Consider the following 56,519-nt stretch of genomic DNA (forward strand, 5'->3'; position numbering starts at 1 on the left):
GAGGGAATATTGGAGTAATTTTTTTTTGCTTAAGGAGTCTGTTATAACTATTCTATCCTGGGTTAAAGCGGAGTGAAGATATATGGCATGGGGCATAACAGTAGCACCCAGAATGCCGGCTGCAAGGTAGACGCTATCTCCAGATTTAAACTGAGGAATAAAAATTCCTTGAAGAATGGCCGTGGTATCGGGATGGGCAATGAAGATTTCCAAGAGATAACATAAGGCTACGATACCGACAAAGGAGCCTACGGTGATTTCCAGCAACCGGAATCCCTGTTTTTGAAGATAAAGAATAAGGGAAGTCAGAACGGCTGTAAGTAGAGCTCCACCAATTAAAGGAAAACCAAAAAGAATTTTAAAACCGATAACCGCTCCTATGAACTCTGCAAGATCTGTAGCCATGGCCATGACTTCGGCTTGAATCCAATAAAAATAACGGAATAGAGGGGAAGGGGCCCAGTCTCTGATCCATTCGGGTAGATTTTTCCCCGTGATCATGCCGAGCCTGGCGGAAAGCCACTGGATAAACATGGCCATCAGGTTTGATAATAAGACTACCCAAAGGAGGTTGTATCCAAATTTCGATCCGCTCTCAATGTTTGTCGCGTAATTGCCCGGATCAATATAGGCTATGGCCGCTATGAAGGCAGGCCCGATAAAAGGGAAAAGCCTGTTTATGATTTTTGGCTCTTTACCTTCGAGGATTTCTTTTGCTCTTTGAATGACCCAAGAATCGATTGTGGAACGTTTAACGGGTAGTCCTCTTTGGGTGGTTTTCATATTTCTCTTAAAAAGAAAAACGTAGGGAAGAGTCGATGAGAACTCTTATGGAGAATCCCTACGGGACAGCTGCAAAAGAGGGACGACTTTGATTTTCCCCCCTGTTGCAAAGGGGATGACTACTTTTTTATGGCCTTTTGCCGGAATATCCAAGGTGATTTCTTCCGTAGAAATTTCCAACACTTCGACAAGGGTTCCGGGAACGAGTCCAATAATGTAAAACTGCCTTAGAGATTGTTTATCCTGGGCTATGATCCTTCTGATTTCCGCCTTATCTCCCTTATTCAAGCTAAAAAGCTCTTTTTCATTTTCGTCAATCGGCATAACCAGGTCCTGGGAAGGAATGGGATCCCCATGCGGGTCCCTAAGGGGGTGACCGAGAAGCTTGGCGATTGCTTCTTCAAACTGCTCGCTGATGACATGTTCGAGTTGCTCAGCCTCTCCATGCACTTCATCCCACCGGTAACCCAGTTGTTTGGCTAGGAAAGTTTCCAGGAGCCGATGATGCCTCAAAATTTCCATGGCGATCCGCAACCCAGTTTCGGTAAGGGAAATGTCATGGTAGGGCTTTCTTTGAACCAGTCCCAGTTTTACGAGTTTTTTTATCATTTCCGTGACAGAGGCGGATTTTACCCCGATTTTCTGTGCAAGAGACAGGGTGGTTACAGGTTGACCTTGCTCGGTTAAGAGAAAGATTTCTTTTATGTAATCTTCTTGAGATGCACTGAGTTCGATGGATTCATATTGATTTGTTTTCTTCATGCATGAACTTTGCGTATAATTTAGACTATCCTAATTTTGAAAAATAAAAATGATTTTCTTGAAAAAAGTTATAAATTGAGCATTAACCCTATACCATTGAATATATTTATAAATCTATGAATTCTTTTTTTAATCTTTCTTCAGTTTTAAAAACTTTTTCTCTTCCCGGATCCAGAACCTCTTTTTCCTATGTTAGTCTTCCCGAGTTTGGAAAACTTTTTTTCCCTCAATTGGAGAGGCTGCCTATTTCGTTGCGGATTATTTTTGAATCCGTTTTGCGTAATTACTTTGAAAAAAAAGCGAGCAAAGAAGATGTTGAAAAGTTTTTTTCCTGGCCACGGGTTTCCAAAGAAGAGATTCCTTTTTATGTAGGAAGAATATTGCTTCAAGATTTTACCGGTGTACCTCTTTTAGTGGATTTGGCGGCACTCCGGGATGCGGTCCATAAGGGAGGAAAAGATCCCAAACAGGTGGAACCGCTTATTCCTGTCGATCTTGTTGTTGATCATTCTGTCCAAGTCGATGTCTTTGGGTTAGACAAAGCCCTTGAGTATAATTTAAAAAAGGAACTCGAAAGAAATATCCAAAGATATTCTTTTTTAAAATGGGCGCAATCGGCTTTTTCTCGTCTAAGAATTTTCCCTCCCGGAGTAGGGATATGTCATCAAGTAAACCTTGAATATTTAGCGCAGGGAATATTAAGCCAACAAAGGGATAACTCCCTCTTGCTTTATCCTGATTCTGTCCTTGGCACAGACTCTCATACGACAATGATCAATGGTCTTGGAATCGTGGGTTGGGGAGTAGGGGGCATAGAAGCCGAGGCGGCCATGCTTGGAGAGGCCTATTATATGTCCATACCTGAAGTGGTCGGGGTGAGGTTGCTCGGATCCCTTCGGGAAGGGGTAATGGCTACAGATTTGGTTCTTACGTTGACAGAGAAATTAAGAAAAGAAGGAGTAGTGGGCAAGATCGTCGAGTTTTTTGGACCAGCGGTCCGTTCATTGTCCGTTCCCGATAGAGCCACCGTAGCAAACATGGCTCCGGAGTATGGGGCAACAATGGGCTTTTTCCCAGTAGATGATCAGGTGCTTTTATACTTTCAACAAACGGGAAGGGAAAAAAATTTAGTTTCCTTAGTTGAACATTTTTATAAAGCTCAGCATCTTTTTGGGTTTTCAACAGAACTTGACGATAGACTCTATTCGCAGGTAGTTGAACTTCACTTGGATACTATCGAACCTTCTGTGGCTGGTCCCAGAAGACCCCAAGATCGGCTTTCCCTGCCAGAACTACCGCAAAAATTTGTCTCCTTGCTTACTCAACCCCCTTCTGAACAGGGATATGGGAGAGAACCGGAAAAAATTGAAAAAAGATATCGAGTGAGTCCTTATCCCTTTTTAAAAGAGCCAAAAGGCCGATGGGAAGAAATTGGAGACGGCTCCGTGGTCATAGCGGCTATTACGAGTTGCACGAATACATCCAATCCGTTGGCTATGATTGGAGCCGGCTTATTGGCCAAAAAAGCCGTGCTTAGGGGATTAAAAGTCCCCGGATACGTGAAGACCTCCCTGGCCCCGGGTTCTAGGGTTGTAGAAGATTATCTGTTAAAAAGCGGACTTCAAGAATATCTTGATCGGTTGGGCTTCCAAATCGTTGGTTTTGGATGTACAACTTGCATTGGTAATAGCGGTCCACTCTCGGAAGAGATTGAACAACTGATCAAGGATAAAGAGCTTGTTGTTGCCAGTGTTCTTTCAGGAAATAGAAATTTTGAAGCCCGGATTCATCCGTTTGTCAAGGCGAACTTCCTTATGTCTCCCCCGCTCGTTGTTGCTTTTGCCCTTGCTGGAACAGTGCTTAAAAACCTTTGGGCAGAACCGTTGGGTATAGATCGGGAAGGGAAAGAGGTTTTCTTAAAAGATATTTGGCCTTCATCCGAGGAGATACGCGAGGTTTTGGCCTGTGCGGTTAGTCCTGAAGCTTTCAAAAGGCTATACTCCGAATTTATCGAAAAGAACCTGTTCTGGGAGGCCATAGATTATCAAACAGCCGTTCTCTACGCTTGGGATCCTTCTAATACCTATATCCAGTATCCCCCCTTTTTCGAGGAAAGCCTCAAGGGCGACCTTCGCCAGCCTGTCCCTATATTAGGGGCTAGAGCTTTGTGTATTTTAGGTGATTCCATCACCACCGATCATATTTCGCCAGCCGGGACAATACCTCTAAAATCTCCTGCGGGGAGTTATCTTTCCAGCTTGGGGGTTCCCTTTAAGGACTTCAACAGTTACGGTTCCCGTAGAGGCAACCACCACGTTATGATTAGGGGAACTTTTGGTAATGTACGGCTGAAAAACTTGATGGTTAAAGGTAAAGAAGGGGGCTATACCCGACATATGCCCGATGGGAAAGAGATGTCTATCTATGATGCCGCTATGCTTTATCAAGAAGAGAAAGTCCCGTTGATCGTGCTTGCCGGCAAGGAGTATGGTTCGGGAAGTTCCAGAGATTGGGCGGCTAAAGGAACAAGGCTTTTGGGAGTAAGGGCGGTTATTGCGGAGAGCTTTGAAAGGATTCATAGAAGTAATTTGATTGGGATGGGAGTGTTGCCCCTTGAGTTTGAAAAAGGGCAAAATGTTGCCACCTTGCGAATAGACGGAACGGAGCTATTTTCAATACCGCAGACGACGGATTGGATTAGACCTGGACAGAGAGTATCGCTGGAGATAAAAAGAACGGATGGTTCAGTTGAGAAGGTTTTCTTGCTATGCCGGATAGATAATGAAGCTGAATATAATTATTACGTTCATGGCGGTATTTTACCTTACATATTGGACCGGTTCTTACACAATCTCCCTGAGCACTGAAAGGAGAGGGATTGTGGCCTCAAAAAAAGAATAATAAACCATGTCTTCATGCAATGCCGGTCGGGAATTTTTAAGTAAGTTGACTTGTTCTGTAATAAAGCGATTTGCCTGGTGGGTATTTGTGAAGACATATTTTGCAATACCCTTACCAAATCGACCGAAAAGAATTGGGGTTCTTGCTCCGTTCCTTTGGAAACAAGCAAAGCCTTGTTCTACATTACTTGGAATCCGAAGCAGCTGCCCATAATAAGAGATTGGATCTATGAGGTAAAGAAAACGAATTTTAATTTGTCTCTGTAAAAGTATTCTACATAGCCTCAGTGCGGCAATAGCCCCTCGGCTATAGCCAAATACAACAAGCGGATTGTTCCTTTTTTCAATGCTACGGGCAATAGAAAAAAGACCAAGTAAAGATACCGGAGGAAAGACGGCAGCCAGCTTGAAGTCATTTAACTGAACAAGGCTATAATTGACATAGGGAAAAGAGGCTGGCCCAAGTCCATAAAAACCGATTTTCATGGGGTGGGGTGATTTTTAAGAAATAACTTTGAAAGGGGATGTTCATCAAGAAGATTAGGCTCTATCCCTCCGATCTTGTCTGGATCGTAGAGGAGAATACCTGAATAAAAGTAGATAGGAATGATAGGAAGTTCCTCTTCGACCAGGATTGTTTCCCCTTCATGGAGGACTTGGAATCGCACCACCGGATCGACTGTTTCCTCGGCTTTATGCAGAAGAGCTTCGTAGCGATCATTAGACCATCCCGTCTCGTTATTTGGGGAAGATTTTGTAAAAAGATTAAGAAAAGTTGTCGGATCAGCATAGTCACCTACCCAACTCGATCGGGCAATATCAAAATCTAGCGAAGCAAGGGAGTTAAGATAGACCTTCCATTCTTGGTTTCTCAAGCCCACCTGGATCCCTAAATTTTGCCGCCACATGGCTTGAATTTCCGTGGCGATCTGTTCATTTAATTCACCTGAATTATAGAGGATCGAAAGGGGAGGGAACCCTTTACCGCCAGGATATCCTGCTTCGGAAAAAAGGCTACGGGCCTGATCGGGATTGTAAGGTAGTCCAGGAGGGGATATGTAACCGGCAATCCCGGGAGGAGTAATAGATCCGGCGGGAAGCTCTCCTCCCCGGGTAATGATTTTTACAATCCGAGATTTATCAATGGCCATGGCTAGGGCACGACGGATGCGGCTGTCATTGAGAGGTTTTCGCTGGGTGTTAATTCTATAGAAATAGGTAGCCAAAATAGGGGAACTGTGAAAATAGGGCTTATGGCTGATCGTATCGATGAAAAAAGTGGGAACAAGGCCCTTGTCAAGGATGATATCGGCAATGCCGCAAAAGAAAAGGTTGAAAGCTGTCGAGGCTTTCGAGGTGGTCAGCAAAACCAACTCCTTGGTTTTGATCGTGGCTTGGCTCCAGTAGTTGGGGTTTTTTTTCAGGATGATCCGGTCATTGATTTTCCATTCTTCGAGAAGATAGGGCCCATTGCAAACCATGTTGCCGGCCTTTATCCAATTTTCTCCATGGATTTTGATAGTATCTATGGGTAAGGGAAAGAAGACCGGCTGGGCAACCAGCTGGGGAAAAAAGGGGATTGGGCAGTTGAGTTTTATTTCCAATATAGAATCTCCAGCGGCCTTGATGCCCACGGAAGAAAAATCTTTGATTTTTCCCTCGTTGTACTCTTTAGCTCCCCTGATCCAAAACAATAGATCGGCATATCTTGATCCCTGCATAGGATCAAGGGCTCTTTTCCAGGAAAGGACAAAGTCATCGGCTACTACCGGTTTGCCGTTACTCCAAAAAGTCTTTCTTAAATAAAACCGGTACAAGGTGCCATTTTCCAAACAGTCCCACTTTTCTGCGACTCCGGGGATGATCTCTCCTTTGGCATTCCACGCCGTCAGTCCCTCAAACAGGGCTTTGACTATTCTTCCCTCCAGTTGGCCGGTAATGACTTGGGGATCCAATGATTCGGGCTCAGGCCCGTTGACGATAACTATGCGGGAGGCCGAGGATTGAGATCGGCAACCCGGAAGAAAAGGAAAACTGATCAACGCTACTATTGAAAGAAAAAAAAACAGATGCTTTTTGCCATTTAAGAAAGAATCGCCTTCAGGTTCACTTTCGTGCCGGAGGCAGTTGTTTTTGCTCCACATCAGCCTTATGCAGCTTTTGTTGGATGAGGGTTTGCTTATTGACCCGGTGTGCGTTTAAAAAATCAAGCAAAAGAGAAAGGAAAAAGAATAAGGCTGCAAGCCACACCGTTATTTTGATCAATATGGAAGAAGTATGAGCTCCAAAGAGAGTATCGGTTACCGCACTGCCAAAAGCTGCCCCCAAGCCTTCCTGCTTGCTCCTTTGCATCAGGATAACAAAAACAAGTAAGATGCAGACTAGAATATAAAAGAAAAGAAAAAAGCCTATAATGAAATTAAGCATAGAATAATCAACTTTTAAAACTTGCTGTTTAATATTATTGAACAAAAAGAACGAACGTCAAGACTTGCTCCTCCAATAAGCAACCCATCAACATCAGGACAGAGAAGAAGATCTTGGGCATTTTCGGCCGTTACACTTCCGCCATATTGAATGCGTACTTTCTGGGCGGATTGAAAAGAAAAAAGCCTCGTTATTTCTTCCCTAATAAAATGATGAACTTCCTGGGCCTGTTCCGGTGTAGCATTTTTACCTGTGCCGATAGCCCAGATAGGTTCATAGGCAATGATACAATCGGCAAGTTTCTGTTCTTCTACTTCTTTTAATCCGAGCTGGAGCTGGGTGCTTATCTTTTCTTTCCATAGTCCCTGTTGGCGTTCATCAAAATTTTCTCCAATACAAAGGATAGGATGAAGTGAAGCAGAGAGGGCGGCTTTGACTTTCTTGTTGATGAATATATCGGTTTCTCCAAGATGGATCCTTCTTTCGGAGTGACCGACGATAACATAATGACAAAAAAATTCTCTCAGCATCCAAGGGGATATTTCTCCTGTATAGGCACCATGAGAAGCCGGGAAGAGATTTTGGGCCCCTAATCGAACCTGGGAGGCGGATTGGTTAAGCAGATCACTTACCGATTGAAGAGCCGTAAAAGGAGGACAAACGACAACATCTGAAGCAGAATATTCCTCTAACTCTTTTAAGAGGACCTGCATAAAAGCTTTTGCCTCGGAAACCGTTTTGTTCATTTTCCAGTTTCCGGCTATTATCTTTTTGCGGATGTTCACGGGTCTCATTACTTGTCGGGAATTGAATCTATTCCGGGAAGAACTTTCCCTTTAAGGAAATCAAGAGTGGCCCCACCTCCAGTGGATATAAAACTGACCTTTTCAGCCAGGCCGCTACGGTGCAAGGCTTTAATGGAATCCCCCCCTGCAACAATGCTTACAGCCGAGGGATTTTCGGCAATGCTTTGAGCTATAGAAAAAGTACCTTTTTCGCATCCTGGAATTTCGAATACACCCATCGGACCGTTCCATAAGATAGTGCGAGCGGCCTTGATTTCTTCTGCATAAAGGGCCATGGTTTTGGGACCGATATCCACCCCGAGCTTTTCTTCAGGAATATCGATCCCGGGGGTTTGTTCGACCCCTTGGACAATTCTCTTCTCAAAGTCGATGGACTGGGCGACGAGGTGATCGACAGGCAGCAAAAACTTGACCTTTTCTTCTTTGGCTTTCTCTAAAGCTTTTTGGGCAACATCCGTTTTATCGGGCTCGATGAGAGATTTTCCCACTTTACATCCTTTGGTCAATAGAAAGGTATAGGCCATCGCTCCCCCGATAAGCAGGGCATCAGCTTTTTCGAGAAGCCTATTTATCACTTCAATCTTATCTGAAACCTTGGCTCCCCCTAGAATGACTACAAAAGGCCTTTTTGGATCTTTCAATTCTTCTCCCAAGTATTTCAGCTCTTTTTCCATCAAAAAACCGATTGCTTTTTGTTGTATAAAATGACAAACCCCTTCCGTTGAAGCATGAGCCCTGTGGGCTGAGCCGAAAGCATCATTAATGTACACATCAATATGGGAAGCCAAGGCCTTGGCAAACTCAGGATCATTTTTTTCTTCTCCAGGATAAAACCTCGTATTTTCTAAAAGCAGCACTTCTCCTTCCTGGAGATTTTCTTTTTCTTTGTCAACCTCAGGTCCAATACAATCCCCGACAAATTTTACTTTTGTTCCTAGAAGCTCGCTCAGAATGGGGGCAACCGAAGCCAAGCTTTCTTTAGGGTTTCTTTTACCTTTTGGTCTGCCAAGATGGCTTATCAAGACGATCTTTGCTTTTTGATCGATCAAATATTTTAAGGTATCAAGAGTTTCAAGAATGCGGGTACGGTCGGTGATCACATAGCTGTTTGTAGAGGTGTCCAATTCCATCGGGACGTTGTAATCGACCCTGACCAACACTCTTTTGCCTTTTAAGGGTATGTCACGAAGGGTAATTTTCACAATGAATCCTTTCCTTCCTTGTGCATAGAAAGACCGCTGTTTTCTTTCGTCAAAGACTGCTGATATTATTTAGAGCCTACTAGCCACATAGCGGGCAAGATCGACGCACCTGCAGGAATATCCCCATTCGTTATCGTACCATGCAATGAGCTTGTAAAAACGGCTGTTTAAACCGATGCCTGACGAAGCATCGAAAATGCTTGAATGGGAATCCTTGAGAAAATCTCTAGAAACGACCTGTTCATCAGTGTATCCAAGGATTCCGCTAAGATAGCTTTCACTGGCTTTCTTCATCAAACCGCAAATTTCTGAATAGCTTGTTTCCTTCTCCGTTCTCACGGTGAGGTCAACCACAGAAACGGTGGGAGTTGGCACTCTGAAAGACATGCCTGTGAGCTTCCCTTTAAGTTCAGGAATAACTAAGGCCGTTGCTTTGGCTGCACCCGTTGTGGCGGGAATGATGTTGCCTTCGGCAGCCCTACCGCCTTTCCAATCTTTTTTTGAAGGTCCATCTTGAAGCCTTTGGGATGCGGTATAACTATGAACGGTCGTCATTAATCCTTCTTCGATTCCTAATCCTTCTTTTAAAAGCACATGGACTAGGGGGGTAAGACAGTTGGTTGTACAGCTGGCATTAGAAATAATAGAATGCTTGGCTAAGTCGAGCTCGGTGTGATTGACTCCCATGACGACGGTTATGTCCGCGTCTTTTCCTGGGGCCGTGATGATGACTTTTTTAGCACCGGATTTAATATGGCCAAGGGCCTTATTTGCCGCTGTAAAGAGGCCGGTTGATTCAAAAACGATGTCCACCCCAAGTTCTTTCCAGGGCATTGCAGCCGGTCCTTCTTTTATGGCCAAGCATTGGATCGTTTGCCCATCGACGATAAGAAGGTCGTCTTCTTCTAAAGAATCTTTCGATTTTGCGCTTTTAACTTCGACGGGAATTCGCCCGTAGTTTGTGTCATATTTTAAAAGGTAAGCAAGGTTGTCCGCTGAAACGATGTCATTAACCGCAACTACAGGCAATTCCTTAAGCAAACCTTGCTCAGCCATTGCTCTTAAAATTAACCGGCCGATTCTTCCAAATCCATTGATTGCGACTTTTGGCATTTTATGACCTCCATTTGCCTTAATAGGATATAGATATAAATAATGGCTATCATCGTCAACGTAAAAAATAGAAACTGTTACATGTATCCACCTTGTGTATGTTATTTATACATGGATAGGAATGAAAAATTTTAAATAAAATGTTTTTAATGAATTCTTTTCAATACGGGAAAATGGGAAAAAGTCTATTGATTTTTTTAATTTTTTTAGGGGGAACAGTTTTTGGCTTTAAGGTATTTTTGAAAGATAAAAAGGAGCAAAAAGTGCAACTTTATTTTATTGATGTCGATGGGAAGCTTGTAGGTCCTTTGCCATCCCAAAGAATCCAGATTGATGACATGCGCTGGAGGTATTTACTGGGAGCGGAAACCTTCCGTATTACAAGGAGGGCGGGCACAGAAGCTCCCTTTTGTGGAGATTTAGTCGATCATAAGCAAAAGGGTATTTATAAATGTTCTTCTTGCGGCCTTCCCCTTTTTTCTTCCTCCACCAAGTTTCATTCGGGTACGGGCTGGCCGAGTTTTTTTGCTCCCCTTGCAAAAGAAAATATTACCCAAAGAGTCGATCTCTCTTTTGGAATGATTCGTACTGAAATACTCTGCACACGATGCGGGGCTCATCTTGGCCATCTTTTTGAAGATGGGCCTAGACCTACTGGGCTCCGTTATTGCGTAAATTCGGCTTCCTTAGTTTTTGTTCCGCAATGGGTTTTCGATAAAACCACTCCCGATGGTCGAAAACTTCAGAGGGCAGCCTTTGCTGGAGGATGTTTTTGGGGAATTCAGGATTTTTTCAAAAAAGTGGAGGGAGTGGTGTGGACGGTTTCGGGTTATGCCGGGGGAACGGTCCCGTTTCCTACTTATGAAGAGGTTTGTAGCGGAAAAACGGGTCATGCTGAGACCGTTTACCTTCTCTACGATCCCACCGTGGTGAGTTACAGCAAGCTTCTATCTCTTTTTTGGCAGGTACATGACCCGACCAGTGCTGACAGGCAAGGACCGGATGTTGGCCCCCAATACCGGCCGATCATATTTTATTACGATGAAGAACAGCATAAAGAGGCTCTTCGATCTAAAGAGAGCTTAGAAAAAGAACTCAAGGGGAGAAAAGTGCTTACGGCTATTTTGCCGGCAGCTCCTTTTTATCCTGCTGAAGAATACCATCAAGATTATTTGGAGAAACACCATTTGCCGAACAGCTGCCTGAGAAGGTAACCGTGGAAAAGGGTCTTTAAATCCATGTTCAAGTTATTGTTAAACCTTTATTGGATGATTTTGTTGTTTATTCCCTTTGAATTGAAGGGCAACGAGCCTGCCGATGTCGAATACATTACCGGCCCTTTTGAATTCGGTTCCAAAATTTGGCATGTCCTGTTTGATAATAAACCGGTTGCCCTGCTTCAAAAACAGAAGGCAGCAGACGGTTCACTTTATTACATCTTGGAAAAATTTGAGGATCCCAAGGATCCCCACTCCGCGGTAAGCTATTATTTAAAGCGGGTGCAGGACAAAATCTATCTTCTTTACAAGGAAGATACCCATGCAGAACAGCCTCCTCCTCCCTTAATCAACATGGGAATACCTTGGGATACAGCGGTGAAGATAGAAAAAGTCAATCTCCTCCATAAAGTCAATGCCATGGGCATGAGGAATACTTCAAAATGGGTCATGGAGAATATAACCAAGCATAGGAATATCTATTTTTATACTCCGGAATTCATCGAAGCGGCAAAGAAGCTCAAGCTCCTTCCCAAGAATTACAAGCCTCCTCCGCTGCTTCCCAAAGACGAGGTTGAACTAGAAAGATACCTATCTACCAAGGTCACTCCAAAACTTATCGATCCCCAATTGCTTGGAGAAGAAGATCCAGGGATGGAAATTAAATCCAAGGACAAGTAGAGCCCCTTGAAAGATGTTGAACACGCAAAAGCCCTTTTCTTACTTGAGTTCGTTTTGCCACCATGCCAAGTAGGGAGGAAAAACATGGGAAGGATCCAGGCTGATTATTTCTGGGCATTGATAGCTGTGGCTTTCTTTTATGACCGTTACGAGTTGATCCCATTTTTCTTTAGAAGATTTTACGAGCAGCAGTGCTTCTTGAGCTTGTTCTAGATTACCTTCCCACCAATAGAAGGAATGGACCTGGGGAATGATATTTATGCAACTGGCAACTCTATTCTGGAGCAGTTTTTTGGCTATTTTTTCTCCTTCCTCTCTATTCGAACAGCTAATGAGAACTATTTGAGGTTCCATGAAAAATTTTTCTTTGGAATGATTAAGGGGTTCCGTCTGACTTACTCATTACCGCTCAAAGAGGAACAAAGCTGACAGACTTACTCGTCGAGGCGGATGCAGCCGGAGTATTACAACTCCAGCCAGAGCCCTCCTCTCCACAGGCCTGCCTTCCGGTGGAACTCACCTTAGGGCCGTTCAAGACGGCCAACTCAAGGCAAAATATAAAAGAAAGTCTGGAAAAGATCAACTCATTAATCAACTGTTCAAGCCCTTTCTCTTTCTATCCATCCTCCTCCCAGAACGATATCTCCATCATAACAGACAGCGGCTTGTCCCGGAGAAATACCCATTTGTGGACTACTAAAATCCAACCGAAAACGGTCCTTTCCCAAAAGGGTGAGGAGAGCTTCGACTTCGGGGTAATTATAACGAAGTTTGACTGTGACGGGCCGAGGACTTTCGATGTCCTTTTCAATCCAATGAGCCTGGGAAGCATAACAATGGGTTTTAAAAAGACTTTTCAAGCTACCGGCTCGAATTGTTTTTGATTCGGGGTCGATATCGACAACATACAAAGGGCGGCCTTGGCCACCAGGAAGGCCTTTTCTTTGCCCCACCGTGTAACCTTCAATTCCTTGGTGTTCGCCTATGACCTTTCCTTCTTCATCGATGATAAAACCGCTGTGGGTATTTGAAGGAGTTTTTTTTCCTTGAATGAACTCCTTGTAGTTTTTACCGGGGACAAAACAAATATCTCGGCTTTCTTCCTTGTTCCAGACGTTTAATCCTGCTTCCTTGGCAATGGCTCGCACTTCCTTTTTTTCAAGGTTGCCAAGAGGAGTGATCATTCGCGATAGCTGGCCGGCGGATAGAGAAAAAAGAAAGTAGGATTGATCCCTCCTTTTATCTTTAGCTTTTTTAAGTCTTGGGATATGGTCTTGGTTTTCGACGAGAGCATAATGGCCTGTGGCCAGATATTCGACACCCCAAGATTGGACCCTTGTCCAGAGCCTGCCGAATTTTATTTTTTCGTTGCACTTTACACAGGGATTAGGCGTTCGTCCCAAGCTATATTCCCTGAGAAAGTAACTAATTACCTCCTTTTCAAAACAATCCGCTTCGTCGAGAACATAATGGGGTATGCCGATCTGAGCGGCCATATTTCGAGCGTCATTGATGGCATCGGGACCGCAGCATTTTTCTGAAGAAATATGCATACAGCGATCCGTCCAAATTTTTAGAGTAATGCCTACGACATCAAAGCCTTCCCTTTTTAAAAGGTAAGCGGCGACGGTGGAATCTACCCCACCACTCATTCCCACGACAATGCGGGTATTCTTTTTTATGGGTGCAACATTCATCGGCAAATGGGAAAAAGGTCTTTTTATTTAAAAAATCCTATCCCGAGGCGGGAAGGCGGTTTTAAGCCGCTTCTTTTTCTTGTCTTCTTTTCAAGATGGGGGCTTTTTTCCCTTCGGCAACGGGTCGCGAAATGATCACTTCTTCGATGTCTGTTCGAGAGGGGAGATCGAACATGACCTCCAGCATGACTTTTTCTATCATGTTTTTTAGTGCCCGTGCTCCCGTTTTTTTCTTTTTTGCCTCCTGGGCAAAAAAGCGTATGGCCTCTTTTGCAAAATTAAGCTTGATATGATCTAGTGCAAAGAGCTTGACGTACTGTTTTATAATAGCATTTTTCGGTTCGGTAAGAATCTTTACCAGCTCCTCTTCGGATAGTTCAGAAAGGGAAGTGATCACGGGAAACCTCCCTACGAATTCCGGTATCATCCCGTAGGCGATAAGATCTTCTGGCTCAATTTCAGTGAATTCTTCGCTGGCAGCATCTTCTCCTTCCAAACTTTGTTTAAATCCAAGGACCTGTTTACCTCTCCGTCGAGCAATAATTTTATCAAGACCTATAAATGCCCCGCCACAAATAAAGAGAATGTTTTCGGTGTTAATCCTTATGAACTCCTGGTGCGGATGCTTTCTTCCTCCTTGTGGGGGAACATTGCAAACCGAGCCTTCAAGCATCTTAAGAAGGGCTTGTTGTACTCCTTCGCCGGAAACATCCCTTGTAATGGATGGGCTATCCGATTTCCGGGAGATTTTATCGATTTCATCGATGTAAACGATTCCCATTTCCGCTTTTTTGACATCAAAATTCGCATTTTGGAGAAGACGAAGAAGAATGCTTTCCACATCCTCTCCAACATATCCTGCCTCGGTGAGAGAAGTAGCATCAGCAATACAAAATGGAACATCCAGGAGCCGGGCGATGGTTTTTGCCAGAAGCGTCTTGCCCGATCCCGTGGGCCCGACAAGCAGGATATTGGTTTTTTCGATCTCGACATCTTTTAGCTGATTCAAAGAGGAAAGATCGGTCAATTCACTGCTGAAAATTCTTTTGTAATGATTGTGAACGGCGACGGATAAGACCTTTTTAGCCTTGTTTTGCCCTATGACGTAATCTTCAAGTTGTGCAAAAATTTCAGCGGGCTTGGGGATCTTGGGCTTTACTCGATTTTTGACCGGTTCTTCCCGCAGTTCTCTTTCAAGGATGCTATGGCAAACTTCGACGCAAGCATCGCATATGTAAACCCCGGGGCCAGATATAAGTTTGCGTACCTCAGCTTGGCTCCTTCCGCAAAACGAGCACATGGTAATGTGGACAGACCTAGCCATAATTCATTGTCTTTAATTGCCGTTGCCCATAATAATCTGTGGTTGGGGTACGGGACGAAGCATAATTTTCGTTTTCACCACTTCATCAATGATTCCGTAGGCCTTTGCATCTTCTGCGGACATAAAGAAGTCCCTATCGGTATCTTTTTCTATCCTCTCTAAGGGTTGCTTGGTGTGATAGGATAGAATTTCATTCAAGAGTCTCTTTGTCCTTAAGATCTCTTGGGCCTGTATACTAATATCGGAAGCTTGACCTTGGGCACCACCAAGGGGCTGATGAATCATGATGCGAGCGTTGGGTAAAGCAAACCGCTTGCCTTTTGTTCCTGCGGCAAGGAGAACTGCGGCCATGCTTGCAGCTTGTCCAATGCAGTAGGTGTTGACATCACAGCTTAAAAACTGCATCGTGTCGTAAATCGCCATTCCTGCCGTGACATAACCTCCCGGAGAATGGATATAGAGGTTGATGTCTTTTTTGGGATCTTCCATTTGAAGAAATAGCAACTGGGCGATGACAAGGTTGGCCATGTTGTCGTCGATGGGAGTACCGATAAAAACGATCCTGTCCTTCAGCAGCCTTGAGAATATATCGTAACCTCTTTCCCCACGTCCTGTTTGTTCGACAACCATGGGGATAACCTGTGAAATAATCGGGCTATTCATAATCTTCAATTTTCGCTTTTTCTAAAAGAAAATCCAAAATTTTCTGAAAAAAAACTTGATTCATGAGATTGTTGATATCTTCGGAAGAAAGTTTTTTTAATAACTTCCGAGGCTCCATTCTCTCTCTGAGTGCCATTTTGTTGATTTCCACGGATAAATCTTCTTTTGTTACCGAAATGTTTTCTTTTTTAGCTATTTCTTCAAGAATAAAATGCAACTTGGTTTTTTTCCTCGCCTGGATCAGGGATTTTTCATAAATCTCTTCTTTTTTCTCTTCAAGTATGGCTATGGGAGTTCCTTTTTCTTGGCTTTCAACTACCGCTTTTCTGAAAATCCATTCGGCTTCTTTTTCCACTTCGGATTCTGGAAGGGGAAAATCAACAGAGGCAAGTAAATAGTCTATGATTTTAAGTTTTTGGATATTACGGGCGTGGGCCTCTTTGTTTTCTTTCAGTGATTTTTCCACTGCTTCCATGAACTGCTGTTTATCGAGACCGGAAATTTCCTTCGTCAGCTCGTCGGTGATTACGGGCAGGATTTTAGATTTTATAGCTTGAAGGCTTACCGTGTAACTGACTTCTTTCCCTCTCAAGGGCTCTAAAAACCAGTTTTGTGGGAAAACAACAGTGAATGTTTTGCTTTGACCGGCTTCCATCCCTATGAGTTGGTCTATAAAACCGGGCAAGAAAACCCCCTCTTTGATGAGGATCCATTGGTTTTCTCCTTTAGCCATGACCCCAGCCGTAGGAACCAGTTCTAAAAGAGGCTTGTTTTCGAGGCTGCCCGAATAGCTCACTACGACGAAATCCCCGTAAGCTACGGTTCTTCCTTTTACATCCACAAAAGAAGCCTTCGATTCCAGGATCGATTCTATAGTTTGATTGATCTCTTCAGGCTTTATCGCCACATCTCCCTTGGGGACGGGGATTGCTGTGTAGGGAGGTAATGAAAATTGGGGCTTGGTATCGACAACCACCGACAATGAAAAAGGTTCACCATGGCTGTAATGCAGAGCTTCTACTTCTATTAAATTAACGATCTCTAAAGCATTTTCCTTAATAGCCCTCTCGTAAACGTGTTTTAAAAGATGTCTTTCTGTTTCTTTTTCAATTTCCTTTTTATACATTTTCTCAACGATTTCTCTTGGAGCTTTACCCACCCTAAATCCTGCAATTTTAGCTTTATTCACAAAATCCCGGACTATTTTTTCCCTTTCAGGGAGGGTTTCTTCAAAAGGCATTTCGATTTTGAGCCTTTTTCTGCATCCCTCGATATTTTCAACGGCACAGCTCAAAGAATTCAACCCTGGAAAATTTTCGGTCATTCTGTCATTACCTCCATTTATCCTTTGATCATTATAGCAAGAAAAATTGAATGTTTTCTTGCACCCCTTTTTATTGTCCCTCTGATTGCGAAAATTGGGGAACCCATTTTTATGTTCATTTGATCATTGGAATGTTCTTTACCTACACCCCTCTAATCCTTTCTCAACTTCCCCTTCCCCTTATTAGAATTAGTCAACTTCAGCTTTAGCCGACCAATAAAGCTTTATATCTCCCCAAGGACCTCTTTCTTTAGAGCAATAGCTTCCTTGCGTCCTGCAAAAACACAAGGCAGAAATCCTTGTCGGCTTCGACGGCTTCGGGGCAATGAGTCTCATCGATGATTCTTCTGGGACAGGCTTTTATTTAAAATAATAGCTTTCTTTTCTCGCTGTCCAATGAATTTCAAGCTGTTCAAAAAATTTTTCCCTTGTTAAATAAAACGCCGTTTTTTATCCATGAGCTCAAGCTAAAATCCTTCTTCAAGACCAATGCAAAGCCAACCATTACCGGATCAGCAGCTCGCGGATTACCGGTTTCTTTCCGGAGGCCTTTTGCGCTCCCTTTTAAAGCCTATGCCAGGGAGTTCTTTTTCGCAGGCTAAAAGAGTGGGAATAAGGACAGAGTGGGCAAGATCCCCTATAAAATTCGTCAATTTCAAAGAGCTATTCATACTCCATTCGTATTGTAGAATTAAGCCTCTATCCCTCTGAGATACCTTTCCGCATCAAGGGCGGCCATGCAACCCATTCCGGCAGCGGTAACAGCTTGCCTATAAAGGCCATCTACACAATCTCCGCAAGCGAATACACCGGGAACAGTCGTTTTTGTGCCTTGGAAAACTTTAATCAGCTTTCTTTCGTCCATTTCTAATTTCCCTTCGAATATTTGCGTGTTAGGGACATGACCTATGGCGACAAAGACTCCCCGGCATTCCAAGAAATTTTTGCTTCCATCTTTTAGGTTTCTTAGCCAAACACCGGTAACCTTATTTTGTTTGTGATCTAAAATTTCCTCCACGGCACTGTTCCAAATGGGTTTTATTCTTGGCTCATTAAACACTCTTTCAGCCATGATAGGAGAAGCCCTAAGGGTATCCCGACGGTGAACGAGATAAACGCTAGAGGCAAATCGAGTCAAATAAAGGGCTTCTTCGCATGCCGAATCTCCCCCGCCCACAACGACGAGAGGTTGATTCCTAAATACAGGTAATGCCCCATCACAGGTAGCACAATAGCTTACCCCTTTGGTTTCAAGCTCTGCTTCGCCGGGAACAGAAAGCTTCCTTGGGCGGGCTCCCACGGCGATAACAACGCTCTTTGTTTCAATCCATTCCTCGTCGATCTTCACCCTTTTTATCTTTTGAGTAAACTCCACTTCGGTAACCACCGACAAATACCGGACGCGTGTCCCAAACCGTTCGGCTTGTTTGCGCATCGCCTCCATGAGCTCCGGTCCTTGGATCCCCATGGGAAAACCGGGGTAATTTTCTACAATCGTCGTGGTCGTTAATAAACCCCCAGGTTCGGTGCCGGTGACAAGTAGGGGAGAGAGCTTGGCACGGGCAAGATAAATTGCTGCCGTCCAACCTGCACATCCCGAACCAATGATAATCGTTTCTTCCATAGACAAGCTTTTCTTTCTATTTATTATGAAAAAGAACTAAGAGGAGCTGTATTTTCATTACAGGAATAATTTTTTTAATAAAGCTTTTTTTAAGTTCTAATAAAATTGAAATTTTTGTTATGATTTTTAAAAAAATTTATTGACTTTGATTGATCTTTCATTTGAATTTAAACTTCTCATTAAAAGATAATGTTCCATTGAACTCCATTTTTCAAAAAGTACAGTTTATTCGGAATCATGTACCCCCTTCGGGGCTGTTTAAGGATAAAGAGTGGAGGGTAAGTCCGTTTAGTTTTGTTTTGGAAGAACGGTATGTAGAAATTCTTAACCGGCTCGGCATCTATCTGCAGAAATTCTATGAAGCGGCTGACCTTCTTTACAGGTTGAGTGTCCGAGGCAAACAACCTTCGTTTGTTTATGAGCTTTTAGATAGAGGAAAGCCTCGAGAGCTTATTGAAATCTCCCGAAGCGAAAAGCTGAAGAATGATCTTCCACGCGTTATCCGTCCCGATCTCATTTTAACTGAGGAGGGGTTTGCTTTATGCGAGTTGGATAGCGTACCCGGAGGCATAGGATTAACTGCATGGTTACAAGAGACTTATGGGCAGTGGGGTGAATCCTTAATTGGGGGTAGGGAAGGGATGAAACAGGGCTTTAAGGCTATTTTTCCTGAAGGGGTGGTTGTCGTTTCCGAAGAGGCGATGACATACTGGCCGGAGTTTGAATACCTAGTTGGTTTAGAAAGAATGCGTCATGCTGAAAGTTATACTTTTGACTGCGAACCCGTTTACCGGTTTTTCGAATGTTTTGATTGGGAAAAATTAAGTACTCTGCGCAAGAGCTATTCGCCGGATAGATGTTCAATTACCCCTCCTTTAAAACCCTACCTGGAAGAAAAGCTTCTTTTGGCCTTTTTTTGGTTAAAATCTTTAACAGACTTTTGGAAAAGGTATTTGAGCGAAAAGGGAATGCAGTTTTTGCGAAAGCTTATCCCTTACACATGGGTCGTCGATCCCACTCCCCTTCCTTATAATGCGGTGATTCCAGGCCTCGAAGTCCAAAGCTGGAAAGAGGTAGGGGCCTTTAGTCAATCCCAAAGAGAATTGGTGTTAAAAGTTTCCGGCTTTAGTCCTTTAGCTTGGGGTTCAAGAGGGGTTTATATCGGTTCGGATATGTCTTCTTCCGAGTGGCAGGAAAAGCTTGCCATGGCCCTAGCCGATTTTCCTCATCATCCTTGGATCATGCAAAGATTTGTCCGAGGCAAGCTCATTAAACATCCCTATGTCGAAGGACAAAAAATGGAAGAGATGATAGGCAGGACGCGTATTTCTCCTTATTACTTTGTCTATGATTCGCAGGTGCACCTCTGTGGCGTTCTTGTCACGATCTGTCCTGCGGACAAAAAAATCATCCATGGAATGAAAGAAGCTATTCTTGTCCCCGGGGCGTTAGCTAAACCCGAGGAGAGGAAAAAAGAAGAGTGGAATGAAGTTTTAGAAGTAAGATAAGGAAACCTTGATGAACTTGTTAGAATACGTTGCCAAAGAGATATTAGCCAAGGAAGGAGTAGCGATACCCCGGTATGGAGTTGCGGAAACTCCCCAGGAAGCTTTTGATATCGCTATAAAGCTCAATACGACTCCACTGGTTGTCAAGGCCCAGATATCCGCTGGGGGAAGGGCAAAAGGGAAATTTGTCAACGGCTTTGAAGGTGGAGTAAAAATATGCAATAGTCCTGAAGAAGTTAAGCAAGTAGCTGAGAAAATGATTGGTGGGCTACTTGTCACCGCCCAAACGGGTACGACCGGCCAGCCGGTGAGAAAAGTCATTGTTAGTGAATCTATAGATGTGGCCAAAGAGCTCTATCTTTCTCTGACTTATAGTTATGCTGAAGCGGCTATACTGGCTATGGGGAGCCTTGCCGGTGGAGTTAACATTGAAAGGATCGCCCTGGAGAATCCGCAAGCTTTGGTAAAAAAATATTTTTATCCCGAAGAGCCCCTATGGGATTTTCAATTGAGGGAATTCGCCGCTCAGCTTGGTTTTAAGGGAAAGCCTCTTGTCGATTTCTCCAAGATCCTCAAATCTCTTTTTTATGCTTTTATCAATCATGATGCTACCCTTTGCGAAATTAACCCGTTAGCCCTGGATAAAGAAAATCGTTTTTGGGCTTTGGATGCCAAGATAACCATAGATGATAATAGCCTTTTTCGACGAAATGAGTTGCTCGGTTATCGGTTTGAGACGGTTTATGATCCTCAAGAACTGGAAGCACTGCGCTACGGGGTAAATTACGTGGGTCTGGAAGGACAGATCGGTTGCATGGTTAATGGAGCAGGGCTAGCCATGGCCACGATGGATATCCTCGAGCGTTTCGGGGGAAAACCGGCAAATTTTCTGGATGTTGGGGGCGGGGCCGATCAAAGCCAGCTGCAAAATGCTTTTCGGGTTTTGTTATCCAATCCGAACTTAAAAGTTATTTTGATCAATATTTTTGGCGGCATTATGCGTTGTGATCTCATTGCGGAAGCTATTGTAGAAGCGGCCAAAAATCACCCCCCTAAGGTTCCCATAATCATTAGGCTAGAAGGGACTAGGGTGGAGGAAGGAAAAAAGATACTAAAAGGGTCTGCTCTCCAATATGTTTTTGCAGGAGACCTGGAAGAAGCGGCTAAACAAGCGGTTTATTTTCTTAAAAGGTAATTCCAATGGCTATTTTACTTAAAAAAACAGATAGAGTGGCCGTTCAAGGCATAACAGGGAAATATGGCAGTTTTCATGCGAGGCTTTGCAGGGAATACGGAACAAAGATTACGGCGGGAGTCACTCCTGGCAAAGGAGGAGGAGTTTTTGATGAAACTATTCCCCTTTTTGATACTCTCAAGGAGGCGAAAGAAAAGACAGGTTGTAATGTTTCTCTCATTTTTGTACCCGCTCCTTTTGCGGTTGATGCAATTATGGAGGCGGTCAGCTGTCAAATGGATCTTGTTATTTGCATCACAGAAGGCATTCCCATTTTAGACATGGCTAAGATCAAAAGGAAGATTGTCCAGCAAGGAATTAAGCTTGTAGGTCCCAATTGTCCCGGGGTCATTACCCCTGGAGAATCGAAAGCGGGGATTATGCCGGGCTATATCCATAAACCGGGAAAAGTGGGAATAGTATCCCGTAGTGGCACCTTGACTTATGAAGCGGTTTGGCAGATTACCCGCTTGGGATTAGGCCAGAGTAGCTGTGTAGGGATAGGTGGGGATCCCATTCATGGGTTATCTCTTAGAGAAGTGATTGAAATGTTCTGGGAGGATCCCCAAACGGAAGCCGTTCTTATTATTGGGGAGATTGGAGGTGGGGAAGAACAGGAAGCGGCACAATGGATTAAGGAAAATCCCAAGAAACCTGTAGCTGCCTTTGTTGCAGGCCTGACCGCGCCCTTGGGTAAAAGGATGGGACATGCCGGGGCGATTATTCTTGGACAATCCGGAACAGTTGCTGCTAAACTTGAAGCATTCAGGGAGGCGGGCATTAAAGTCATCCATTCTGTTTCTGAAATTGGTAAAGGAGTTGGCGAGGCGATAGACCAGTGGAACAGAAAAAAAATGGTTTGGTAACTTTACCCTTTATTGCCAACTCTCTCATAGAAGCATATGTATATAAAAAATAGAAATTAAAGATGGCGCGTCCACATTCCTATCTGATTGTAGAACCCTGTCCCCTTATAAAAGGTGAAATATCGGTCCCTGGGGATAAAAGTATCAGCCATAGGGCCGTCATGCTTGCTTCTCTGGCTAGGGGAAGAAGCAAAATTCGCCATTTCCTTCCTTCGGCGGATTGCCTTTGTACGCTAAGGGCTTTTGAAGCCATGGGAGTCAGGGTGGAAAAGGAGGGTAAAACTACCCTCATTATAGAAGGGAAGGGAGGACAACTGGACCCGCCTTTTGAAGCCATTGATTGTGGAAATTCGGGAACAATGATGCGGTTGATGGCTGGAATTTTATCCGCTCAGCCTTTTTATTCCAAGCTCATAGGAGATCGATCCCTCTCCCGCAGGCCAATGAATAGAATCATTGAGCCGCTACGTTTAATGGGAGCAAAGATCCGGGCAGAGGGCAAGGAAAACACCCCTCCTCTTTTCATCGAACCCTCCACCCTTAAAGGTATAGATTATAGGCTACCCATTCCGAGCGCACAGGTCAAATCCTGTATTCTTTTTGCCGGCCTTTTTGCCCCGGGGATCACCCGCATTATTGAACCTGTACCCAGTCGTGATCACACAGAAAGGCTTTTTGAGCAGTTTGGAGTACGCACTTTAAGAGAAGAAAATGGATGTATAGTTCTGCATGGAGGGATGAAATTGGAAGCTAGCGATGTAGATGTTCCCGGAGATTTTTCATCGGCCGCTTTTTGGATCGGAGCGGCGGCCGCTTTACCTAATTCGGAACTCCGGGTGCGCTCTGTAGGTCTAAATCCTACGCGTACAGGTCTACTTAAAATCCTGCTGAGAATGGGAGCCCACATCGAGGAATCCGTAGAATCCCATGCGAGAGGGGAGCCTATAGGGAGTCTTTGGATTCGTGGAAATAAATTAAAAGGAACGGTTATCCAAGGAGATGAGATAGTGGGAGTCATTGATGAGCTTCCTATTTTAGCCGTTATCGGAGCCTTAGCCGAAGGCATTACCGAGATAAGGAATGCCCAGGAGCTGAGGGTCAAGGAATCCGACAGGATCAAGGCCATCGTAACCAACTTGAGGGCCTTTGGAGTCGAGGTGGAAGAGCTTGTCGATGGGATGAGAATTCAAGGAATGGAGAGCGTACAGCCCGCGCGAGTTGAAAGTTTTGGAGATCATCGTATCGCCATGGCTTTCTCTATACTGGCTCTCAAAGCCAATAAAGCTTCAAGAATAGAGGATGTTGACTGCATTGCTACTTCCTATCCGGGATTCGAGCAAGACCTGTATGCATTAACCCAGTCTTTTTCCAAGGAGTGGATGGATGAGCCCAAGAAAATCAAGGGCTTTATCCAAGCTTTAACCAAAGCCGAGAGGGCGGAGGAGGTAAAGAAAAAAGAGATCCTCTATCCTGTCATTACTATTGATGGCCCTACGGCCTCTGGAAAAAGTACCGTGGCCCAAAAAGTTGCCGAGGCGTTGGGATTTACCTACTTTAATACGGGAGCTCTTTACCGTTCGGTGACCTGGAGAATCTTATCCATGGGCTACGATATTCACGATGAAGAAAAGGTCGTTGAAGCCTGTAGAAAATTAAAACTCAGGTGCATTGTTCAGAAAACAGATCGTTTTTCCAGGGCCAAGATCCTCATCGATGAGAAGGAACCGGATGAAAAAACCGACCTGCGGTCAGCCGAAGTCAATGCAGCGGTTTCGATCATCGCTTCTTATCCACGGGTTAGAGAGTGGTTGCTCCCTTTTCAAAGAGAGCTAGCCCATGAAGCTCCTTTGGTTGTCGAAGGCAGGGACATAGGCTCGGTCGTTTTTCCCGAAAGCCCCTATAAGTTTTTCCTGGATGCCCAGTTGGAGGAAAGGGAAAAAAGAAGGGAAAGACAGGGGGAAAGGGACAATGTAGAACAAAGAGATAAGTTGGATCAATCGAGGAGCTCGGCTCCACTTTGCTGTCCTGTTGATGCGGTGAAGCTAGATACCACGAAGCTGCCAATAGACAAAGTTGTGGAAAAAATTCTCGATATCCTTTGGAAAAAAGGTTTACCCGTTGCTGGATTAAAAACGGCTGCAAAAAGTTAATTTTTTCTGGATTTTTTTTCTTTAGCTTTCCCTATTTTTTGACAAGGGTTGTCATCTTGTGAAAAAAGGTTATGCCATTGCCAGGGCGCTGACGCTTGGGATCTTAAAACTTTTTTTTGATTTTAAAGTTTATGGACGGCAAAACATTCCTGCCGAACCCGTGCTGATCGTGGCCAATCATTGTAGCTATCTTGACCCTCCAATCGTAGGTTGTACATTTGAAAAAGAAATCTATTTTGTTGGCAGGAAAACCCTATTTGATAACCCTCTTTTTGGAACGCTGCTCCGTTATTTAAATACAATACCCTTAGACAGGGATAAACCCGAAGTTGGTTCTTTTAAGCTTATTCTAGATCTTTTTGAAAACGGCAAGTCTATTCTTGTTTTTCCCGAAGGGACAAGAAGTCCCTCGGGATCATTACAGAAAGCGGCTCCTGGGGTAGGCTATATCGCTGCTAAAGCTAAAGTCCCGATACTACCTTTAAGAATATTCGGTTCTTTTGAAGCATTCCCAAGAACCGCTAAGTTTCCTCGACCCTATCCCATTAGAGTCGTTGTGGGTAGGGCGTATAGGCCGACAGAAAATACGGCGGGGCTTTCAAAAAAAGCCTACTATCAGATTGTGGCTGATGAAATGATGAGCAAGATCGCCGCTCTGCAATTTGATCACAAATTGGGATGGGTCCAAAAGGATTTGCTTGTGTAAAAGAAAATTTGCTGTATTAGTAACTATAATTCATGACCGAGGAGAAAAAAGGAAGAGCCGAACGTAAAACAGCTATTTCATTAGCCGAAGCGGGTATCGGTTCCATCTTTTATGTCCATTCGATAGAAGGAAGTGCTGTAGAATGCCACCGGTTGAGGGAGTTGGGCTTTTGTGAAAAGGCTGAAGTAGTAAAGCTAGCTCATGGGGCTATGACTGTATGCCTGGTTTGTGGTTCAAAATTGGGATTGAACAAAGGATTAGCGAAAAGGATCTTTGTGACTTCGGCAAAGAAGGATTCGGCACTTTAGTCGTTGGTAAAGCTCCGTGCCCAGTTTATACCGTAATAGGCAACCAGTGAAAAAATTTTATTTTTTAATTGGTGATTTCTCTTTATGGCCTTGTTGAAAAAAGACGAGCGCGCTTTTAAAACTGAACCTGTAAGTAAGCTTTTCACCTTTGCTCTTGTCGGCAATCCCAATAGCGGCAAAACAACCCTTTTTAATGCCCTAACAGGGTTAAGACAGAAGATTGCCAATTATCCCGGAGTCACCGTTGAAAAAAAAGTAGGGGTTTTTTACAACCTGCATGGAGAGAAGTGCCAAATTATCGACCTTCCGGGCACCTATAGTCTTCTTCCCCACTCACCGGACGAAAAAATAACTACCGAAGTCCTTTTGGGACTGAGAGAAGACACCCCTAAACCCGATGCGGTCATCTGCATCGTCGATGCTTCGAATTTGGAGAGAAGTCTTTACCTGGTCAGCCAGATTCTTGAGCTTGAGCTTCCCGTTGTCGTTGCTTTGAACATGATCGATGAACTTGCAGCTAAAGGATGGGAAATTGATTTCAAGGCTCTTTCCCAGAAATTCAACTGTCCTGTAGTGCCCTGCCAGGCCAATAAAAAGAGTGGGATTGTTCCCTTAAAAGTCCTATTGACTAAAGAGCTCGTTTACTCCCGGTCCTTTATTTTGAATTATCCCGATTTCATCGAAAAAGAAATCGCAGCATTGGAAGAGCTTATTCGAGCCCATAACCGGCGACCGGTCGAAAGGATCGTGCTCTTGTTACTTTTGACTTCTCCTGATCCGGATGAAACGGCCAAGTTATTTCAGCTCGGTTTCATGGCCCAAGCTGTAAAATCCTCTCAAGAAAAAATCGGCAAAATCAACCCGGCCTGGAGGGATGTTGTTGTAAGGAAAAGGTTTACCACTCTTCAAAACTTGCTCAAAGGGACGGTGAAGAAAGGAGTTCAACTCTCCAGGGGGTTAAGTGATAGGATTGACCGCTATGTTGCCCATCCATTCTGGGGATGGTTGATATTTTCTTTTGCCATGGGGCTGATGTTTTTGGCCGTCTTTGGCATGGGTTCTTATCCTAAAGATTGGATAGATGAGGGTATAAGAAAAATCTCTGAGAAAATCCAAGACTTTTTTCCCCCGGGAGAACTGAGGGATCTTATATGCCAAGGGGTGATTGGAGGAGCCGGTAATGTTGTTGTTTTTTTACCCCAGATACTCGTGTTGTTTTTCTTTATCGGTCTTTTAGAAGATACGGGATACATGGCAAGGGCTGCTTTTTTGATGGACAAGTTGATGAATGCCGTAGGTCTTCATGGAAAATCATTTTTGCCCCTGCTCAGCAGTCATGCTTGTGCAATACCCGGAATTCTATCTACTCGAACTATTGATAGTCCCAAGGATAGGTTGCTGACCATACTTATAGCCCCTTTCGCCAGTTGTTCAGCCCGTTTGCCGGTTTACGTGCTCATGTGTGGAGTACTCTTTTCTCAGAGTTCGCATTCTGTACTCTGGAGCACTCTAACCATTTTTTTCCTCTATTTTATGGGGATTGGAGGAGCCTTTTTCTTCGCATGGGTTTTTAAAAATACCCTTTTTAAAGGCAGGCAACCTTTTTTGCTTTTGGAACTTCCACCCTACCGCAGGCCTTCTATTAAGTCTATTGGCTTGCAGATGTATGAGAGATCTTTGGCTTTTCTTAAAAGGGCGGGAACGATTATCGTTGCTGTTTCTATCCTGTTGTGGTTTTTTAGTACCCATCCGAAGTTTCAGGGAGAATCTTCCTCCCAGACCCTTTCTCATAGTTTTGCAGCGAGCATAGGTCATTTTATAGAACCAGCGATCAAGCCCTTGGGATTCAATTGGAAGATTGGAGTTGGATTATTAAGTGCCCAAGCGGCCAGAGAAATGTTTGTCAGCACTATGGGAATAATCTATACAGGAGAGGAAACCAACGAGGATATCCTTCCCTTAGCCCAAGCCATGAGCAATGACAAGTGGCCTGACGGCAGAAAGGTATTCAGCCCCTTGAGCTGTCTTTCTCTGATGATTTATTTCGCTTTTTCCTTGCAATGTTTAAGTACGGTTGCCGTCGTTAGAAGGGAGACCGGTTCTTGGAAATGGGCAGCATTTCAATTTGCCTACATGACTTCCTTTGCATATATTTGCTCTTTTCTATTTTACCAAATGGGTTTATTATTAGGTTTTAGATAGAAAGGACGGTTTGAGTAACAATTTTAAATGAACTGGCAAAGCGTTGTAGCGGCTATCATCGTATTTATGTCTTTAGTGTATTTAATAAGGGTTTTTAAAAATAAGGGATCTGGAAGTTGCGGATGTGATAAATGCATGAGGGATAAAAAGGCGGATCCTTTCCCTTAATTTTTACCTTGTTTTCGCGTTCGACGAAGGAACTCTGAGCGTTATTTCTTTTTATTAAGTAACAACAATATCAAAACTAAAAGAAGATTTAAGAAAGTACAATTGGAGAGAAAAAATGGCGGAAATGGCTTTAGTATCGATCCCCGATTTTGTCGAGGGGAACATCGTCAAGGGTATAGTGGTGGATAAAACACCCAAGGAAGTTGTTGTCGATATTGGATATAAATCGGAAGGGATTATTCCTTTGAGCGAGTTCGAAGAACCCGATTCCATCCAAATCGGGCAAGAAGTAGAAGTTTTAGTTGAGAGCTTGGAAAATGAAGAGGGGATGGTCGTTCTTTCTAGGCAAAAGGCAGCCCAGAAGCAGAATTGGGACAAAATTCTTAAGACTTTTGAAGAAGGGGGAACGATTACCGGCAAAGTGAAGCAAGTGGTCAAGGGAGGGTTAATGTTGAACATTGGAGTGGAAGCCTTCTTACCCGCTTCACAGATTGATATTGTTCCACCGAAAAATTTAAAGGAATACGAAGGGGCAACGCTTACCTGTAAGATTGTAAAAATCAGTGAAGAAAGGAAAAACGTTGTATTATCGAGAAGAGAGATTGTAGAAGCGGAAAGAAATCAAAAAAGACTTCAATTCCTCGAAAAGGTTCATGTTGGGGATCTCGTCAAGGGAGTGGTTAAAAATGTTACCGATTTTGGAGCTTTTATTGATCTGGATGGCATAGACGGTCTTATCCACATTACCGACATGAGTTGGGGAAGAATAAATCATCCTTCTGAAATTCTGAAGGTGGGGCAAGAGATCGAAGTCGTTGTTATCGATGTTGATAGAGAAAAGGAAAGGGTATCTCTTGGGCTGAAACAAAAGACCCCCAATCCCTGGGAAAATATAGAAGAAAAATATCCTATAGGGACAAAGGTCAAGGGGAAAGTCGTCAATCTCGCTCCTTATGGGGCTTTTATAGAACTGGAGCCTGGCATTGAGGGATTGATTCATATCTCCGAGATATCCTGGACCCAAAAAATTACCAAGCCTAGCGAGGTTCTTTCCATGGGACAGGAAGTCGAAGCGATAGTTCTCGACTTAAACAAGGAAGAACAGAAACTGTCCTTGAGTTTGAAAGCCTTGGAAGTCAATCCCTGGGAAAAAGCTTCTGAAACTTATCCTCCAGGCTCCCTCATCAAAGGCAAGGTCAAGAACTTTTCCGCTTATGGGGCTTATGTCGAGTTGGAAAATGGACTTGATGGATTTATACACGTTAACGACCTTTCCTGGACGAGAAAAATTAATCATCCTTCGGAGGTGTTGAAAAAGGGAGAACAGATAGAAGCAAAGGTATTAGAGATAGATAAAACCAACCAGAAGATTCTTCTTGGGATTAAGCAGTTAACCGAGGATCCCTGGAAAGAAATTGAAAAGAAATACAAGGTGGGAGAAGTGGGTGAGTGGAAAAGTAAGTAAAATAGCCAGTTTTGGTGCTTTTATACAGCTTGCCGACGAGATCGACGGCCTTGTTCATATCTCGCAGATAATACGGATCGAGTGCCAAGGTTAAAACGTTTTAAAGTGGGGCAGGAAGTAAGCGCAAGAATAATTAAAATTGACAAGGAGGAACGCCGCATCGGTCTTTCTATAAAAGCCCTGCACTACACTCCTGAACAGCTTGAAAAAGAAAGAGAAAGAATGGAGTTTAGCAGGCCTACTGAAGAGTTGGGTTCCCTGGAGGATGCTTTTAGCAAAGCCGAGGAAGACTATCGACCCGGTGAATCCAAAAAGAAAGCCAGCTAGTTTTTTTTCAATAATCCCTTTTCCCCTTGGGACCCTGGAGAAGAGGGCAATTGTTTGTGGGTTATTTTCCTAAAGAGGACGATCCGACCCTAGAGCTGTACTGCCCCCATGGGCAGGATAGTTAGGCCTCCAATGGAATATCCAATACGGGTATAGGAGAAAACCCGTTGTTATTTTTAGGTTAACTTTACCATTGTCTTTTCCTTTTCCTATTTTATTATAAAACAAGGAGAGAAAAGGACATATCATGACAAGCCAGGATACTCTTCCTTCCTCGGAAAAGGGATGCCAACAAGGGTTAACGGCAACGGTCCTTTTTTATTTTTTATCCCTTACCCTTATCGCTTTTTTGGGATGGGGTTCATTGAATCTTTTTCTTGAAGGATTAGGAAGACCCGTAGATGGCTTGCTTTCCTTGCTCTGGCTAGGCGTTTTTTTTGTGGTTTCCCTGTTTTTTTCTCACCAGCTTCGTTGTTCTTTACGTGAAGAAAGTTAAATAAAAAGCGTGACACCCTGGAGGAAGTTATGAGTGAAGCCCAACTCCGACCTCAAAAGGAGCAAGAGAAGACCGAAAAAAAACTTCCTCCCCCGGTGGGGACCCTTTTTCTCTTGATTCTTTACTTGGCTATACTCGCGGGCATGTGGCTGTTTATGTATTTTGAGATGCTCCAAAGGAGGTAACCGATGGAAAAACTCGAAAAGATCTACGTTTGGCTGTCCATAAGTATTCTTTTAGCTTTTATAGTTGCTCTTGTTTATGCCTCGGTGGTCCTTGCCGTCAGGGTCCCTACCGACGCCGGACAGATCGTTCCCAATCCCGGGGAGTCCTTGGTGTCAGCCGTCATGCGCACTTCTCCCTTTAATCAACCCGGTGTCCAAGAAATAGCTCCCGGCAAGTACAAGGTTGTCGTCCTCGGCCAGGCCTGGATGTTCAACCCTCCTGCCATCGAGTTGCCTGTGGGAGCCGATGTCACCTTTTATGGGACAAGCCTGGATATAGATCATGGGTTTTATGTTGCCGGGACCGACATCAACATGATGCTCCTGCCCGGACAGGTTTCCGTTCTCAGCCATAAGTTTGATAAGCCGGGACTCTACCGGATCATCTGCCATGAATATTGCGGTACTCTTCATCATCTCATGACGGGAACAATAACGGTAAAATAACAAAGGAAACAATCCATGAGCGCTATCGTCCAAGCCCAAACCCAGGTTGTAACCGATCCCAAAGGATTTCAACTCTCTCCCGGCAACCGCAGGTGGATACTCTGGTCCATTCTTTTGGGCTTTGCAGCCCTGGCCTTTGGTGTTTTCCAGGGATTTGTCCAGGGACTCAATTACGCGGGCATCAGCCTTTTTACCATGCTACCCGGGATGAAAACTTATTATGAAGGACTGACGGCCCATGGGGTCCTTAACGCTTTTATATTTACCTTTGCTGAAGCAAACGGGTGGCTTTCCTTGACGACGGCCAGGGGCTTGGGTCAGAACCTCAACTCCAAGCTCTTAGCTTTGTCTTTTATTTTTCTCCTGCTGGGCACCGTTTTTGCGGGTATTCCCATTTTTGCGGGTAAAGCCAGTGTGCTTTATACCTTTTATCCTCCTCTCCGTGCCCATTGGGCTTTTTATTTCGGCATTGCCTTGGCCGTTGTCAGTACCTGGATTATTTCTGCCGCCCAGCTTTTGGCCCTTTCGGCATGGAGAAAAGAGCATAAAGGGGAGAGGATCCCCCTTATGGCTTATGTTTCGATCATGACCTATATCATGTGGGATATTTCTTCACTTGGAGCTGCAGCAGAGGATCTGTTTCTTTTGCTTCCCTGGTCTTTGAATCTCCTGCCCGGATCGGATCCCCTCTTGAGCAGGGTCCTGTTCTGGTACACGGGCCACCAGATCGTTTATTATTGGCTTCTTCCCGCTTATGTTTCTTGGTACATATGCATTCCACGGCTGGTTGGAGGAAAACTCTTTAGCGATTCTCTCGCACGGATCGCCTTTATTATGTTCGTTGTCCTGGTTCCCGTGGGTTTCCATCACCAATACACCGATCCGGGTGTAGGTAATTATTACAAGATAGCGGTGCTCTTCTTGACCTTTGGAATCGCTTTTCCCAGTCTTCTTACGGCATTTTCCATCATGTACGCCCTTGAAATTGGAGGACGGGCCAATGGGGGGAAGGGAATCTTGGGGTGGTTTTGGAAACTGCCTTGGTCTAATCCTGCAGTAAGCGCCCAGGTGCTGGCGATGATCGCCTTTCTGCCCGGCGGAATCACCGGCATTATGAACGCTAGCTACAACATGAACCTTTTAATCCATAATACGACTTTTGTCCCGGGACACTTTCACCTGACATTAGGTTCAGCCGTAACCCTTTCTTACTTTGGTATCGCCTACTGGCTTATCCCTTATTTAACAGGTAAGGAGCTGGTCCTGAAAGGACTAGCCAGATGGCAACCTTGGATCTATTTTCTTGGAATCTTGATATTTGCCCGCGGGGAGATCTCCGGTGGAATTCTTGGAATGCCCAGGAGGACGGCTATGGCGATCATCAACTATGACCCCTTGCCGGGATGGAAATTGGCCGGGGCGCTGACGGGAATAGGGGGGACGATCATGTTTATAGCCTGCGTTCTTTTTTTCCTCGTCATTTTCTTTACCCTTATCTTGGGCAAACCAAGGGAAACCCAGGAAGACATCCCTTTTGGTGAAACTTATTTAGGTGCAGCTCCTTCAGGATGGCAACTTGTTCTCGATAAGCTCTCCTATTGGGTTTTGCTTTCCTTTATCTTGATCGGCTTGGTTTACGGTCCTTTTTTGCTTACCCATCTTCCTCCGAAGCTTACTGCTCCTCCCTTCCAAGGGTTTTAAAAGCGGGGTCCACAATCATTTCTGTCCTGTCTTTGGAACCTAGAGAAAGGGCTATTTATTTTTTCCCTTGTCTTAAAAATATAAACTTTGGATCTTTTTGTTTTGGGAAGATGTTTTAGTTGGAGGAAGATGCAAAGCAAAAGGTCGGCTTATTCCTTTGAGGATCGGAACTGCGAAAGAAAAAAATTGTAACAAAAATGTAACGTGCACCGATTTACAAAATCTGTTATGAGAAAAAACGAAAAACTGGATTTTATTGGAAAAAACCGGGAATAAGGAGGCCTGAATTTTGCTTTACTTTAATAAAGAGGAGAAAAAGATTTTGCTTGAAAGAGGTTCAAAAGAAAGTCAAACGCACACCAGAGGTTATTATGAATTCTTTTTATGCACAGCTCAGAGGGAAGTGCCTGTGGCAGACCCTTGTAAGATCTTTATTCATGAGTGTTGCTTCTTTTATTTGTTGTTTTTGCCTCAATGGGCAGGAAATACCCGTTATCGATTCCAATCCCCAGGCTTTAGCTCAATCTGAAGGAGATTCCACAGCGACGCAGGGGAGCTCTTCCTCGACGACCGATTCTTCTTCCAGTCCATCAACTGTCTCTTCGCCTAATGATTCTTCATCCTCCTCTTCTTCAGACACCCAGGCCCAGGCCCAGGCTCAAGGAGGGGTTGCCAATCCTTACGTAGCCCAACCCTCCCAAGCGGAGAGCACGCCGAATGTAGAGACCAAGGAACAACCGGGGAGTAAGAATCCTAAAGAAATCAGTAAAGAAGAAGTTTTAGGTCCTAAAACAGGTATTTACTTTGGGGTTTTTGGAGGAGCCGCTTTCCCCATGAGCAATGGGATCAGTGCCTTGAATTCACCCCCTCTTTTTTCTGCAGGAGGTCAGACCCATGGGGATACCGCCGGGGTTGGTGGGGTCCAGGTGGGATATAATTTTTCCGGTTACAAATTGGATTCCCAAGGGAAATATTGGCTGCAGCCTGCAGCTCAATTTGAAGCCTATTATATCGGGCAAGAAAATATTTCTTCAACCCTGGTTGGCGGGGTAGCGGGGACCCCGATGACCCATACGCCTTATGCCTTTAATACCGAGTTGAACATGGGGATATTCGTTGCCGATGGTTTGATTCGCTTTGTGAATCCTACCAAAATCGTTCCCTATCTGGGTGGAGGAATTGGAGGAGCTTACTTAGCCTCTTCGGGGACCAACATGATAGCACCCAATGGAGCCAATCTCTTATTCGGGCATAGTTATTCCCAGGGAGCCTTTGTAGGGCAAGGACTTGCAGGAGTTCAGTACAATTTTACCGATCATTGGAGTGCATTCATTGAATATAAGATCCTTTGGATCAAGGAAACCGAGTTTTCTTATCTCATGTTTAGCGGCAATTCTATGTTGATCAAGTATCCCCAGTCTTTTAACATGGCCCTTGGGGGAATCCGTTATAATTTCTAACAAAAAAAATCGGTGTCCAGTCAACGGGGAAGGTATTTTTAGGGGAAGAGAGAAGGCAGTGGTGTTGCCGACTCATAGAAAATTCGAAGGGCCTTTTCTTTTGTTGGACCAGGATCCTTCTGCTTTCAAAAACGTGCGCACATATACGCACCGTTTTCTTCCTGCCCTGATGGGTCTTACCGACCACATTCGTAGCTTGGGCGGGCTTGACTTTCCCGGCTAAGGCACAGGCTCTCTCTGTCGCACCGACGCCATTGCTGGACGGACTCGCTAGGGGTAGGGAAGTTAGGGTTGCCAGCCGTTCTGTGTTCATCGCCCTTTCCATAATCACCGTTATATATTAATGGGGATGGTGTGCAATACTAGAGCCTATCTCCTTTGTAGAGCTCCTTGAGGGTGTGGATAGATAAATTGGAAGATCTAAGATGTTTTAATCTAGAGATCTCCAGGTTGGCGGGAGTTTGTTTGCGGTTTGTTATTTAAAAGAGCTTTGGCTTCCTTCCTTTGCCAAGAGTTTTTGTGTAATGGAAAAGGGATCAAAGAGCTTTCTTTTTTGTTCATGGGGCGTAAGCCTTTTACTTTCTCTCAACTTTAAAGATCAAAGAAGAGTTAATCTTCTTGCTTTTTGAGACCCAATTGATCTTGCAAAAATGCCAAGGTGATCATCCAGGAAAGCTGGGCTGCGTCTTTGTTGTAACTTTCCCTTTCCTCACAAAAGAAACCATGCGTTGCTCTCGAGAATTCGACCTGGATAAAGGACTTGTTCTCTTTATTGAGCCGAGTTGCCGTTTTCAATCTTTCTTCAAGGGGGATATGAGGGTCTTGGCTGCCCCAGAAAAACAAAAGACCGCCTCTAATCTGTTGGGCTTGGTTTAAGAGCTCTCCAATACCTCCCCCGTAATAACAAACGGCTGCTGCAATAGGAAGAGATTCGGCGGCAAGAAATGCGACTTTCCCTCCAAGACAGAATCCAACGGCTCCAATACGGCTGGATGGAAAGTTCCCTTTTGTACTCAGCCACTCGTAGCAGCCGTAAATATCGGACTGAAGTCCGGATATCGTCAAAGTTTTTAAAAATTGGCGAGCCAGGGGAAACTCGTCGTATTTGCCTTCCCACCGGGGACGAACCCTGTGGTAGAGATCCGGAGCAAGAACTAAGTAGCCTTGGGCCGCTAGTCTTCGGGCCACGCTCTGTATGTGGGCATTGACCCCAAAAGCTTCCATGAACAACAAGATACCACCTTTAGGTTCCTGGGGTTGGCTTCGGTAAGCTTCAAAAAAGCTTCCATCCCTGCCTTTGATCTTTTCCCAAGAGGAATGAATAGCCGGCAAAACAGGTTGTTCTCCCATACTTTTACAGATTAAATAGAGGAAAAGACAAAGAGTTGACCATCCTTTTTTCATCGGCTCGAACTTTTTTAAGCGCCAAAGCTTTTTTTTTTGCATAAAAACGAAAAAGAAAGTTATAAACCTATGGTCTACTCACGATTTTTTTTCTTATAAATTTTTCTATTTCTCTTAAGCGTGAAAGCTTGCTTCTTAAAATGCTACTGCCAGAAAAACCTAAGATGTTGTAGGGGAATTTCTTTTCATTTTGCTTTACCCAGTGTGCAAGAGGAAGAAGGCCTTCCTTGTTTATTCTTTCGTAATGGCTTATTGCTTCAAAAGGCCGTTTTAGGGCGATGATTTTTAATACCTTGTAGTAGGCTTCGCAAGCCGCATTTTTTCTTTCTTCATTTAAGATCTTCTGTTGATGCAGCCAATTGGTCATGGTATCAAAAAGAGAAATTTCTGTTCTCATCACTTCCAGGGGATGACGCTTGGAAAACGTAGTAGATGACCAGTTCGCCCTATAATAAATTTTGGCTGAGGGAGTAGAACGGCAATTAAAGCCGTGTTGAAAAATCCGCATGTAGAGTTCGTTGTCTTCACTGCCGTAAAGGAGGTTTTCATTCCATCCCCCAAGCTCGATAAGAAAATCTTTCCTGAACAGGCAGCATCCTACGTTGGGATTTTTTCTCTTGTACCATCTTACAAAAACATCGGGAAAGGAAATATCTTTGGGGGCGATGTAGGCTATGTCTTGAGATTCATTCCATTGTTCCTCGATAATCGAACCAAAATAAACATCAATTTTTTCGTGACATTGTTGATCTTCTTTAAAATGGTTGAAGATTTTTTCCTTATCGAGGAAGTCATCCGCATCAAGATATTGGATCCATTCTCCTTGGCTTTCATAAAGAATGGTGTTTCGCGCTTTAGATACGTTTCGCTGGTCAATAAAAAAAGCTTTGATATCTTGGCTGTAGGATTTGATGATCTGGGCTGTTTGGTCAATAGAACCGTTGTCGACCACGATAATTTCTTTTGAGGGATAAGTTTGACCCAGGGCACTTTCAATGGCTGCTTTTAAAAATCTTTCACCGTTATAAACCGGAATGCCGATAGAAACTAGGGGAAAATGCATAAAAGACTCATAGAAAACTTGTTTTTACCCGCATAAAAGAAAGGAATGACTTTGGGAAAATAGTGGGAAACCCCTAACTGAATAATACAAAATCAATGACCTTGCAATGTTTTTCGGTTGTTTCTTTCGCTGGATAAAATTCCTTGAGCGATAATTCCCTAGGTATTTCGCCCTAATCAAAGAGAAGGTCTCTTTGAACTCCCTTGCGGCCGTTTTATGAAAACAGTTGGGCTTTGCACCTATTCATCTTTGCAAAGAGATCTTCTTGCCGGATGTCGGGCTAGTCAAAGTCGCTTCATCGATTGGTTTAGAAAACAAGGCTGACTTTGTCATTCCTTTGAAACACGCTCATCTTCTGAGGCTTGCCTTCACAGCAATCCTCTCTGGAAACTGTTTTTTTAGCCAGCATAAAGCTCAAAGCCTGTTTCCTTTTCCAAGTCGTTATGTATAAGAAGTAAAAGGAGCGATAAAGAAAAAAAAGATTGGAACAATGTTTTGGATTCGCCCTAAATTTCCTGCTAAAGAAGATTATGTATTTATTCAAAATGATAACAAGGGGAGGAGATCGATAGAATGGAGAGAAGGCCCTAAGGGCCTCATCCCTGCTGGTCCGAGCTTTTCCAAGCGGCATTCTAGAAAAAAAGCAATTCCTGGTCCACGCGAGCAAAAACCGGGGTAAACCGTTTGTGTTCTACAAGTATTACTCTAGGTAACCACAGGGCAGCGGCACGAAAAAGAAAGTCGATGGTCTTTGCTTTTTTAACTTTTATATGCCAAAAAGAAATTTCAACGAGATGAAGTTCTGGCAACGATTTTTAAGGTATCAGAGAATAATGCGATATTTTGAAAACTGGCCTCTTTATTTTAATTACCGCAGAAGTGTAAAAAAAGGCCAAGAAAGAGATTATTCTACCGTTCTTCATTTTAGAACCAGGAACCGTTTTATATTGGGGGTTCCGGTATATCGAATGCATCTTTTTGAAGAAATATTTGCCTGTCACATCTATTGGCCAAGCTTTTGGGGAAAGCCGTTGGACAATAAAAACCCCATTGTCATCGATATTGGAGCAAATATAGGTCTTTTTTCATTCTTTGCTTTATGCCTTTTTCCCGGTGCCCGTATCATCGCTATAGAGCCGATAGAAGAAAATTTTTCATGGCTTAAGGATACAATCGAAGCCAACAAGTTAAGTTCTCTTGTGAGCTTAAGACAGTGCGCCTTGAGTTCGCAGCGCGGCTTTGTAGATCTTTACCTACACGAAGAAGGACATTTTCCCATTTTTAGTTCCATCCTATCCGTTACCGATCGTAAAATTCCGGTTCCCACGAAAACCCTGGTCGACATTTTCGAAGAGGAAAAAATCGACCGTTGTGATTGGATTAAACTGGACTGTGAAGGCGCTGAGTATGAAATTCTTTATAACTGCCCCGGATCCCTGTTCAAAACGATACATCGACTCAGCATAGAAGCCCATAGGGGGGAAAAACCCGGTCATACGGCTGAAACCCTGCAAATGTTTTTAACTAAGAAAGGCTACGTAGTGAAAAGAAAAGACATAAGCGAACAATCCAGCATGATCTATGCCTTGCAAACTTGAGTTTTCCTTTTCAAGAAAACCAGGGAAAAAAAAGAGAGTAAAGGAGACGCTAAACCACGACCCATTGCACCGAGTTGAAAGCGTTACGGGGATGAAATAACAAAAGGAAACTCGTCCAAGAAAGCTTCAAGGAGAATGGGTACTTTGAGCAGCTTGTTCTTTTTGGATCCTTTCTAATCCCTTTTCTATAGCTTTAGATTCTACAGCTTGACGTTGCGTCCTCTCGAAAAGATGGGTAAGATGGGGAGCAAAAAAAAGAAGGATAAAGGCCAACACTGCAAGGAGTATTTTCAATATTTTCTTCATAAGAAAATAAGTAGGCAGAAAAAGGTCATGTCAATACATGACTTATCTTTTATTTTCCCTTGTTAGTTTATCTGACGGTGCCAAGAGGAAGAGGTTATGATTTTTGTTTCTCATATTAAGATTTGACTGGAATGGAAGCCAAACAGGGCTAATAGTTTCTAGGGGCTAGGTTAACGAGATTAAGAAGAGATCAAGAAAAAAGAAATGATAGATGTTTTATTCCCGTTTAAAACTTGACGGTTAAGAAACTAAAAAAGGTCTTTACCGGAAACTAAACAAAATTGACATAGCCTATAAGTCAAGGCTTGATGTTAATTCCGAGCCTGCCTTCCTCATGTTCTATTGAAGAGGGGTGTTTTCACTTTGGTTTGGGGAGCTTGAGAAGGGTAAGCCCTAGAATTATCGACCCTCATAGCTGATCCTATAGATAACATTGTTGCCGTCGTCGGCGAGCAGAAGGCTGCCGTCGGGAAGAAAGATCAGCCCAGCAGGCCTTCCCCAAGTTTTTGAGGGATTGGGATTGAGCAGGAATCCTGTCATGAAGTCCTCGTAGTAACCCTTGGGCTTGTTATCTTCTCCAAAGGGGACGTAGACGATCTTGTAGCCTGTGGCTTGTTTCCTGTTCCAGGAACCATGAAGGGCTACAAAAGCCCCCTTCCTGTAATGCTCGGGTAATGGAGCATCCGGGGGAGCAAAGGCTAACCCTAGGGCTGCAGAGTGGCTTTCAAAAAAAACGTCGGGCTTTTTGGTCTTTTTGATCAGCTCTTCGGCTTTTGTCCCTCCGATTTTCTTTTTCCACCGCGGATCGATAAACTGCGGGCTGAAATAACAGTAGGGCCAGCCGAAGAAATCTCCTTTTTCGACCCGAGTCAAGTAATCGGGCACAAGATCGTCGCCGAGCCAATCCCTTTCGTTTACCGTGGTATACAAGGCGGCTGTTATCGGATGGAAAGCTAGACCCACGGGATTCCTGAGACCGGTAGCGTAGAGTTCATAGTTTTTCGATTTAAGCTTATAGTGAAGAATCGAAGCCCGGGGAGGAGGATCTTCATCCACGTTGGTTTTTGAACCTACCGTTATAAACAGGGATTGACCGTCTGGAGAAAAAGCTAAGCTGCGGCTCCAATGATTTCCTCCTCCGGGAAGAGAAAGAATTTTTCTCCCTCGACCTTCGAGCTTTGTTTGCCCCTCTTTATAGGCAAATTCTAGAACTCCATCGGTATTAGCTACATAAAAACTATCTTTGCTAAAGGCCATGCCAAAAGGCAAATGCAACCCGTTGGAAACATCCCCAAAAAGGGTGATTTCATCGGCTTGTCCATCTTTGTCGGTATCTTTAAGCAGCTTGATTCGACCTGAATAAGATTCGGCAACAAGAACATCTCCAGAAGGAGTCAAGGCAAACCACCGAGGGTTGTCTAATCCCTTGGCGAATAGGTTGACCGTGAAACCTTCGGGAAGATTGAGGACCGCCTTCGTAGGCGGTGGAAGAATTTGAGGCCAGTTGTCTGACCCTTTAACCTCGGCTTGGGGGAGTTTTTCTAACTCAATTTCGATCTTTTTGGGAAGCAACTTTTCCACGTAAACCTTGCAGAAGGAAGGGCTAGTCCACAAAAGAAGAAGAAGAAAGAAAACAGCCTGTATTTTTTCCCTGTTATCCTTCATGACCTTGGAGATTATTTTGATCACAATTACCGGGAAGCGGCAAATGTTCCCATTAATTCAGCCGAGGCTAATACATGGCCATGCATTTTCTTGAGCAACTCCGCCTTGGTCGATCCTTTTGGCAGAGCCAGGGAACTGTCTAGGGCATAGGCCCGAAAATAATACCGATGTATTCCGGAAGGGGGAGCGGGTCCATCGAACTGGGTGTTGCCAAAATCGTTCCTGCCTGCAACAGCGCCGGGAGGAGTTTCTCCTTTCTTGATTATTCGAGTCTCTGCAGGGATGTTCCATAGAACCCAGTGTACCCATGTTCCCCGTGGGGCATCGGGATCGTCCATGATCAAGGCCAAGGACTTTGTGTTCTGAGGGATGTCTTCAAATTTGAGTTCGGGGGAGCGGTTCGCTCCATGGTAAGCACAAAACTGAGGCAGGGGTTTGCCGTTTTCAAAATCTGGAGATGACAACTTCATAGATAGCCCTCTGTTTATATTGATAAAGAAAAAAAGAAGAGAAAAAAGAAATAACCACTTAAGGGTCATGGTCATTTATAACCTTTTACGGTTGGAAAATCAACAAGCTTATATAGAATGGGGATGGAGAAAGAAAGTTGAAAAGAAGTATTTCTTTAAAGAATAAAATCCTTTTTATCTTTTTTTTCGTCCTTTTTTTTGTTCCATTGAACCCTTCTTTTTATGGAGAAAACGTAAAAAAGGATGTTTTCGGCACGGAGAGTGAAGAACCGGAGATCGCGCCAAGCGATCCTTGGAAAAAGGAGGATCTTTTGAGCACTCAAGCTCTTGCAGAAGTTTTGAGACAAGAAGCAAAAAAAGATAAATTAATTCTGCTCCACGTAGGCTTTTCTTTCCTTTATAAGGCAGGTCATATTCCCGGGTCTATCTACGTTGGATCAGCTAAAGATCCTGAAGGAATACTGTCTTTAAAGGAAAAATCCCTACAATTTTCTAAAGAAAGTCTCATCGTTATCTATTGCGGTTGTTGTCCGTGGCATCAGTGTCCCAATATTCGTCCAGCCTTTAATGCCCTTAAAGAGGAAGGATTTCAAAACCTTAAAATTTTATTTATTCCCCATGATTTTGCCCAGGATTGGATCCGGAAAGGTTATCCCGTAGAAAAAGGAATGTGAACGACCGAAGGATAGGTTGCCATTATTTCTTGTTGAAGAAGATTCTCTTTTGCATTACTTTCTATTCATGAAAAAACGGGAAGTAACGTTTTCTTTGATCGTGGCTAGTGCCGTATTTTTTGGCTCTGCTTCCCTAAGGGCGGATGTAATGCTTACGACTAAGGGCTATCGGCTGACGATTCTGCCTGTGCTTGGTGCAGAAAAGGTAGTCGTTCCCAATGGCAGGGTACACGTAAAGGAGGTAGCTTTATTGCCCTTGCCCGATATTCAAAAACAAAAGGTGGCAAGCTCGGTCTCAAAGAGCCATAAATATGCGGCTAAAGCCAAGGAAGAGCAGGTTTACAGGCTTTGTTGTGCCAATTAATATTTACTTTGAACTTGCCTATCCCAGAAGGTCTTATTTTTTAGCCGTAAAAGGAGAGATGATATTTTTAATTTCCGCTATCCGGTTAGCGGGAAATCCTCCTTTTTCGGCGTGTTCGCGGATCGCTTTTTCATCCGGAGCGATGTAAATGCAGTAGATTTTATCTCCGGTAACATAGCTTTCTATCCATTGAATTTGAGGGCCCATCTTATCAAGAATCGAGCAGGACTTTGCAGATATTTGGGCGAGTTGATCAACCGTTAAGTTTCCCGCTCCGGGAATTTCTCTTTCGATTACATATCTAGGCATAATGTTATTTCCTTTCTTAGGTTGTTAAATTTTAAAGGAGTATGGTGATACAGGTTAACCTCAGTGAAGGGAGGGGTTCAATATTTTTTTAAATACGAGAAAAAAAAAGCTTCAGAGAAATTCTGAAGCTTTTTTCTTTCAAACAGGAGGTAAACCAGATCAGATCGAGTAGCCCTGTTCCCCATGTTCCACAATGTCCAAACCCTGTTGTTCAACTTCTTCCTCTACCCTTAGTCCCACCAGGGATTTCACGATAAAGCCAATAATCAACGAAGCCAAGGTAGCGATAACGATGGTTATGAGTATAGCCTTAAGCTGGGCAAGCCATAGGGTGCCACCGGTTACCGCTGCGGCTAGGCCGTTTTTCTTGGCTACCGCCTCGCTGAGTAAATTGCCGTTGACCGTCGCCGTGGCAAAAACACCGGTTAAAAAAGCTCCAAGCATTCCTCCCACTCCATGAACTCCAAAGGCATCGAGTGCATCATCGTACTTGAGAAGGGGTTTAAGCACAGAGCAAGCAAAATAGGGGATTATACCTGCAGCCAGGCCGATAACAACTGCTCCAGTGGTGTTGACAAAGCCGCAAGCAGGAGTAATAGCCACAAGGCCGGCTACAGCTCCTGTTGAAAAGCCTAGAACGGTCGGTGTACCTTTTATAGTGTATTCGAGCATGGGCCAGGTGAGAGAAGCCACTGCCGTGGCCATCGTTGTAGTCAAAAAAGCATTAGCGGCAATCCCATCTGCGGCTACGGCACTGCCCGCGTTAAATCCATACCATCCGATCCAGAGTATTGCAGCTCCCGTCATACAATAGGCCATGTTGTTGGGAATCATCGGTTCTGTCCCATAGCCTTTTCTCTTACCAAGGAGAAGAGCTAATATGAGGGCAGACCAGCCCGAAGTCATGTGCACTACGGTACCTCCGGCGAAATCGATTGCCGGAATTTTCGCTCCTGCATTAAAGACCCCGTTCATAAGGCCGCTTGCTCCCCAAACCATGTGCGCTTGGGGAAAATAGACAAAAAGCATCCAAAGGGTAATAAAAATTAAAACGGCTGAATATTTCATCCTTTCGGCTATTCCTCCCATGATCAATGCCGGGGTTATAACGGCGAACATCATCTGGAACATGCAAAAGACATTTTGGGAAACCCAAAAGGAATAGTTCGTATTGGGCATCGAATCCACTCCCTTGAGGAAAAAGTATTCCGTTCCTCCTAGGAAGTAACCAAGGGGACTACCCGAAAGGTTTGTCCCAAAAACAAGACTATAGCCTACAGCCCACCAAAGCACGGCTACAAGTCCCGTGATCCCGAAACATTGGGCAAGGACCGAAAGGATGTTTTTCGACCGAACGAGCCCCCCGTAGAAAAGGGCGAGACCGGGAAGGGTCATAAAAAGAACTAAGGCCGTGGAGGTCAAGAGCCAGGCATTATGCCCTGGACCAGGACTTCCCGCGATTTTGCTTCCCGAAGGATCGCTATTGGTGATATAAGCTTCGAGACCTGCAACCCGTTGCTCTAAGGACGGAGGAGGAGGGGAAGCAGAGGAGGATTGGGCTAAAGCTCCTGACGGCTGCTTGTTTGAAAAAGATATTCCAAGAGCAATAAGCACGATGGCCGCAAGTATCGCTAAAAAAATAAAAGCTTCCAATTTTGGACGACTTCGATCGATAAGAACAGTAGAAGTTGGATTTTTCATCAATAAGATATAAGCAAATATTATGCCAACAATGTGAATCTATCGTTGATTTTTCCGTTTCTTTAAGCGATAAAAAAAAAAGCCTTTTTTGTGTTGCTTTCCCATTTTAAAATCTGTAGAACACTATTAGTAGTAATCAATATACTTATTATATACATTATGTTGTAGGTATTATACATTATATTGTACGTGTTATTATGTTGTAGGTATTTGGAGGAGGCTAAAGAAGAATATGAATCCTCGGCAACTCTATTTTTTGGAATTTGATGCTCATCTTTCTGCGCTGTCCATCGTTAAAAGGGATGGTCGCGTTGTTCCTTTCGATCCCCATAGGATAAGGGCGGCTGTTGAGAAGGCTTTTCGGGCTGATAGAGGAAAAAACGTTGGAGAAGCTCTTTCTAGTGAAGATCGGGCGGCAATTGAAGAGATCACTTCGGCTGTCGTTTCCAAATCGGCAGCTTTGGCGGGTCGCGGCGAAAGACTTGAAGTAGAACGGATTCAAGACCTTGTTGAACTTACTCTCATGGAGCTTGGCTACCATACCGTAGCCAAGCGTTATATTCTTTACCGGGCGGATCGGGGCAGAGCCAGGACTATTAAGAACAGAGAAGGGGTATCTATCCACATGATCGATAAGCAGGGAAGGAAGGTTCCCCTGGATTTGGCTTGGATTCACCGCACGCTCATGGAGGCTTGTCGCGGGCTTGAAGAAAGCTGCTCTTGGAGAGAACTGGCCGAGGAGACGGTGCGTGGACTTTATGACGAAATCAAGGAAGAGGACGTGGTCCAGGCAATGATCCTGACGGCAAGGAGCTGGGTAGAAAAGGAACCTGCTTATACCTACGTTGCCGCTCGGCTCATGTTGGGGAAGATTTATGAGGAAGCTCTTTCTCTTGTTCCGAGCATCCATGAAACGGCTGAATACCATAAAGCTTACTTTCCTTCCTACATAGATTTTGGAGTAAAGATTGGAAGGCTTAGTCCCCGTTTGCTTGAGTTTAACCTGGAAAAACTGGCCCAGGCTCTAAGACTAGAAAGAGACAGGCAATTTAGCTACCTTGGCCTGCAGATTCTCTACGACAGGTATCTTCTCCATCATGAAGAAAGAAGAATTGAAACCCCGCAATACTTTTGGATGCGTGTAGCCATGGGCCTTGCGCTCAATGAAAAGGAGGACAGGGAGTTGTGGGCGATCCGTTTTTACGATACCCTTTCGCGGTTTCTTTTTATGGCTTCTACACCCACTCTTTTTAATTCGGCAACGATCCATCCTCAGCTCAGTTCCTGCTATTTGCTTACCGTTGAAGACGACTTGGATGGCATCTTTAAAGTTATCTCCGATAATGCCCGGCTTTCCAAGTGGGCTGGAGGGCTAGGAAACGACTGGACTAACGTGAGGGCCACCGGTTCTTTGATTCGCGGGACGAATGGGAAAAGCCAGGGAGTGATTCCCTTTTTGAAAGTGGCTAATGACACGGCCGTGGCGGTCAATCAAGGAGGAAAAAGGAAAGGTGCTTTGTGTGCTTACTTGGAGACGTGGCATTTAGACATCGAAGATTTTCTTGAGTTGCGGAAGAACACCGGGGATGAAAGGCGGCGAACGCATGACATGAATACCGCTAACTGGATCCCCGATCTGTTCATGAAAAGGGTCTTGCAAAACGGAAGCTGGACGCTGTTTAGCCCAAGTGATGTGCCTGATCTTCATCATCTCTACGGAAAGGATTTTGAAAAAAGATACGTAGAATATGAACAGATGGCGGATCGGGGAGAAATTAAGCTCTTTAAGAGGGTTTCCGCCGTAGATCTTTGGAGGAAAATGCTTACCCTGCTTTTTGAGACCGGTCATCCCTGGATTACTTTCAAAGATCCCTCCAACATCCGATCCCCCCAGGATCATGTAGGGGTGATCAACAGTTCCAATCTTTGCACCGAGATCCTTCTCAACACGAGCCCTGAGGAAGTCGCCGTCTGTAACCTGGGTTCGATTAATCTGGCTGCTCATCTTGATGAATCTGGAGAAATAGACGAGAAAAAATTGCAAGAAACGATTCGTATCGCCGTGCGGATGTTGGACAACGTCATTGATATCAATTTTTATCCTATACCCGAGGCCCGGAATGCCAATCTAAGGCATAGGCCGGTAGGCTTGGGTATTATGGGTTTCCAAGATGTGCTTTATATCAAGAAAATCCCTTACGGGAGCGAAAAAGCGGTGGAAGTTGCCGATCGTCTCATGGAAATGGTTTCCTACCACGCGATTCTTTCTTCTTGTGAGCTGGCAAAAGAAAGAGGGAGTTATTCTACTTTCAAGGGGTCGAAGTGGGACAGGGGACTCCTTCCCATAGATACCATAGATCTTTTGGAAGAACAAAGAGAGGGGTTTGTAGAGGTGGATAGGAGTCAGACAAAAGATTGGGACTATGTAAGGAAGAAGATCAAGGAACAGGGTCTAAGAAATAGCTGTCTGTTGGCTATAGCGCCTACGGCGACAATTTCAAACATTACGGGTGTTTGTCAATCGATAGAACCGAGTTACAAAAACCTCTACGTGAAATCGAATCTTTCGGGAGATTTTATCAGCATTAATCCCTACTTGGTTGCGGATCTTAAAAAATTAAACCTTTGGGACCAGGAAATGATTGATGACTTAAAGTATTATGATGGATCGGTCAAACCCATTGAACGGATTCCCCAGGAACTGAAGGAGCTTTATGCCACCGCTTTTGAAATTGATCCCTACTTTATCATCGAATGTGCGAGTCGCAGACAGAAATGGATCGATATGGGACAGTCCCTCAACCTTTATGTCGATGAACCCAGCGGTTGGAAGATATCCCAGATGTACATTTTATGTTGGAAAAAAGGATTAAAGACCACTTATTACTTGAGGTCAAGGGCGGCAACAACTGTTGAAAAATCGACTTTGGACGTCAATGCGCGCGGTATTCAGCCTCGGTGGATGAAAAGCAAAAGTCCTTCGGCGAACATTAGGGTAGAGAGAAATGAAAAAGAAAAAAATGCCTGCTCGCTTGACCCTGAATGTGAAAGCTGCCAGTAAGAGTGAATTTTAAAAGAGAAAAGAGGAGAAACTTTATGAGCTGTTGTTCTGGAGGGGGTAAACCCTACGATCTTAAAAAGAGAATCAATGTGGAGGAAAAGAGACTCATCAACTGCAAGGCCGTTGACGTCAATCAACTGATGCCCTTGAAATACAAGTGGGCATGGGAACATTATCTCAACGGCTGTGCAAACAACTGGCTCCCCTCTGAAGTTCCCATGCAAAGAGATGTCGAGCTTTGGAAATCCAACCGGCTTTCGAATGACGAAAGGTTGGTGATCATGAGAAACTTAGGTTTTTTTGCCACGGGGGAGAGTCTTGTAGGCAACAACATTGTTCTAGCCATATTTAAATTCGTCACGAATGCCGAGGCCAGGCAATATCTTCTTAGACAAGCTTACGAAGAAGCCGTCCACACGCACGCTTTCCTTTACATTGTGGAATCCCTTGGGCTTGATGAAAGAGAGGTCTTCAACATGTATCACGAGGTTAACTCCATTTCAAACAAAGACCAGTTTGAGATGACTTTGACCGAGGATATCTTGCGCGAGGGTTTTAACACGGAAAGTGTGGAAAATATCCAGAAATTTGTAAAAAACTTGGTCGGCTTTTATGTCATCATGGAGGGCATTTTCTTCTACAGCGGTTTTGCCATGATTTTATCTTTCCACAGGCAAAACAAGATGACGGGCATTGGGGAGCAGTTCCAGTATATTTTAAGAGATGAAACCATCCACCTTAATTTTGGAATAGACTTGATTAATGGGATTAGGGAAGAAAACCCCGAGATATGGACTGCTGGGTTTCAAAAGGAAATCGAGGAAATGATTGATGAATCCGTCCGACTTGAATATGCCTATGCAAGGGATTGCTTGCCCAGGGGAATACTCGGGTTGAACAGTGCCCTTTTTAAAGATTATGTCGAGTATATAGCCGACCGTAGGCTGGAAAGAATCGGCTTTAAAGCCAAGTACGGTTCAAAAAATCCATTTCCCTGGATGAGCGAAGTCATGGACCTGGTCAAAGAGAAAAATTTCTTTGAAACTCGGGTAACCGAATACCAGTCCGGAGCGGTTTTGAATTGGTAAACTTACGTCTCTTCTTATTCCCTTTCTTTTTGTATCTTTCCTTTTTATTTTCATAAGAAGGGGCAAGTTTTGATAGCTTCAAAAAAAAAAATATATGCATCATTTCTATTACAAAGATTCTGAGCTTTACGTTGAAGATGTTCCGCTAAGAAATCTTGTCGAACGCTACGGGACTCCCCTCTATGTGTATTCGGCACAAACGATCATTGATCATTACAAGCGGTTTGACCGTTCACTTCGAGACATTGATCATTTCATCTGTTATGCGGTCAAAGCCAATTCCAACCAGAGGATTTTAAAACTCTTGGTTGACCTAGGGAGCGGTTTTGATCTGGTGAGTGGCGGAGAGCTCTACCGAGTTCTTCGGGCAGGAGCTGATCCTCAAAAATGCACTTTTGCCGGCGTGGGAAAAACCCAAAGCGAAATAGAAGAAGCGCTTCAAGCAGGTATTTATAGTTTTATTGTAGAAAGTGAAGAAGAGCTTTTGGAAATCGATAAAATAGCTGCGAAGCGGTCGACTAAAGCCCCCGTGGCTTTTCGGTTAAACCCGGATGTTTCAGCCTTGACCCATGCGAAGATTACAACAGGAACCGATCTCAACAAATTTGGCATCTCCTTGGATTTAATCGATGATGTTTTTGAAAAGTGTTCAAGGCTTGAAAATATTCATTGTAGAGGCGTGCAGATGCACATAGGTTCCCAGATTCAATCGATAGATCCTTTTTTAGAAGCGATACAAAAAGTCATTCCTTGGGTTGAGAAAGCAAAGAAAAAATATGGAGCGGAATTTTTCGATATTGGAGGAGGCATTGGAATAGTCTATGAAAAAGCGATGGAAAGTGGAACAGAAGCATGGTGGCAGGAAAGAAATGAGCTTCTGACCCTGAACCGCTATGCCGAACAGATCGTTCCATTGGTCAAGCCCTTGGGGATGAAAATACTGGTTGAACCCGGCAGGGTGCTCGTAGGCAATGCGGGTATCTTGGTGAGCAGGGTGATTTATGTCAAGAAGGGAATTGCCAAGAAGTTTGTGATTATTGATGCCGCTATGAATGATCTGGTTAGACCGGCCTTTTATGAAGCTTACCACCAGATCGTTCCTTTGAAAGAAACTGCTCATGGACCCCTTGAAGTGGTAGACGTTGTTGGACCCGTTTGCGAATCTTCGGATTGTTTTGCGATCGATAGACTTTTACCTGAAGTTAGGGCAGGCGATTACTTGGCCCTATTGAGCGCGGGGGCTTATGGCTTTTCTATGGCTTCCAATTATAACTCCCGGCTCAAACCCGCAGAGGTGCTTGTTTGGGGAAATCAAGTACAATTAGTTCGAAAAAGAGAAAGCTATCAAGATTTGGTTGCCCTGGAAGAACAGTTGTCATAAAAAGGTTATTAAAGGAGGATTTGAACGATTAAAGAATAAGTTGTGCCTTTTCGCCCATTGCTGTATAAAATGCCCTGCTGCGGTACTAAAAAATAAAAGAGAGATAATTTTGACAATACATTGAAGTCAGTAGGCCCTAAGTTCTGGGCTTGCATCCTATGCAGAGGCAAAGAATCTTTGATAAATCATCAAGCTTGCTTTGTAGCTAAGGGGACAGCACCGGCTAATTCTGGCAGAGCGGCTAAGGATAAGATAAACAATGAATTGGCGCATTGATACCCAAAAAACGGCTGTTTTATTGATCGATCTCCAGGAAAAACTTCTCTCCGTTATCGAGGATCGGGATAGAGTGGTCCAGAAAGCCGTGCAACTGGTAAAACTGGCCAAGCTCTTTTCTTTGCCTTTATATATTACGGAGCAGGTCCCGGAAAAATTAGGGCTGACCTGCAAGGAAGTTCTTGAAGAGGTGGGAGATACGCCTAGAATCTGGAAAAACACCTTCTCAGCGGCTTCCGTCTTGCCTTCAGATCTTCCCAAAACCATTCTCATTGGCGGAATAGAAACCCATGTTTGCGTTCGGCAAACGGTTTATGATTTAAGGATGAGGGAAAAAGTCCTGTATGTTCTAGGGGATGCGGTCAGTTCAAGGAATAGGCTGGATCACCAATTGGGGATTGAAGAGATGAGACAAGATAGGGTATTGATTAGTTCGGTGGAAGCGGTCGGTTGGGAAATGATTGTAAAGGCTGAAGGAGAGATTTTTAAAAAGTTTCTTTCCATTTTAAAATAAAAGAAAAGCAGGAGTTAGCCGGGGTTTGCTGTAGGATGTAGGATAGTCATACGAAGAGAGCTGTTGGACGGAGGCGACAGCGATGATGGATACCTGGCTTGAGGAGTGTTTATCGTTAGTCATGGACCGTCTCAGGGCGGAAAGGGTCTTAGAGAGGTTTATTTTTTGAACAAAAATTTCTATTTTATAATGGGTTTTCAAAACGGGGAAATATTCATCTCCTCTGTATTTTTCGATTCTATTTTCTTCTTCATCCAATCCTTTTACCCTGTATATGGACATGGCAAGGATATCTTCTGTACATAAATTTTTTCTTATTTCACCGAGTTTAAAAGGCTTGACGATCGCTTCAATTTTGAAGAAGGAATCCATATAAAAAGAGAAAGCTCAAAAGGGTTGTGACTTGTTTAAAGCAAAAGTTATGCCAAAAGTATGCTAGAGAAAGCGGAGGATAAAGAAAGAAGATGGAATCCCAAACATCGAAATTTTTCACTGAAATTGAAATAAGAACCACCAAGCATTCTCAACTCCTGGGCGTAAGTGATCTCATAGAGAAAGAAATTCAAAGGAAGGGATGGAGCGATGGCCTCTTGCATGTTTTTGTTCCCCATACCACGGCGGCGGTGACCATCCAAGAGGATGCCGATCCAGATGTCCAAAAGGACATTCTTTATGTTTTAGACAAAATAATACCTTGGGAGGATTACAGTTATGCGCACACCGAAGGGAATTCGGCAGCCCATGTCAAATCGGCACTTCTAGGAAATTCCTTGCATTGCAACATCGTTGGGGGAAGACTGAAACTGGGAACGTGGCAAGGGGTTTTTCTCTGTGAATTTGATGGTCCAAGGACAAGAAAAATCCAGCTTTCTTTTATTCCCTTTAGCTAAAAAACCTGGTTTATGCTTTGGATTGTGGGAAGCTGCAATGTGGATCTGACGGTAAATGTAGAGAGTTTCCCCGCTGCCGGAGAAACGGTCCTGGCTAGGGAATCTTCCTTATCCATTGGAGGGAAAGGCGCAAACCAAGCTGTGGCCGCTGCTCTTTGGAACGTAAAGCCTAGATTTATCGGTTGTGTCGGTAACGATCCTTGGGGTAAAAGGGTTTGTCAAGAACTCAGCCGTTATGGTCTAGATGTTTCGCTTATCACTGTTTCAGAAAGCCATCCTACGGGAATAGCTTGGATAGAAATTGACGAAAAGGGAAATAACCGGATCACCGTCGCTGCCGGGGCAAATTTTGATCTTTCGGCTGATCAAGTCCTTGGGAACCTAGCGGGATTGACATCTAGAGATTACCTTTTGAGCCAACTCGAGGTTCCCCTTCAAACGGTTGAATCTGCTTTTGAATATGCCAAGGATAAAGGAGCTAAAACCCTTTTAAATCCTTCTCCCTGCGTGGGGAGATTAAACAGGCTTTTTTCTCTGACCGATTACCTTGTTCTCAACGAGAGGGAATGTTGCAAGTTGGCGGCAGTCTCTTCTTTTTTCGATGAAAAGGAAAAAGCAAAGTCCTTTTTTTTTCAATGGGGAATTTCTGTCTTGGTGGTTACGACGGGAGCGTCGGGAGCCTTTGTCTTTGAACAGGGGGGGAGCATTAACCATATTTTGCCCCCGGTTGTACAGGTAGTGGACAGCTCTGGAGCAGGTGATGCCTTTTTAGGAACCTTTGCTGCCTGGATAGAATCGGGTAAGACTCTGGAAGAAGCCCTCAGGGCGGCTACGGTTTCCGGTTCATTGGCTTGCACGCGCAGGGGAACCATGAGTTCATTTCCTCAAGCTCAGGATGTGTTGTTGCAACTTTCAAAAACTCCGTTATGATAATGAACAGAACGAGGCATAAGGAAGTTTAATAACACAAAGGAAGGAAAGAGAGTATGATTACCTATGTCTATGAAACCATACCTTCTAAAGAAGGAGAAGAAATCAAGCGTTATGAAATTGAGCAGAGTATCCATGACGCTCCCTTGACCCACCATCCCCAGACTGGAGAACCCATCCAGAGAGTCATTGCTGGAGGGATAGGAATACTGACTTCAAGTAAAGATCAAGCCAAGACTTTACCCTCGAGAACTTCTGCAGGGTGTGGTTGCGGAGGCGGCTGTGGTTGTTCCCATGGATAACTCTCTGTAGGAGTATGTTTTTAATCTCCAGGGAATGGGTTGGGAAAGATTTCGTAAAAATAAAATTTAAAACTAGCTTTTATTCTTCAATGATTTCCGATTCCAGGAAGACTGATCCTTTTAAGGATTGAGTAATCAAGCAGTTTTCTTCGGCCTTGTGCAAAAGTTTTTGAGCTTTTTGTATGTCGGTTCCCTGGGGAACGAAAAGTTTGACTTTGAGTGAAAAAGAGACGAAGTATCTTATCCCTTCTTTCCTATCTAAAGTTCCATCGGCTTCGCATTCTATTTTGTGCCAGCGAAATCGACTGGCCTCCGCAACGGAATCAAAAGTGAGGATTAAGCAACTGGATAAGGCTGCCGGCAGCAGCGTCTCCGGTGACCATGTATTTTTAGGCCCACCGTATTGAACCGGAGCGTTCAGTTCGATGGGAGGAAACTCTTCGTCAATCCCCTTAACGATGAGATTGCCGAAAGGACCTCCCGAACTAACCACTTTGTAATGATGGGGCAGCGGATGCATGTCATTACAATACCAGAATTCACAATTTCATCAAATCGTTTTTGACGACCGAAAAAAAGAAATCCTCGTGAAGCTTTCCTTGCCTCGGATTCTTATAAAAATCGATCAGGAGGAAAAATGCTTGATTATCTCCTTGGTGATTAAAGAGATATAGATATTCAACATTTTTTATAAAAAAAGGGAAAGAAAATAAATTAAAAATTATTAAGTAAATTTAATATTTTTAATTGTATAAATAAAAGTAATAACATGATGATGTTTCCTATTTTTCAGAAAAAGTATTGACTATCCTTTTCTTTTATGTTAGGAGGAAAAACTTCATTTAGAGAAGAATTAACCATGTTTTTTTTCTACTTACTTTTTGCCCTTTTTCCTTTTTCTTATCCCAAAAAAGGGGGAACTTTGAGTCCAATCGGGATGAAGCAAAGGGGGTTTGCTTCTTGGTATGCTGAAACGGGGCATTTGGGTAAGAGATTTGTAAAGGAACATCGTTTTACGGCTGCGCACCGGACCCTCCCTTTTGGGACTTACGTGGAAGTCCAAAATTTAAAAAACCAAAAAAAAGTGCTCGTTTGCATCGATGATCGAGGTCCTTTTGTGCGGGGTAGGATTATTGACTTGTCGAAACCCGCAGCCGAAAAACTCCAGATGGTGGATGCGGGTATCGTCCCGGTGGAATTAAAGGTAGTGAAGTATTCTTCCTATTAGAAGGAAAGGCTCGATGCCTAGTTGGTCCTTACTTTTCGATAACTCCATAAATCATGAGATGTCGATCTGAAACCTGCTCGACCCTCAAAGGAAGTTTTTCGACTTGGATTTCTTCCGTAATTTCTTCAACGGTAAAAGAGGCAAGAAGGGAATTGTAAAAGTCTCTTTTTAAAAGGGGATGGCCGTTCTGGGTATATGTTTCCGTAAGGAGGCGCGCTTTTTCCAGGGAATCGGGCCTGACCAAGTCGACAACGAGGACCAATGATCCATTCTTGGAGAGATTTCTTAAAGAGGTCCATAATTCTTTTGCCGAGGGGAGATGATGGAGCAAGCTGTTGGAAATGAGAACGTCAAATGAACGGGGATAGTTCCAGTAAGGCAATCTTCCTTTTATGAGTTCTATGGAAGCTAAGAGATGGTTTTCTTCTATCCTTTGTTGAGCCAAGGCGAGCATGGCCGGGGAGCCGTCCACCCCGATAATTTTTGCCCGAGGATATTTCCGGGCAAACCGGATGGCGATGTCTGCCGTTCCACAACCCATATCCAAAACTAATCCCTCCTTAAAATGAGGGAAAAGGCGTTCAAACCGATCGACTAGGGCTTGATGAGGGATGGAAAAGTCGGCTTGGGCATAAGCAAAAGCTTGGTTGGGATCAACCATGAGTTCTTCTTCGCGGATCCTTTCCATACGGTAGTGATGGTTTACCCAGGGTTCACTTCTTTTAGACGGAAGCTGGATAAAAGAGATTGGATTTTTAGGGCGGCACTTCGGATTAAAAGAGAAATAATCCCTTCGGCGGTTTGAGAGGGATACAATACCCCTATGGCTGCATCGGAACCGGCCTGACGAATGTAAAGGTGGAGCATGCTCCCCGTAATTTTTATCTCTTCAAGACGGCCTGCTGCTGCCGCTTCGCATAACCGCTGGGCATGCCCGAGTGTTGAACTGACAACCGAACCGATGATGTTTGAATAACTCTCAGAAGAGCATCGGCTTACCGTTGCACCCTGGGTTGTAGAGATGGCGATACCCACAATTTCAGGGAATGCAGCAATCACGGAGTTTATCACCTCGGAAAGTTCCTGTTCAAGGTAGCGAATGAGATACTCAAAGGATTGGATTTTTTTGTGCTCTTCGATCATCACCTGGGCCAAGGCTTCATAGGCTTGGGTCCAGAGTTGCTCTAGTTGCTTTGTCCATTCCGAGCCGATCATCTTGCGCAGCGTCCAGATAAGAGTGTGACCGACTACAGGGTAATGCTCGGCTTTAACCCCGTATTTGACATGCCGCCTTGCCAATTCCCTCGCTGCGTCCAAGGCCGCATCGATATCTTGAAGATTCAAAACGATCCAGTTAAGGACGTCCATCAATTTTCTTCCCTGCTTTTCAATATCGATCTTAAAGAGAGGCCGCACCTTGGGTTCCACATCAAAAAGTCTTCTATAAAAGAGTAGACCCGCTTCATCCATTTTATCGATAACTCGCAGCCAACTTTTCTGAATCATCTTGATTTCTTCGCGAGTCATATAAAGAGGATCTCTACGTTTAAAATCGGTTTATAATTTTTGCAGATAAGATATATAAGATCGCTTAATTTTCTTCAAGGCAGTTCTTAATATTTATTTTTCTATTTTATAATATTATTTGTGAGGATTTTTAAGTCGTTGGTTTAAAGAAGGCCTTAGAAAAAATAGCTTAAGGTAGCCTGGATCCAAAAGGGCATTCCAGGAACGATGTTCGCGTAGTCAAATATTCTTGCCGACTGTATACCTACACCGAAAGGGAGCCAATATTTTTCGCCGGTGAGATTATAGAAATAGAGAGCAAGTTGGCAGTGAGGAAGGCTATAAGTGATGCGGCCGCGGATCACGAACTCGGGAGGAATAGAAGTAGAATAGTTATACCCGAGAAATTGTGAGCTGAACCAGCTCAATCCTAGGGTAAATCCCAAACCCTGGGAAGGGCTATAGTTGATCATGCCATCGATCACCTCCTTGGGCCAGCCGATAAAGGGATAGAGGCCCGGGGGGAAAAAACCGTTGTTGTCGAGAGGCAAAGAAAAGATTTGGGCGTAATCGGTCGAGTAAGTTTGGGTCTCGAACGGCCCGTGGCTAACGGCTGACCAGTTTTCTGTCCCGTATTGATAGGCATAGCCGATCCTAAGGAGCAAGGTTTTAAAAGGAGAATAGGACATGTTAAGTTCAAAACCGTTGACCGTCGTTTTCGTGGGCTTTAGGCCAACGTTGTCAAGCCAGAGAATCTGAGAAAAGCCGTCCCCCTCAATAAAAAGCTTGTTTTTAATAAGGTTGCATTTAAACCCCGCTTCGTACAGTTCGTCTTCCTGGTGGAAGGACTGGGAATTAAACAAAGGGGAGTATCCCCCAAGAACTGCCGCATCCGTGGTATATTCCAGAACATAGGTTAAATAGATACTTAGCCACTCTAAAGGCTTGTAGCTTGGACTGATGGAAAAAAGAGGATCGGATTGCGTGGTTTTGAATGCTTTGAAAAGCATCGGCGGAGTTCCGGGAGGAGTTTCTGCTTGAACAAAGTAGTTGGTGTCTCTTAGTCCTAGGCCCAGGGCTAAATGATCGTTAAAGGAAAACGTCTGCTGGATAAATGGAGCGATCGAGTAAAAAAAACTATCGGTTGAGCCGGCAGAACCGTTTAATGGATTGAAGAAAAAGCCAGGGGGAGCTCCGGGAATCGGCCAAAGCCCGCCGTATTTGGCATGAGGATTGGCTAAGTTTTGCCGGAAAAAAGAAGAAAAGTTCATGTTCCAACTCGTGGGTTGGCTGAAGACCATATCCCAACTGTTCGCTCCCAAAAAAGAACTGGCTACGTAATCCAAGTTTCTCTGGATTCGCCATTCGATTCCACCGTCCAGGAGACCCTTGAGGGAAAAAGGAAAAGTATTCCGATCGAAGTGGAAATGGAGAAGACATTCCGTCCGGTGGTCGATTTCATAATCGCCGGCACTGTTAAGGCTGTAATAAACGGGAGGTTGTAAAAGACTTTCCCTGTTGTACCATACCAGGGTATTGTCCAGGATAGCGAGATTTTCGCTGGGTTGGAATTTTTGTACATATTGCAGTAACCCAAGGATCGCCCGGCCTTCCCCTTCAGGGTTTTGAAGGAGGATTCTTCGGCTGATCGGTTCAAGGGGGCCGGCATAGAGAGAGAAAGCCGGATTGTTAACTGTCCCTACATTGATTGAAGAAGAAGGAACCGATCCGCCCAGATAAAGGTTGTTTGTGATCAAGGCTTCGGTTGGTCTATTCATCCACATGAAAAGGGGGGTATAATCGTAAGTTCCCAGGTCGGCGATGAGATCTGCTTGGTAAGTATCCGAGGGATGAAAGCCAAGAGTAAAATAGATGTTTTGTTGATCGTTATGCACGTATTGGTAGTAGTTTCCGTTTTCCATCCCTTGGTAGCTGACCCTGTAGGCTAGATCAGGACGTATGGGCCCTCCCATGTCGACCATCCACATGTATTTTTCGTACATT

56 protein-coding genes and 2 pseudogenes (2 of these 58 running past the window's edge) are annotated in these 56,519 nt (G+C 44.1%); 29 read left to right on the forward strand and 29 right to left on the reverse strand.

Features of this window, described 5'->3' with window-relative positions:
• Positions 1-783: the 5' portion of an Nramp family divalent metal transporter gene (locus MINF_RS04595; protein WP_012463362.1), read on the reverse strand. 531 nt of this gene lie to the left of the window's left edge; 783 of the gene's 1,314 nt are visible here — the first part of the coding sequence; its start codon is at positions 781-783; its stop codon lies beyond the left edge, outside the window.
• Positions 784-828: 45 nt separating this feature from the next.
• Positions 829-1,545: a metal-dependent transcriptional regulator gene (locus tag MINF_RS04600; RefSeq protein WP_012463363.1), complete on the reverse strand. Its 717-nt coding sequence runs from the start codon at positions 1,543-1,545 to the stop codon at positions 829-831.
• Between the two features lie 116 nt (positions 1,546-1,661).
• Here MINF_RS04600 and acnA point away from each other — a divergent pair, with 116 nt between their 5' ends.
• Positions 1,662-4,412 carry an aconitate hydratase AcnA gene (gene acnA / locus MINF_RS04605; protein WP_012463364.1) on the forward strand — a complete coding sequence of 917 codons (2,751 nt, stop codon included), beginning with the start codon at positions 1,662-1,664 and terminating at the stop codon, positions 4,410-4,412.
• On the opposite strand, the gene MINF_RS04610 is transcribed toward acnA, so the two are convergent.
• From MINF_RS04610 to gap, 6 genes are all read right to left on the reverse strand, one after another.
• A complete protein-coding gene (locus MINF_RS04610) occupies positions 4,389-4,931 on the reverse strand; it encodes an alpha/beta hydrolase (protein WP_012463365.1) in 543 nt (180 codons plus the stop codon). The two genes, acnA and MINF_RS04610, sit on opposite strands and share 24 nt — an antisense overlap.
• A complete protein-coding gene (locus MINF_RS04615) occupies positions 4,928-6,487 on the reverse strand; it encodes a peptide ABC transporter substrate-binding protein (protein WP_238523558.1) in 1,560 nt (519 codons plus the stop codon). Before MINF_RS04615 ends, MINF_RS04610 begins: the two co-directional genes overlap by 4 nt.
• Positions 6,488-6,551: 64 nt before the next feature.
• Positions 6,552-6,872, reverse strand: coding sequence for a preprotein translocase subunit SecG (secG, locus tag MINF_RS04620; RefSeq protein WP_048810157.1), 321 nt, complete (start codon positions 6,870-6,872; stop codon positions 6,552-6,554).
• 14 nt (positions 6,873-6,886) lie between these two features.
• Positions 6,887-7,666, reverse strand: coding sequence for a triose-phosphate isomerase (tpiA, locus tag MINF_RS04625; RefSeq protein ID WP_012463368.1), 780 nt, complete (start codon positions 7,664-7,666; stop codon positions 6,887-6,889).
• A complete protein-coding gene (locus MINF_RS04630) occupies positions 7,666-8,883 on the reverse strand; it encodes a phosphoglycerate kinase (RefSeq protein ID WP_048810158.1) in 1,218 nt (405 codons plus the stop codon). The genes tpiA and MINF_RS04630 overlap by 1 nt, the downstream gene beginning before the upstream one ends.
• 66 nt (positions 8,884-8,949) lie before the next feature.
• Positions 8,950-9,993 (reverse strand): type I glyceraldehyde-3-phosphate dehydrogenase, encoded by a 1,044-nt coding sequence (gap, locus tag MINF_RS04635; protein ID WP_012463370.1) that lies wholly within the window; start codon positions 9,991-9,993, stop codon positions 8,950-8,952.
• A 263-nt stretch (positions 9,994-10,256) separates the two neighbouring features.
• Here gap and MINF_RS04640 point away from each other — a divergent pair, with 263 nt between their 5' ends.
• A complete protein-coding gene (locus MINF_RS04640) occupies positions 10,257-11,207 on the forward strand; it encodes a bifunctional methionine sulfoxide reductase B/A protein (RefSeq protein ID WP_238523560.1) in 951 nt (316 codons plus the stop codon).
• A 24-nt stretch (positions 11,208-11,231) separates the two neighbouring features.
• On the forward strand, positions 11,232-11,891 hold the full coding sequence (locus MINF_RS04645) for a hypothetical protein (protein ID WP_012463372.1): 660 nt from the start codon (positions 11,232-11,234) through the stop codon (positions 11,889-11,891).
• A 39-nt stretch (positions 11,892-11,930) separates the two neighbouring features.
• Here MINF_RS04645 and cutA read toward each other — a convergent pair whose 3' ends face one another.
• The 7 genes from cutA to trxB form a co-directional block, all read right to left on the reverse strand.
• Positions 11,931-12,245: a divalent-cation tolerance protein CutA gene (gene cutA / locus MINF_RS04650; protein ID WP_012463373.1), complete on the reverse strand. Its 315-nt coding sequence runs from the start codon at positions 12,243-12,245 to the stop codon at positions 11,931-11,933.
• Between the two features lie 245 nt (positions 12,246-12,490).
• Entirely contained in the window at positions 12,491-13,588 is a 1,098-nt protein-coding gene (mnmA, locus tag MINF_RS04655) for a tRNA 2-thiouridine(34) synthase MnmA (protein WP_048810159.1), read from the reverse strand.
• Positions 13,589-13,649: 61 nt separating this feature from the next.
• Positions 13,650-14,912: an ATP-dependent Clp protease ATP-binding subunit ClpX gene (gene clpX, locus MINF_RS04660; protein ID WP_012463375.1), complete on the reverse strand. Its 1,263-nt coding sequence runs from the start codon at positions 14,910-14,912 to the stop codon at positions 13,650-13,652.
• A 12-nt stretch (positions 14,913-14,924) separates the two neighbouring features.
• Positions 14,925-15,575 carry an ATP-dependent Clp endopeptidase proteolytic subunit ClpP gene (gene clpP, locus MINF_RS04665; protein ID WP_048810160.1) on the reverse strand — a complete coding sequence of 217 codons (651 nt, stop codon included), beginning with the start codon at positions 15,573-15,575 and terminating at the stop codon, positions 14,925-14,927.
• A complete protein-coding gene (tig, locus tag MINF_RS04670) occupies positions 15,568-16,899 on the reverse strand; it encodes a trigger factor (protein ID WP_012463377.1) in 1,332 nt (443 codons plus the stop codon). Before tig ends, clpP begins: the two co-directional genes overlap by 8 nt.
• 527 nt (positions 16,900-17,426) lie before the next feature.
• Positions 17,427-17,570 carry a hypothetical protein gene (locus tag MINF_RS11410; RefSeq protein WP_187146975.1) on the reverse strand — a complete coding sequence of 48 codons (144 nt, stop codon included), beginning with the start codon at positions 17,568-17,570 and terminating at the stop codon, positions 17,427-17,429.
• Between the two features lie 20 nt (positions 17,571-17,590).
• The gene (gene trxB, locus MINF_RS04675; protein WP_048810161.1) at positions 17,591-18,523 is read right to left on the reverse strand and encodes a thioredoxin-disulfide reductase; all 933 of its coding nucleotides are present in this window, start codon (positions 18,521-18,523) and stop codon (positions 17,591-17,593) included.
• 197 nt (positions 18,524-18,720) lie between these two features.
• On the opposite strand from trxB, the gene MINF_RS04680 reads away from it, so the two are divergent.
• From MINF_RS04680 to MINF_RS04735, 15 genes and pseudogenes are all read left to right on the forward strand, one after another.
• Positions 18,721-20,031 (forward strand): hypothetical protein, encoded by a 1,311-nt coding sequence (locus tag MINF_RS04680; RefSeq protein WP_187146976.1) that lies wholly within the window; start codon positions 18,721-18,723, stop codon positions 20,029-20,031.
• 10 nt (positions 20,032-20,041) lie between these two features.
• The gene (gene sucC / locus MINF_RS04685) at positions 20,042-21,226 is read left to right on the forward strand and encodes an ADP-forming succinate--CoA ligase subunit beta (RefSeq protein ID WP_048810162.1); all 1,185 of its coding nucleotides are present in this window, start codon (positions 20,042-20,044) and stop codon (positions 21,224-21,226) included.
• Between the two features lie 5 nt (positions 21,227-21,231).
• A complete protein-coding gene (sucD, locus tag MINF_RS04690; protein WP_012463383.1) occupies positions 21,232-22,131 on the forward strand; it encodes a succinate--CoA ligase subunit alpha in 900 nt (299 codons plus the stop codon).
• Positions 22,132-22,193: 62 nt separating this feature from the next.
• A pseudogene (gene aroA / locus MINF_RS11950) lies at positions 22,194-23,477 on the forward strand (3-phosphoshikimate 1-carboxyvinyltransferase); the annotation flags it as partial.
• 33 nt (positions 23,478-23,510) lie between these two features.
• Complete coding sequence (gene cmk, locus MINF_RS11955) at positions 23,511-24,281, forward strand: (d)CMP kinase (RefSeq protein ID WP_390176033.1); 771 nt, start codon at positions 23,511-23,513, stop codon at positions 24,279-24,281.
• Between the two features lie 58 nt (positions 24,282-24,339).
• Positions 24,340-24,987 (forward strand): lysophospholipid acyltransferase family protein, encoded by a 648-nt coding sequence (locus MINF_RS04700; protein ID WP_012463385.1) that lies wholly within the window; start codon positions 24,340-24,342, stop codon positions 24,985-24,987.
• Positions 24,988-25,019: 32 nt separating this feature from the next.
• A complete protein-coding gene (locus MINF_RS04705) occupies positions 25,020-25,295 on the forward strand; it encodes a FeoA family protein (RefSeq protein ID WP_012463386.1) in 276 nt (91 codons plus the stop codon).
• Positions 25,296-25,379: 84 nt separating this feature from the next.
• Positions 25,380-27,497: a ferrous iron transport protein B gene (gene feoB / locus MINF_RS04710; RefSeq protein WP_012463387.1), complete on the forward strand. Its 2,118-nt coding sequence runs from the start codon at positions 25,380-25,382 to the stop codon at positions 27,495-27,497.
• A gap of 27 nt (positions 27,498-27,524) precedes the next feature.
• Positions 27,525-27,665: a FeoB-associated Cys-rich membrane protein gene (locus MINF_RS11960; protein WP_079200420.1), complete on the forward strand. Its 141-nt coding sequence runs from the start codon at positions 27,525-27,527 to the stop codon at positions 27,663-27,665.
• 115 nt (positions 27,666-27,780) lie between these two features.
• Positions 27,781-29,457, forward strand: a pseudogene (gene rpsA, locus MINF_RS04715) (30S ribosomal protein S1).
• A gap of 247 nt (positions 29,458-29,704) precedes the next feature.
• Complete coding sequence (locus MINF_RS04720) at positions 29,705-29,953, forward strand: hypothetical protein (RefSeq protein WP_012463390.1); 249 nt, start codon at positions 29,705-29,707, stop codon at positions 29,951-29,953.
• A 29-nt stretch (positions 29,954-29,982) separates the two neighbouring features.
• A complete protein-coding gene (locus tag MINF_RS11415) occupies positions 29,983-30,138 on the forward strand; it encodes a hypothetical protein (protein WP_012463391.1) in 156 nt (51 codons plus the stop codon).
• Between the two features lie 3 nt (positions 30,139-30,141).
• The gene (locus tag MINF_RS04725; RefSeq protein ID WP_012463392.1) at positions 30,142-30,624 is read left to right on the forward strand and encodes a cytochrome c oxidase subunit II; all 483 of its coding nucleotides are present in this window, start codon (positions 30,142-30,144) and stop codon (positions 30,622-30,624) included.
• Between the two features lie 15 nt (positions 30,625-30,639).
• On the forward strand, positions 30,640-32,325 hold the full coding sequence (locus MINF_RS04730) for a cbb3-type cytochrome c oxidase subunit I (protein ID WP_012463393.1): 1,686 nt from the start codon (positions 30,640-30,642) through the stop codon (positions 32,323-32,325).
• 371 nt (positions 32,326-32,696) lie between these two features.
• On the forward strand, positions 32,697-33,785 hold the full coding sequence (locus tag MINF_RS04735) for an outer membrane protein (protein ID WP_048810467.1): 1,089 nt from the start codon (positions 32,697-32,699) through the stop codon (positions 33,783-33,785).
• Here the strand turns inward: MINF_RS04735 and MINF_RS11165 are convergent.
• The 4 genes from MINF_RS11165 to MINF_RS11420 form a co-directional block, all read right to left on the reverse strand.
• On the reverse strand, positions 33,748-34,098 hold the full coding sequence (locus MINF_RS11165) for a hypothetical protein (RefSeq protein WP_148205142.1): 351 nt from the start codon (positions 34,096-34,098) through the stop codon (positions 33,748-33,750). The two genes, MINF_RS04735 and MINF_RS11165, sit on opposite strands and share 38 nt — an antisense overlap.
• 296 nt (positions 34,099-34,394) lie before the next feature.
• On the reverse strand, positions 34,395-35,189 hold the full coding sequence (locus tag MINF_RS04745) for a dienelactone hydrolase family protein (protein WP_187146977.1): 795 nt from the start codon (positions 35,187-35,189) through the stop codon (positions 34,395-34,397).
• A 67-nt stretch (positions 35,190-35,256) separates the two neighbouring features.
• The gene (locus tag MINF_RS04750; RefSeq protein ID WP_012463400.1) at positions 35,257-36,252 is read right to left on the reverse strand and encodes a glycosyltransferase family 2 protein; all 996 of its coding nucleotides are present in this window, start codon (positions 36,250-36,252) and stop codon (positions 35,257-35,259) included.
• A 632-nt stretch (positions 36,253-36,884) separates the two neighbouring features.
• The gene (locus tag MINF_RS11420; protein WP_012463402.1) at positions 36,885-37,061 is read right to left on the reverse strand and encodes a hypothetical protein; all 177 of its coding nucleotides are present in this window, start codon (positions 37,059-37,061) and stop codon (positions 36,885-36,887) included.
• Positions 37,062-37,085: 24 nt separating this feature from the next.
• Between MINF_RS11420 and MINF_RS04760 the strand changes: the two genes are divergently transcribed.
• Positions 37,086-37,850 (forward strand): FkbM family methyltransferase, encoded by a 765-nt coding sequence (locus MINF_RS04760; protein ID WP_048810163.1) that lies wholly within the window; start codon positions 37,086-37,088, stop codon positions 37,848-37,850.
• A gap of 126 nt (positions 37,851-37,976) precedes the next feature.
• Here the strand turns inward: MINF_RS04760 and MINF_RS04765 are convergent, their stop codons facing one another.
• From MINF_RS04765 to MINF_RS04775, 3 genes are all read right to left on the reverse strand, one after another.
• Positions 37,977-38,156 (reverse strand): hypothetical protein, encoded by a 180-nt coding sequence (locus tag MINF_RS04765; protein ID WP_012463404.1) that lies wholly within the window; start codon positions 38,154-38,156, stop codon positions 37,977-37,979.
• Between the two features lie 399 nt (positions 38,157-38,555).
• Positions 38,556-39,845 (reverse strand): PQQ-dependent sugar dehydrogenase, encoded by a 1,290-nt coding sequence (locus tag MINF_RS04770; RefSeq protein ID WP_012463405.1) that lies wholly within the window; start codon positions 39,843-39,845, stop codon positions 38,556-38,558.
• A 2-nt stretch (positions 39,846-39,847) separates the two neighbouring features.
• Positions 39,848-40,291 carry a YbhB/YbcL family Raf kinase inhibitor-like protein gene (locus tag MINF_RS04775; RefSeq protein ID WP_012463406.1) on the reverse strand — a complete coding sequence of 148 codons (444 nt, stop codon included), beginning with the start codon at positions 40,289-40,291 and terminating at the stop codon, positions 39,848-39,850.
• Between the two features lie 137 nt (positions 40,292-40,428).
• On the opposite strand from MINF_RS04775, the gene MINF_RS04780 reads away from it, so the two are divergent.
• Positions 40,429-40,965, forward strand: a complete 537-nt coding sequence (locus MINF_RS04780) for a rhodanese-like domain-containing protein (RefSeq protein WP_012463408.1) — start codon at positions 40,429-40,431, stop codon at positions 40,963-40,965.
• A 67-nt stretch (positions 40,966-41,032) separates the two neighbouring features.
• The gene (locus MINF_RS04785) at positions 41,033-41,329 is read left to right on the forward strand and encodes a hypothetical protein (RefSeq protein WP_148205143.1); all 297 of its coding nucleotides are present in this window, start codon (positions 41,033-41,035) and stop codon (positions 41,327-41,329) included.
• A gap of 33 nt (positions 41,330-41,362) precedes the next feature.
• Here MINF_RS04785 and MINF_RS04790 read toward each other — a convergent pair whose 3' ends face one another.
• The gene (locus tag MINF_RS04790) at positions 41,363-41,638 is read right to left on the reverse strand and encodes a DUF4242 domain-containing protein (protein ID WP_012463410.1); all 276 of its coding nucleotides are present in this window, start codon (positions 41,636-41,638) and stop codon (positions 41,363-41,365) included.
• A gap of 159 nt (positions 41,639-41,797) precedes the next feature.
• Positions 41,798-43,339 (reverse strand): ammonium transporter, encoded by a 1,542-nt coding sequence (locus MINF_RS04795; protein WP_148205144.1) that lies wholly within the window; start codon positions 43,337-43,339, stop codon positions 41,798-41,800.
• Positions 43,340-43,571: 232 nt separating this feature from the next.
• On the opposite strand from MINF_RS04795, the gene MINF_RS04800 reads away from it, so the two are divergent.
• The 4 genes from MINF_RS04800 (at position 43,572) to MINF_RS04815 (ending at position 49,659) form a co-directional block, all read left to right on the forward strand.
• Entirely contained in the window at positions 43,572-46,400 is a 2,829-nt protein-coding gene (locus MINF_RS04800; RefSeq protein WP_012463413.1) for a ribonucleoside-diphosphate reductase subunit alpha, read from the forward strand.
• A gap of 35 nt (positions 46,401-46,435) precedes the next feature.
• Positions 46,436-47,488 carry a ribonucleotide-diphosphate reductase subunit beta gene (locus MINF_RS04805; protein WP_048810469.1) on the forward strand — a complete coding sequence of 351 codons (1,053 nt, stop codon included), beginning with the start codon at positions 46,436-46,438 and terminating at the stop codon, positions 47,486-47,488.
• 94 nt (positions 47,489-47,582) lie between these two features.
• Positions 47,583-48,869: a diaminopimelate decarboxylase gene (gene lysA, locus MINF_RS04810; protein ID WP_012463415.1), complete on the forward strand. Its 1,287-nt coding sequence runs from the start codon at positions 47,583-47,585 to the stop codon at positions 48,867-48,869.
• A gap of 259 nt (positions 48,870-49,128) precedes the next feature.
• Positions 49,129-49,659: an isochorismatase family protein gene (locus tag MINF_RS04815; protein WP_012463416.1), complete on the forward strand. Its 531-nt coding sequence runs from the start codon at positions 49,129-49,131 to the stop codon at positions 49,657-49,659.
• On the opposite strand, the gene MINF_RS04820 is transcribed toward MINF_RS04815, so the two are convergent.
• On the reverse strand, positions 49,651-50,031 hold the full coding sequence (locus MINF_RS04820) for a P-II family nitrogen regulator (RefSeq protein ID WP_012463417.1): 381 nt from the start codon (positions 50,029-50,031) through the stop codon (positions 49,651-49,653). The genes MINF_RS04815 and MINF_RS04820 overlap by 9 nt on opposite strands.
• Positions 50,032-50,123: 92 nt before the next feature.
• Between MINF_RS04820 and MINF_RS04825 the strand changes: the two genes are divergently transcribed.
• From MINF_RS04825 to MINF_RS04835, 3 genes are read left to right on the forward strand one after another with little or no spacing between them, the layout of a single operon-like run.
• Positions 50,124-50,549 (forward strand): secondary thiamine-phosphate synthase enzyme YjbQ, encoded by a 426-nt coding sequence (locus MINF_RS04825; RefSeq protein WP_048810164.1) that lies wholly within the window; start codon positions 50,124-50,126, stop codon positions 50,547-50,549.
• A gap of 12 nt (positions 50,550-50,561) precedes the next feature.
• Complete coding sequence (locus tag MINF_RS04830) at positions 50,562-51,479, forward strand: ribokinase (RefSeq protein ID WP_012463420.1); 918 nt, start codon at positions 50,562-50,564, stop codon at positions 51,477-51,479.
• Positions 51,480-51,535: 56 nt separating this feature from the next.
• Positions 51,536-51,781: a hypothetical protein gene (locus tag MINF_RS04835; protein ID WP_012463421.1), complete on the forward strand. Its 246-nt coding sequence runs from the start codon at positions 51,536-51,538 to the stop codon at positions 51,779-51,781.
• A gap of 79 nt (positions 51,782-51,860) precedes the next feature.
• On the opposite strand, the gene MINF_RS04840 is transcribed toward MINF_RS04835, so the two are convergent.
• Positions 51,861-52,301: an OsmC family protein gene (locus MINF_RS04840; protein WP_012463422.1), complete on the reverse strand. Its 441-nt coding sequence runs from the start codon at positions 52,299-52,301 to the stop codon at positions 51,861-51,863.
• A gap of 339 nt (positions 52,302-52,640) precedes the next feature.
• On the opposite strand from MINF_RS04840, the gene MINF_RS11845 reads away from it, so the two are divergent.
• Entirely contained in the window at positions 52,641-53,009 is a 369-nt protein-coding gene (locus tag MINF_RS11845) for a septal ring lytic transglycosylase RlpA family protein (protein ID WP_148205145.1), read from the forward strand.
• A 28-nt stretch (positions 53,010-53,037) separates the two neighbouring features.
• Here the strand turns inward: MINF_RS11845 and MINF_RS04850 are convergent, their stop codons facing one another.
• From MINF_RS04850 to MINF_RS04860, 3 genes are all read right to left on the reverse strand, one after another.
• A complete protein-coding gene (locus MINF_RS04850) occupies positions 53,038-53,697 on the reverse strand; it encodes a class I SAM-dependent methyltransferase (protein ID WP_012463425.1) in 660 nt (219 codons plus the stop codon).
• Positions 53,698-53,711: 14 nt separating this feature from the next.
• Positions 53,712-54,536 carry a globin domain-containing protein gene (locus MINF_RS04855; protein ID WP_012463426.1) on the reverse strand — a complete coding sequence of 275 codons (825 nt, stop codon included), beginning with the start codon at positions 54,534-54,536 and terminating at the stop codon, positions 53,712-53,714.
• A 155-nt stretch (positions 54,537-54,691) separates the two neighbouring features.
• Positions 54,692-56,519 carry the 3' portion of a TonB-dependent receptor gene (locus MINF_RS04860; protein WP_012463427.1) on the reverse strand. 605 nt of this gene lie beyond the right edge of the window, so only the last 1,828 of its 2,433 coding nucleotides appear in the window; its start codon lies beyond the right edge, outside the window — the gene reads right to left on this strand; it ends in the stop codon at positions 54,692-54,694.

The organism is Methylacidiphilum infernorum V4 (genome assembly GCF_000019665.1).
Lineage (GTDB): Bacteria > Verrucomicrobiota > Verrucomicrobiia > Methylacidiphilales > Methylacidiphilaceae > Methylacidiphilum > Methylacidiphilum infernorum.

What these genes read in the sequence shown, in the direction of transcription:
- secG (WP_048810157.1), bottom strand. Translation starts at nt 6,872, where the DNA reads ATGCTTAATTTCATTATAGGCTTTTTTCTTTTCTTTTATATTCTAGTC.
- MINF_RS04750 (WP_012463400.1), bottom strand. Translation starts at nt 36,252, where the DNA reads ATGCATTTTCCCCTAGTTTCTATCGGCATTCCGGTTTATAACGGTGAA.
- MINF_RS11410 (WP_187146975.1), bottom strand. Translation starts at nt 17,570, where the DNA reads ATGAATAGCTCTTTGAAATTGACGAATTTTATAGGGGATCTTGCCCAC.
- MINF_RS04850 (WP_012463425.1), bottom strand. Translation starts at nt 53,697, where the DNA reads ATGGAAAGGATCCGCGAAGAAGAACTCATGGTTGATCCCAACCAAGCT.
- MINF_RS04815 (WP_012463416.1), top strand. Translation starts at nt 49,129, where the DNA reads ATGAATTGGCGCATTGATACCCAAAAAACGGCTGTTTTATTGATCGAT.
- MINF_RS04600 (WP_012463363.1), bottom strand. Translation starts at nt 1,545, where the DNA reads ATGAAGAAAACAAATCAATATGAATCCATCGAACTCAGTGCATCTCAA.
- sucD (WP_012463383.1), top strand. Translation starts at nt 21,232, where the DNA reads ATGGCTATTTTACTTAAAAAAACAGATAGAGTGGCCGTTCAAGGCATA.
- clpP (WP_048810160.1), bottom strand. Translation starts at nt 15,575, where the DNA reads ATGAATAGCCCGATTATTTCACAGGTTATCCCCATGGTTGTCGAACAA.
- MINF_RS04835 (WP_012463421.1), top strand. Translation starts at nt 51,536, where the DNA reads ATGATTACCTATGTCTATGAAACCATACCTTCTAAAGAAGGAGAAGAA.
- MINF_RS04795 (WP_148205144.1), bottom strand. Translation starts at nt 43,339, where the DNA reads ATGAAAAATCCAACTTCTACTGTTCTTATCGATCGAAGTCGTCCAAAA.
- MINF_RS04730 (WP_012463393.1), top strand. Translation starts at nt 30,640, where the DNA reads ATGAGCGCTATCGTCCAAGCCCAAACCCAGGTTGTAACCGATCCCAAA.
- trxB (WP_048810161.1), bottom strand. Translation starts at nt 18,523, where the DNA reads ATGGAAGAAACGATTATCATTGGTTCGGGATGTGCAGGTTGGACGGCA.
- MINF_RS04855 (WP_012463426.1), bottom strand. Translation starts at nt 54,536, where the DNA reads ATGACTCGCGAAGAAATCAAGATGATTCAGAAAAGTTGGCTGCGAGTT.
- MINF_RS04705 (WP_012463386.1), top strand. Translation starts at nt 25,020, where the DNA reads ATGACCGAGGAGAAAAAAGGAAGAGCCGAACGTAAAACAGCTATTTCA.
- MINF_RS11845 (WP_148205145.1), top strand. Translation starts at nt 52,641, where the DNA reads ATGTTTTTTTTCTACTTACTTTTTGCCCTTTTTCCTTTTTCTTATCCC.
- MINF_RS04830 (WP_012463420.1), top strand. Translation starts at nt 50,562, where the DNA reads ATGCTTTGGATTGTGGGAAGCTGCAATGTGGATCTGACGGTAAATGTA.
- MINF_RS04775 (WP_012463406.1), bottom strand. Translation starts at nt 40,291, where the DNA reads ATGAAGTTGTCATCTCCAGATTTTGAAAACGGCAAACCCCTGCCTCAG.
- clpX (WP_012463375.1), bottom strand. Translation starts at nt 14,912, where the DNA reads ATGGCTAGGTCTGTCCACATTACCATGTGCTCGTTTTGCGGAAGGAGC.
- MINF_RS04610 (WP_012463365.1), bottom strand. Translation starts at nt 4,931, where the DNA reads ATGAAAATCGGTTTTTATGGACTTGGGCCAGCCTCTTTTCCCTATGTC.
- MINF_RS04745 (WP_187146977.1), bottom strand. Translation starts at nt 35,189, where the DNA reads ATGAAAAAAGGATGGTCAACTCTTTGTCTTTTCCTCTATTTAATCTGT.
- tig (WP_012463377.1), bottom strand. Translation starts at nt 16,899, where the DNA reads ATGACCGAAAATTTTCCAGGGTTGAATTCTTTGAGCTGTGCCGTTGAA.
- gap (WP_012463370.1), bottom strand. Translation starts at nt 9,993, where the DNA reads ATGCCAAAAGTCGCAATCAATGGATTTGGAAGAATCGGCCGGTTAATT.
- MINF_RS04760 (WP_048810163.1), top strand. Translation starts at nt 37,086, where the DNA reads ATGCGATATTTTGAAAACTGGCCTCTTTATTTTAATTACCGCAGAAGT.
- MINF_RS04790 (WP_012463410.1), bottom strand. Translation starts at nt 41,638, where the DNA reads ATGCCTAGATATGTAATCGAAAGAGAAATTCCCGGAGCGGGAAACTTA.
- MINF_RS04785 (WP_148205143.1), top strand. Translation starts at nt 41,033, where the DNA reads ATGAAAAAACGGGAAGTAACGTTTTCTTTGATCGTGGCTAGTGCCGTA.
- MINF_RS04720 (WP_012463390.1), top strand. Translation starts at nt 29,705, where the DNA reads ATGACAAGCCAGGATACTCTTCCTTCCTCGGAAAAGGGATGCCAACAA.
- MINF_RS04800 (WP_012463413.1), top strand. Translation starts at nt 43,572, where the DNA reads ATGAATCCTCGGCAACTCTATTTTTTGGAATTTGATGCTCATCTTTCT.
- MINF_RS04735 (WP_048810467.1), top strand. Translation starts at nt 32,697, where the DNA reads ATGAATTCTTTTTATGCACAGCTCAGAGGGAAGTGCCTGTGGCAGACC.
- sucC (WP_048810162.1), top strand. Translation starts at nt 20,042, where the DNA reads ATGAACTTGTTAGAATACGTTGCCAAAGAGATATTAGCCAAGGAAGGA.
- MINF_RS04725 (WP_012463392.1), top strand. Translation starts at nt 30,142, where the DNA reads ATGGAAAAACTCGAAAAGATCTACGTTTGGCTGTCCATAAGTATTCTT.
- MINF_RS04645 (WP_012463372.1), top strand. Translation starts at nt 11,232, where the DNA reads ATGTTCAAGTTATTGTTAAACCTTTATTGGATGATTTTGTTGTTTATT.
- MINF_RS04825 (WP_048810164.1), top strand. Translation starts at nt 50,124, where the DNA reads ATGGAATCCCAAACATCGAAATTTTTCACTGAAATTGAAATAAGAACC.
- MINF_RS04805 (WP_048810469.1), top strand. Translation starts at nt 46,436, where the DNA reads ATGAGCTGTTGTTCTGGAGGGGGTAAACCCTACGATCTTAAAAAGAGA.
- feoB (WP_012463387.1), top strand. Translation starts at nt 25,380, where the DNA reads ATGGCCTTGTTGAAAAAAGACGAGCGCGCTTTTAAAACTGAACCTGTA.
- MINF_RS04765 (WP_012463404.1), bottom strand. Translation starts at nt 38,156, where the DNA reads ATGAAGAAAATATTGAAAATACTCCTTGCAGTGTTGGCCTTTATCCTT.
- lysA (WP_012463415.1), top strand. Translation starts at nt 47,583, where the DNA reads ATGCATCATTTCTATTACAAAGATTCTGAGCTTTACGTTGAAGATGTT.
- MINF_RS11415 (WP_012463391.1), top strand. Translation starts at nt 29,983, where the DNA reads ATGAGTGAAGCCCAACTCCGACCTCAAAAGGAGCAAGAGAAGACCGAA.
- MINF_RS11165 (WP_148205142.1), bottom strand. Translation starts at nt 34,098, where the DNA reads ATGAACACAGAACGGCTGGCAACCCTAACTTCCCTACCCCTAGCGAGT.
- acnA (WP_012463364.1), top strand. Translation starts at nt 1,662, where the DNA reads ATGAATTCTTTTTTTAATCTTTCTTCAGTTTTAAAAACTTTTTCTCTT.
- MINF_RS04840 (WP_012463422.1), bottom strand. Translation starts at nt 52,301, where the DNA reads ATGCATCCGCTGCCCCATCATTACAAAGTGGTTAGTTCGGGAGGTCCT.
- tpiA (WP_012463368.1), bottom strand. Translation starts at nt 7,666, where the DNA reads ATGAGACCCGTGAACATCCGCAAAAAGATAATAGCCGGAAACTGGAAA.
- cutA (WP_012463373.1), bottom strand. Translation starts at nt 12,245, where the DNA reads ATGGAACCTCAAATAGTTCTCATTAGCTGTTCGAATAGAGAGGAAGGA.
- MINF_RS04820 (WP_012463417.1), bottom strand. Translation starts at nt 50,031, where the DNA reads ATGGATTCCTTCTTCAAAATTGAAGCGATCGTCAAGCCTTTTAAACTC.
- MINF_RS11960 (WP_079200420.1), top strand. Translation starts at nt 27,525, where the DNA reads ATGAACTGGCAAAGCGTTGTAGCGGCTATCATCGTATTTATGTCTTTA.
- cmk (WP_390176033.1), top strand. Translation starts at nt 23,511, where the DNA reads ATGGATGAGCCCAAGAAAATCAAGGGCTTTATCCAAGCTTTAACCAAA.
- mnmA (WP_048810159.1), bottom strand. Translation starts at nt 13,588, where the DNA reads ATGAATGTTGCACCCATAAAAAAGAATACCCGCATTGTCGTGGGAATG.